Source organism: Campylobacter concisus, assembly GCF_002165815.1.
Classification (GTDB): domain Bacteria; phylum Campylobacterota; class Campylobacteria; order Campylobacterales; family Campylobacteraceae; genus Campylobacter_A; species Campylobacter_A concisus_BH.
In genome coordinates this window covers 115,108-171,867 of record NZ_NDYN01000006.1, presented here as the reverse complement: position 1 = coordinate 171,867, position 56,760 = coordinate 115,108, and the positions used below count along the sequence as shown (strand labels likewise).

The 56,760-nt window shown below is 40.9% G+C and carries 58 protein-coding genes and 6 tRNA genes (2 of these 64 cut by a window edge); 36 read left to right on the top strand and 28 right to left on the bottom strand.

Features of this window, described 5'->3' with window-relative positions; genetic code table 11:
- Positions 1-231 carry the final stretch of a cytochrome c-type protein TorY gene (locus B9N65_RS07535; protein WP_021087024.1) on the top strand. The gene continues 339 nt to the left of window position 1, outside the view, so only the last 231 of its 570 coding nucleotides appear in the window; its start codon lies beyond the left edge, outside the window; the stop codon is at positions 229-231.
- 20 nt (positions 232-251) lie between these two features.
- The gene (locus B9N65_RS07530; RefSeq protein WP_087583423.1) at positions 252-2,693 is read left to right on the top strand and encodes a molybdopterin-dependent oxidoreductase; all 2,442 of its coding nucleotides are present in this window, start codon (positions 252-254) and stop codon (positions 2,691-2,693) included.
- A 1,736-nt stretch (positions 2,694-4,429) separates the two neighbouring features.
- On the opposite strand, the gene B9N65_RS07525 is transcribed toward B9N65_RS07530, so the two are convergent.
- The 7 genes from B9N65_RS07525 to B9N65_RS07495 all read right to left on the bottom strand — a co-directional run bounded on the left by B9N65_RS07525 (position 4,430) and on the right by B9N65_RS07495 (position 6,098).
- Positions 4,430-4,514 (bottom strand) — tRNA-Leu (locus tag B9N65_RS07525).
- Positions 4,515-4,528: 14 nt separating this feature from the next.
- Positions 4,529-4,605: transfer RNA gene (locus B9N65_RS07520), tRNA-Arg, on the bottom strand.
- Between the two features lie 15 nt (positions 4,606-4,620).
- Positions 4,621-4,697: transfer RNA gene (locus tag B9N65_RS07515), tRNA-Arg, on the bottom strand.
- 6 nt (positions 4,698-4,703) lie between these two features.
- Positions 4,704-4,780: transfer RNA gene (locus B9N65_RS07510), tRNA-His, on the bottom strand.
- A gap of 9 nt (positions 4,781-4,789) precedes the next feature.
- Positions 4,790-4,867, bottom strand: a tRNA-Pro gene (locus B9N65_RS07505).
- A gap of 166 nt (positions 4,868-5,033) precedes the next feature.
- Positions 5,034-5,504, bottom strand: coding sequence for a type II secretion system protein (locus B9N65_RS07500; RefSeq protein WP_087583422.1), 471 nt, complete (start codon positions 5,502-5,504; stop codon positions 5,034-5,036).
- A 129-nt stretch (positions 5,505-5,633) separates the two neighbouring features.
- Positions 5,634-6,098 (bottom strand): type II secretion system protein, encoded by a 465-nt coding sequence (locus B9N65_RS07495; RefSeq protein ID WP_087583421.1) that lies wholly within the window; start codon positions 6,096-6,098, stop codon positions 5,634-5,636.
- Between the two features lie 147 nt (positions 6,099-6,245).
- On the opposite strand from B9N65_RS07495, the gene B9N65_RS07490 reads away from it, so the two are divergent.
- Together B9N65_RS07490 and B9N65_RS07485 are read left to right on the top strand one after the other, a co-directional pair.
- Entirely contained in the window at positions 6,246-7,109 is an 864-nt protein-coding gene (locus tag B9N65_RS07490) for a cytochrome-c peroxidase (RefSeq protein WP_087583420.1), read from the top strand.
- Positions 7,102-9,519 carry a bifunctional diguanylate cyclase/phosphodiesterase gene (locus B9N65_RS07485; protein ID WP_087583419.1) on the top strand — a complete coding sequence of 806 codons (2,418 nt, stop codon included), beginning with the start codon at positions 7,102-7,104 and terminating at the stop codon, positions 9,517-9,519. Before B9N65_RS07490 ends, B9N65_RS07485 begins: the two co-directional genes overlap by 8 nt.
- Positions 9,520-9,731: 212 nt before the next feature.
- Here B9N65_RS07485 and B9N65_RS07480 read toward each other — a convergent pair.
- A tRNA-Glu gene (locus B9N65_RS07480) sits at positions 9,732-9,806 on the bottom strand.
- 65 nt (positions 9,807-9,871) lie between these two features.
- Here B9N65_RS07480 and B9N65_RS07475 point away from each other — a divergent pair.
- Genes B9N65_RS07475 through B9N65_RS07455 form a run of 5 tightly spaced genes read left to right on the top strand, consistent with a single transcriptional unit; the run spans position 9,872 to position 15,849 of the window.
- Entirely contained in the window at positions 9,872-10,342 is a 471-nt protein-coding gene (locus B9N65_RS07475; protein ID WP_087583418.1) for a hypothetical protein, read from the top strand.
- On the top strand, positions 10,339-11,190 hold the full coding sequence (gene nfo / locus B9N65_RS07470) for a deoxyribonuclease IV (RefSeq protein WP_087583417.1): 852 nt from the start codon (positions 10,339-10,341) through the stop codon (positions 11,188-11,190). Before B9N65_RS07475 ends, nfo begins: the two co-directional genes overlap by 4 nt.
- Positions 11,187-12,440 (top strand): OmpP1/FadL family transporter, encoded by a 1,254-nt coding sequence (locus B9N65_RS07465; protein ID WP_087583416.1) that lies wholly within the window; start codon positions 11,187-11,189, stop codon positions 12,438-12,440. The genes nfo and B9N65_RS07465 overlap by 4 nt, the downstream gene beginning before the upstream one ends.
- Before the next feature lie 8 nt (positions 12,441-12,448).
- Entirely contained in the window at positions 12,449-14,116 is a 1,668-nt protein-coding gene (locus B9N65_RS07460; RefSeq protein WP_087583415.1) for a fatty acid--CoA ligase, read from the top strand.
- Positions 14,116-15,849 carry an ATP-binding protein gene (locus tag B9N65_RS07455; RefSeq protein WP_087583414.1) on the top strand — a complete coding sequence of 578 codons (1,734 nt, stop codon included), beginning with the start codon at positions 14,116-14,118 and terminating at the stop codon, positions 15,847-15,849. The genes B9N65_RS07460 and B9N65_RS07455 overlap by 1 nt, the downstream gene beginning before the upstream one ends.
- 900 nt (positions 15,850-16,749) lie before the next feature.
- On the opposite strand, the gene B9N65_RS11020 is transcribed toward B9N65_RS07455, so the two are convergent.
- The 3 genes from B9N65_RS11020 to folE form a co-directional block, all read right to left on the bottom strand.
- On the bottom strand, positions 16,750-16,923 hold the full coding sequence (locus B9N65_RS11020) for a hypothetical protein (RefSeq protein ID WP_180385138.1): 174 nt from the start codon (positions 16,921-16,923) through the stop codon (positions 16,750-16,752).
- A gap of 183 nt (positions 16,924-17,106) precedes the next feature.
- Positions 17,107-18,414: a flagellar protein export ATPase FliI gene (gene fliI / locus B9N65_RS07450; RefSeq protein WP_087583413.1), complete on the bottom strand. Its 1,308-nt coding sequence runs from the start codon at positions 18,412-18,414 to the stop codon at positions 17,107-17,109.
- Positions 18,411-18,983: a GTP cyclohydrolase I FolE gene (folE, locus tag B9N65_RS07445; RefSeq protein WP_004317386.1), complete on the bottom strand. Its 573-nt coding sequence runs from the start codon at positions 18,981-18,983 to the stop codon at positions 18,411-18,413. Before folE ends, fliI begins: the two co-directional genes overlap by 4 nt.
- A 137-nt stretch (positions 18,984-19,120) precedes the next feature.
- Here folE and tig point away from each other — a divergent pair, with 137 nt between their 5' ends.
- From tig to B9N65_RS07390, 12 genes are all read left to right on the top strand, one after another.
- Positions 19,121-20,452: a trigger factor gene (gene tig, locus B9N65_RS07440; RefSeq protein ID WP_087583412.1), complete on the top strand. Its 1,332-nt coding sequence runs from the start codon at positions 19,121-19,123 to the stop codon at positions 20,450-20,452.
- Positions 20,452-21,042, top strand: a complete 591-nt coding sequence (gene clpP / locus B9N65_RS07435; protein WP_004317374.1) for an ATP-dependent Clp endopeptidase proteolytic subunit ClpP — start codon at positions 20,452-20,454, stop codon at positions 21,040-21,042. The genes tig and clpP overlap by 1 nt, the downstream gene beginning before the upstream one ends.
- A gap of 8 nt (positions 21,043-21,050) precedes the next feature.
- Positions 21,051-22,085 carry a GGDEF domain-containing protein gene (locus tag B9N65_RS07430; RefSeq protein WP_087583411.1) on the top strand — a complete coding sequence of 345 codons (1,035 nt, stop codon included), beginning with the start codon at positions 21,051-21,053 and terminating at the stop codon, positions 22,083-22,085.
- A gap of 1 nt (position 22,086) precedes the next feature.
- Complete coding sequence (gene def / locus B9N65_RS07425) at positions 22,087-22,605, top strand: peptide deformylase (RefSeq protein ID WP_012001014.1); 519 nt, start codon at positions 22,087-22,089, stop codon at positions 22,603-22,605.
- Complete coding sequence (locus tag B9N65_RS07420; RefSeq protein WP_087583410.1) at positions 22,602-24,107, top strand: YifB family Mg chelatase-like AAA ATPase; 1,506 nt, start codon at positions 22,602-22,604, stop codon at positions 24,105-24,107. Before def ends, B9N65_RS07420 begins: the two co-directional genes overlap by 4 nt.
- Position 24,108: 1 nt before the next feature.
- Complete coding sequence (locus tag B9N65_RS07415; protein WP_087583409.1) at positions 24,109-25,512, top strand: NAD(P)H-hydrate dehydratase; 1,404 nt, start codon at positions 24,109-24,111, stop codon at positions 25,510-25,512.
- Entirely contained in the window at positions 25,494-26,081 is a 588-nt protein-coding gene (gene purN, locus B9N65_RS07410) for a phosphoribosylglycinamide formyltransferase (protein WP_087583408.1), read from the top strand. The genes B9N65_RS07415 and purN overlap by 19 nt, the downstream gene beginning before the upstream one ends.
- On the top strand, positions 26,074-26,799 hold the full coding sequence (locus tag B9N65_RS07405; RefSeq protein ID WP_087583407.1) for a TerC family protein: 726 nt from the start codon (positions 26,074-26,076) through the stop codon (positions 26,797-26,799). The genes purN and B9N65_RS07405 overlap by 8 nt, the downstream gene beginning before the upstream one ends.
- 84 nt (positions 26,800-26,883) lie before the next feature.
- A complete protein-coding gene (locus tag B9N65_RS11150) occupies positions 26,884-27,048 on the top strand; it encodes a hypothetical protein (protein WP_219336882.1) in 165 nt (54 codons plus the stop codon).
- A 12-nt stretch (positions 27,049-27,060) separates the two neighbouring features.
- The gene (locus tag B9N65_RS07400) at positions 27,061-28,386 is read left to right on the top strand and encodes an MATE family efflux transporter (RefSeq protein ID WP_087583406.1); all 1,326 of its coding nucleotides are present in this window, start codon (positions 27,061-27,063) and stop codon (positions 28,384-28,386) included.
- A 52-nt stretch (positions 28,387-28,438) separates the two neighbouring features.
- A complete protein-coding gene (locus B9N65_RS07395) occupies positions 28,439-28,678 on the top strand; it encodes a hypothetical protein (RefSeq protein WP_087583405.1) in 240 nt (79 codons plus the stop codon).
- Positions 28,675-28,986, top strand: a complete 312-nt coding sequence (locus B9N65_RS07390) for a type II toxin-antitoxin system RelE family toxin (protein ID WP_087583404.1) — start codon at positions 28,675-28,677, stop codon at positions 28,984-28,986. Before B9N65_RS07395 ends, B9N65_RS07390 begins: the two co-directional genes overlap by 4 nt.
- Before the next feature lie 9 nt (positions 28,987-28,995).
- Here the strand turns inward: B9N65_RS07390 and B9N65_RS07385 are convergent, their stop codons facing one another.
- The 4 genes from B9N65_RS07385 to B9N65_RS07370 are packed head-to-tail and all read right to left on the bottom strand — an operon-like array spanning position 28,996 to position 32,992.
- Positions 28,996-29,802: a metal ABC transporter permease gene (locus B9N65_RS07385; RefSeq protein ID WP_087583403.1), complete on the bottom strand. Its 807-nt coding sequence runs from the start codon at positions 29,800-29,802 to the stop codon at positions 28,996-28,998.
- Positions 29,803-29,811: 9 nt separating this feature from the next.
- Complete coding sequence (locus B9N65_RS07380; RefSeq protein WP_087583402.1) at positions 29,812-30,594, bottom strand: metal ABC transporter ATP-binding protein; 783 nt, start codon at positions 30,592-30,594, stop codon at positions 29,812-29,814.
- On the bottom strand, positions 30,591-32,084 hold the full coding sequence (locus tag B9N65_RS07375; protein ID WP_087583401.1) for a nickel/cobalt transporter: 1,494 nt from the start codon (positions 32,082-32,084) through the stop codon (positions 30,591-30,593). Before B9N65_RS07375 ends, B9N65_RS07380 begins: the two co-directional genes overlap by 4 nt.
- A gap of 2 nt (positions 32,085-32,086) precedes the next feature.
- Positions 32,087-32,992 carry a metal ABC transporter solute-binding protein, Zn/Mn family gene (locus B9N65_RS07370; RefSeq protein ID WP_087583400.1) on the bottom strand — a complete coding sequence of 302 codons (906 nt, stop codon included), beginning with the start codon at positions 32,990-32,992 and terminating at the stop codon, positions 32,087-32,089.
- 145 nt (positions 32,993-33,137) lie between these two features.
- Here B9N65_RS07370 and B9N65_RS07365 point away from each other — a divergent pair, with 145 nt between their 5' ends.
- A complete protein-coding gene (locus tag B9N65_RS07365) occupies positions 33,138-33,497 on the top strand; it encodes a Fur family transcriptional regulator (protein ID WP_087583399.1) in 360 nt (119 codons plus the stop codon).
- Here the strand turns inward: B9N65_RS07365 and B9N65_RS07360 are convergent.
- Positions 33,488-33,880 carry an acyl-CoA thioesterase gene (locus tag B9N65_RS07360; protein ID WP_087583398.1) on the bottom strand — a complete coding sequence of 131 codons (393 nt, stop codon included), beginning with the start codon at positions 33,878-33,880 and terminating at the stop codon, positions 33,488-33,490. The genes B9N65_RS07365 and B9N65_RS07360 overlap by 10 nt on opposite strands.
- Positions 33,881-33,926: 46 nt before the next feature.
- On the opposite strand from B9N65_RS07360, the gene B9N65_RS07355 reads away from it, so the two are divergent.
- Positions 33,927-34,652: a class I SAM-dependent methyltransferase gene (locus tag B9N65_RS07355; protein ID WP_087583397.1), complete on the top strand. Its 726-nt coding sequence runs from the start codon at positions 33,927-33,929 to the stop codon at positions 34,650-34,652.
- On the opposite strand, the gene B9N65_RS07350 is transcribed toward B9N65_RS07355, so the two are convergent.
- Together B9N65_RS07350 and B9N65_RS07345 are read right to left on the bottom strand one after the other, a co-directional pair.
- Positions 34,649-35,527 (bottom strand): DMT family transporter, encoded by an 879-nt coding sequence (locus tag B9N65_RS07350; RefSeq protein WP_087583396.1) that lies wholly within the window; start codon positions 35,525-35,527, stop codon positions 34,649-34,651. The two genes, B9N65_RS07355 and B9N65_RS07350, sit on opposite strands and share 4 nt — an antisense overlap.
- Positions 35,524-36,273 carry a DUF4197 domain-containing protein gene (locus tag B9N65_RS07345; protein WP_087583395.1) on the bottom strand — a complete coding sequence of 250 codons (750 nt, stop codon included), beginning with the start codon at positions 36,271-36,273 and terminating at the stop codon, positions 35,524-35,526. Before B9N65_RS07345 ends, B9N65_RS07350 begins: the two co-directional genes overlap by 4 nt.
- 109 nt (positions 36,274-36,382) lie before the next feature.
- Here B9N65_RS07345 and B9N65_RS07340 point away from each other — a divergent pair, with 109 nt between their 5' ends.
- Entirely contained in the window at positions 36,383-36,940 is a 558-nt protein-coding gene (locus B9N65_RS07340; RefSeq protein WP_087583394.1) for a manganese efflux pump MntP, read from the top strand.
- Here B9N65_RS07340 and B9N65_RS07335 read toward each other — a convergent pair.
- The gene (locus B9N65_RS07335) at positions 36,937-37,695 is read right to left on the bottom strand and encodes an exodeoxyribonuclease III (protein WP_087583393.1); all 759 of its coding nucleotides are present in this window, start codon (positions 37,693-37,695) and stop codon (positions 36,937-36,939) included. The genes B9N65_RS07340 and B9N65_RS07335 overlap by 4 nt on opposite strands.
- A gap of 53 nt (positions 37,696-37,748) precedes the next feature.
- Between B9N65_RS07335 and B9N65_RS07330 the strand changes: the two genes are divergently transcribed.
- Positions 37,749-38,114 (top strand): diacylglycerol kinase, encoded by a 366-nt coding sequence (locus tag B9N65_RS07330; protein WP_087583392.1) that lies wholly within the window; start codon positions 37,749-37,751, stop codon positions 38,112-38,114.
- Entirely contained in the window at positions 38,105-38,338 is a 234-nt protein-coding gene (locus B9N65_RS07325) for a winged helix-turn-helix domain-containing protein (protein WP_087583391.1), read from the top strand. Before B9N65_RS07330 ends, B9N65_RS07325 begins: the two co-directional genes overlap by 10 nt.
- A gap of 27 nt (positions 38,339-38,365) precedes the next feature.
- Here B9N65_RS07325 and B9N65_RS07320 read toward each other — a convergent pair whose 3' ends face one another.
- From B9N65_RS07320 to rpsT, 4 genes are all read right to left on the bottom strand, one after another.
- On the bottom strand, positions 38,366-39,931 hold the full coding sequence (locus B9N65_RS07320) for a flavocytochrome c (protein ID WP_087583390.1): 1,566 nt from the start codon (positions 39,929-39,931) through the stop codon (positions 38,366-38,368).
- 359 nt (positions 39,932-40,290) lie between these two features.
- Positions 40,291-40,710, bottom strand: coding sequence for a TOBE domain-containing protein (locus tag B9N65_RS07315; protein WP_009295093.1), 420 nt, complete (start codon positions 40,708-40,710; stop codon positions 40,291-40,293).
- Positions 40,711-41,024: 314 nt separating this feature from the next.
- Positions 41,025-42,092, bottom strand: coding sequence for a peptide chain release factor 1 (prfA, locus tag B9N65_RS07310; protein WP_004317452.1), 1,068 nt, complete (start codon positions 42,090-42,092; stop codon positions 41,025-41,027).
- A gap of 14 nt (positions 42,093-42,106) precedes the next feature.
- Positions 42,107-42,376: a 30S ribosomal protein S20 gene (gene rpsT / locus B9N65_RS07305; RefSeq protein WP_009295094.1), complete on the bottom strand. Its 270-nt coding sequence runs from the start codon at positions 42,374-42,376 to the stop codon at positions 42,107-42,109.
- A gap of 157 nt (positions 42,377-42,533) precedes the next feature.
- Between rpsT and glmM the strand changes: the two genes are divergently transcribed.
- From glmM to B9N65_RS07275, 6 genes are all read left to right on the top strand, one after another.
- Positions 42,534-43,874: a phosphoglucosamine mutase gene (glmM, locus tag B9N65_RS07300; RefSeq protein ID WP_021083852.1), complete on the top strand. Its 1,341-nt coding sequence runs from the start codon at positions 42,534-42,536 to the stop codon at positions 43,872-43,874.
- Positions 43,867-44,319 carry a signal peptidase II gene (lspA, locus tag B9N65_RS07295; RefSeq protein WP_087583389.1) on the top strand — a complete coding sequence of 151 codons (453 nt, stop codon included), beginning with the start codon at positions 43,867-43,869 and terminating at the stop codon, positions 44,317-44,319. The genes glmM and lspA overlap by 8 nt, the downstream gene beginning before the upstream one ends.
- Complete coding sequence (locus tag B9N65_RS07290) at positions 44,309-44,671, top strand: NINE protein (RefSeq protein WP_087583388.1); 363 nt, start codon at positions 44,309-44,311, stop codon at positions 44,669-44,671. Before lspA ends, B9N65_RS07290 begins: the two co-directional genes overlap by 11 nt.
- A gap of 9 nt (positions 44,672-44,680) precedes the next feature.
- Positions 44,681-45,115 (top strand): CopD family protein, encoded by a 435-nt coding sequence (locus B9N65_RS07285; protein ID WP_004317437.1) that lies wholly within the window; start codon positions 44,681-44,683, stop codon positions 45,113-45,115.
- A 9-nt stretch (positions 45,116-45,124) separates the two neighbouring features.
- Entirely contained in the window at positions 45,125-45,670 is a 546-nt protein-coding gene (locus tag B9N65_RS07280; RefSeq protein ID WP_021092665.1) for a hypothetical protein, read from the top strand.
- Positions 45,671-45,786: 116 nt separating this feature from the next.
- Positions 45,787-47,226 (top strand): acetyl-CoA carboxylase subunit A, encoded by a 1,440-nt coding sequence (locus B9N65_RS07275; protein WP_004317286.1) that lies wholly within the window; start codon positions 45,787-45,789, stop codon positions 47,224-47,226.
- A 40-nt stretch (positions 47,227-47,266) separates the two neighbouring features.
- Here B9N65_RS07275 and B9N65_RS07270 read toward each other — a convergent pair whose 3' ends face one another.
- Positions 47,267-48,238 (bottom strand): PQQ-binding-like beta-propeller repeat protein, encoded by a 972-nt coding sequence (locus B9N65_RS07270; protein WP_257640043.1) that lies wholly within the window; start codon positions 48,236-48,238, stop codon positions 47,267-47,269.
- 23 nt (positions 48,239-48,261) lie between these two features.
- Here B9N65_RS07270 and B9N65_RS07265 point away from each other — a divergent pair, with 23 nt between their 5' ends.
- From B9N65_RS07265 to B9N65_RS11270, 3 genes are all read left to right on the top strand, one after another.
- On the top strand, positions 48,262-48,834 hold the full coding sequence (locus tag B9N65_RS07265) for an SMI1/KNR4 family protein (RefSeq protein WP_087583387.1): 573 nt from the start codon (positions 48,262-48,264) through the stop codon (positions 48,832-48,834).
- A 169-nt stretch (positions 48,835-49,003) separates the two neighbouring features.
- Positions 49,004-50,362 carry an NADP-specific glutamate dehydrogenase gene (gene gdhA, locus B9N65_RS07260; RefSeq protein WP_087583386.1) on the top strand — a complete coding sequence of 453 codons (1,359 nt, stop codon included), beginning with the start codon at positions 49,004-49,006 and terminating at the stop codon, positions 50,360-50,362.
- A gap of 1,034 nt (positions 50,363-51,396) precedes the next feature.
- Complete coding sequence (locus tag B9N65_RS11270) at positions 51,397-51,525, top strand: hypothetical protein (protein WP_257640042.1); 129 nt, start codon at positions 51,397-51,399, stop codon at positions 51,523-51,525.
- Between the two features lie 988 nt (positions 51,526-52,513).
- Here B9N65_RS11270 and infC read toward each other — a convergent pair.
- The 3 genes from infC to B9N65_RS07240 form a co-directional block, all read right to left on the bottom strand.
- Entirely contained in the window at positions 52,514-53,032 is a 519-nt protein-coding gene (gene infC / locus B9N65_RS07255) for a translation initiation factor IF-3 (protein WP_009295104.1), read from the bottom strand.
- The gene (gene thrS / locus B9N65_RS07250) at positions 53,029-54,849 is read right to left on the bottom strand and encodes a threonine--tRNA ligase (protein WP_087583385.1); all 1,821 of its coding nucleotides are present in this window, start codon (positions 54,847-54,849) and stop codon (positions 53,029-53,031) included. Before thrS ends, infC begins: the two co-directional genes overlap by 4 nt.
- Positions 54,850-55,199: 350 nt before the next feature.
- Positions 55,200-55,766, bottom strand: a complete 567-nt coding sequence (locus tag B9N65_RS07240) for a YbaK/EbsC family protein (RefSeq protein WP_087583384.1) — start codon at positions 55,764-55,766, stop codon at positions 55,200-55,202.
- Between the two features lie 63 nt (positions 55,767-55,829).
- Between B9N65_RS07240 and ung the strand changes: the two genes are divergently transcribed.
- Positions 55,830-56,516, top strand: a complete 687-nt coding sequence (gene ung, locus B9N65_RS07235) for a uracil-DNA glycosylase (protein WP_087583383.1) — start codon at positions 55,830-55,832, stop codon at positions 56,514-56,516.
- Between the two features lie 7 nt (positions 56,517-56,523).
- On the opposite strand, the gene B9N65_RS07230 is transcribed toward ung, so the two are convergent.
- A protein-coding gene (locus B9N65_RS07230; protein WP_087583382.1) for a hypothetical protein crosses the window boundary here: on the bottom strand, positions 56,524-56,760 show its 3' portion. The gene runs 57 nt beyond the window's last position; 237 of the gene's 294 nt are visible here — the last part of the coding sequence; its start codon lies off the right edge, out of view — the gene reads right to left on this strand; its stop codon occupies positions 56,524-56,526.

Below are 56,760 nucleotides of genomic sequence, written 5' to 3'. Positions count from 1 at the left end.
CCAAATGATGCGCTTGGTGGCAACCAAAAAGAGCTTTACGCAAAGGCAAAGAAAATTTACGAAGAGACCTGCTCAGCATGTCACAGGCTGCATGAACCAAATAGCTTTACAGCCGCTCAGTGGCCAGCAAATTTATCTGGTATGGTCGATGCGAAATTTGTCGCACTAGATGAAACTGACCTAAATTTAGTGCTTAAATACCTACAACACAATGCCAAAAAAGTAAAATAAATTTTCATAAGGGAGAAAATATGAAAAGACGAGATTTTATAAAATTTTCTGCACTTGCTGCCACAGCAGCGCAGGCAAACAAGATAGAGGGCGTGACAAAGACCATCTTTGATCAAAGCAAGACCTTTGGCGCAAATAGATTTGGCCTATTTTGGGCAAATACCAACTCAAACCAAATCGTCTCCGTCGATCCATTTGAGGGCGATAAATTTCCAAATACCATGAACAACAGCTTGCCAGACCTCATCCAAAACGAGAGCCGCGTGCTCTATCCATACGTAAGAAAGAGCTATCTAAAAGCAAAAGGCGCAGCAAAGAGCGAGCTTCGTGGCAAAGAGGAATTTGTGCGCGTTAGCTGGGAGACTGCCCTTGATCTAGCAGCAAAAGCCTTAAAAGAAAATTTTGATAAGTATGGCCCTGAGAGCATCTACGGCGAGTGCTACTGGTGGGGCGGTAGCGGCAAGATCAGCTGGGGTAGGACTGTTGGTCACAGGATGCTAAAAGTGCTTGGCGGATATGTAGAAGAGAGCGGCGACTACTCAACGGGTGCTGGCCTTGTTATCATGCTTCACGTCCTAGGCAACAGCGCCGTTTATGATGCTCCGACAAAGTGGGAGGCTATCGCTAAAAACGCTAAAAATGTTGTATTTTGGGGCACTGACCCACTTGTAACTGATCAAATTTCATGGCAACCACCAACACATGATGGCTATCTTGGCATCAAAAAGATAAAAGAGGCAGGCATAAAAACTTATAGCGTTTGCGTCTTTAAAAACGACACCACAAGATACCTTGACTCTGAAGCTATCATCGTTCGTCCAAATACCGACGTAGCAATGATGCTTGGCATGTGCCACTATCTATATGAAAACAAGCTTTATGACGAAGAATTTATCAAAAAATACACAGTTGGCTTTAATAAATTTAAAGACTACCTGCTTGGCACAACCGACAAGGTAGTCAAAGATATCAACTGGGCTAGCAAAATTTGCGGAGTAAAAGCTGAGGATATCGCAAAATTTGCAACAGCACTTGCAAAAGAGCCAAGCGTCATCATCGCAGGCAGATCACTTCAAAGACAAGATCACGGCGAGATGAGCTTTTGGGGTATCGTAACACTTAGCGCGATGCTAGGTCAGATAGGCAAAGAGGGACTTGGCTTCGAGTTTAACCTCTACCACTCAAATGGCGCTACAGACAAGATCGCTCCGTCACTAAAAGGCATCAGCACTAGCATAAGCGAGAAATACGACAACGTAGATGGCGCTCCTTGGAAGAAATTTAAAAACGTCACCATCCCATCTTCAAGATCGATCGAGGCTTTGCAAAACCCTGGCAAAGAGATAGACTATGACGGCTCAAAGATCAAGCTACCACACATGAGAGTGGCTTATATGGCGTCTGGATCGATGTTTACAAGGCATCAGGATGTAAATAACGCCGTAAAAGCGTGGCGTAAATTTGACACTGTAATAACTGCTGAGCCATTTTGGACAAGCACAGCAAAACTAAGCGACATCGTCTTGCCAGTAGCACTCGAAGTCGAGAGAAACGACATCAATCAAAGCGTGCCTACAAACGAATACATCGTGGCTTACAAGCCTGTCGTAGAGCCTATGGGCGAGAGCAGGAGCGATTACTGGATCTGCTCACAAATCTGCAAACGCTGGGGCAGAGAAGAGGTCTTTACAGAGGGCAAAGATGAGCTTGGCTGGGCGAAAGAATTTTACGCAGACGCAGCCGAGCAAGCCAAAGGCATAAATGTCAAGATGCCAAGCTTTGATGAGTTTTGGAAAGAGGGATATGTTAGATTTGAGCAAGATGACGAAGCGAGCAGATACTACACAAGGCTTAGCGCTTTTAGAGAAAATCCTCACAAAAACCGCCTAGGCACGCCATCTGGCAAGATAGAGCTCTACTCTCCAACTATCGCTAAATTTGGTTACAAAGACTTTGCGCCACACGTTGCTTGGATCGAGCCGTTTGAGTGGCTTGGCAGCGAAAAAGCCAAAAAGTATCCATTTAGCGTCACAACCCCACACTCAAGATACCGCCTCCACTCACAGCTAAATAACTCAATAATCAGAAACTACGCTGAGGTGAGCGCTAGAGAGCCAATGCTAATAAACGTAAATGACGCCAAAGCAAAAGGCATCGCAACTGGCGACGTGGTGAGAGTATTTAACGACAGAGGCGAAATTTTGGTTGGCGCGCTTGTCACCGACATCATCCCAGAGCACGTCATCGCCATCTGCGAGGGTGCGTGGTACGATCCTGAAGTGCTAGGCGAAAAGAGCCTTTGCAAGCATGGCTGCGTCAATGTCCTAACTCGCGACAAAGGCACATCTAGCATCGCTCAAAGCAACTGCGGACACACGATCCTTGTAAATTTAGAAAAATATAAAGGTGAGATCAAACCGATCACTGCGTTTTCTAAACCAAAAATTTTACAATCTTTGTAGAATTTATATAAATTTAGCCCTCACTTGGGGGCTAAATTTGATCATTTGCTGCTTTTAATCAAAATATCTTGTGGCTTAAATTTGATCCATAGTTAGTCAATCAACCTGCTCTAAAGCGCTAAATATCACTTATTGAAAACAACTGGTGCTAGAATTTATCTAAAAAATCAAAATGATCGTTACTAAATTTATTTTTGCAAATTTAGGCACGCTTTATCGCCTGATCAAAAGCTACAAAGCAAACAAATTTCTATATCTTTAAAAAGGCAAAATGCTACCTATATTTGTTTTTAGATCAAGATGATTGCAGAGCAAATTTCGCAGTCAGTGTAAATTTGGCTAAAAATTTGTTAGTAAATTTTAGATTTAAGTCTGAAGCGACTAAATTTCGTCGTAAATTTTCATGCTGCTAAGTTTTCTTGTTAAATTTAATAAGAGCAGACCAATCATAACCAACTGCGTTGTCGATAGCCACAAGCAATGCCCCCACGCACATAATATCAGCATTTTCTAGTAGTTCAAATTTATTACTTCTTTTTGTAAATTTACCCTGTTTTATCTTTTTAAATTTAGCTCCTGAAATGGTTAAATTTAGGCGTAAATTTCTATGTTATGATGTTTTATAGTCAAATTTAATAAAAGTATATCAGCCACAACGAACTTCATTGTTGCTAGTTCAAAGCACTGTCACCAACACAAGGCATACATTTTTTAATAGTTTAAATTTATATGTTTTGTACTCTTTAAATTTAGCTCCAGAGATAGTTAAATTTGGTCGTAAATTTCTATGTTATTAAAAATTTAATGAGAACATATCAGCCGTAACTATCCCCATATCGCGAGGCACCAGGACATTGCCAAGCGCATTATCCATGAAAAATGCTTTTCTGGTAGCTTAAATTTACTGCTTCGGTTGTAAATTTGATCCTTTTACTCTTTAAATCACAGCCTCTAAAATTAAGCCATAAAACCAAATTTAGCCATAAATTTCTATCTTATTTATTTTTGTAGTTAAATTTAGTGGGCATATCAAACGCAACCAATTCGCTACATTGAAAACCTTGCCTTCATGTAGCCCATAAAAAGCCATCTTTACTCGATAAATTTACCGCCCACATTTCAAATTGGCTTATTTTATTATTTGAAATCGCAGCGTCCAAATTTTTAAATTTAAACCCAAAAAACTAGATTTAATCCTAAAATTTTATGTTTTAGACTTTACAGCTAATTGCCACAAACCGCACAAAAATATGCTTATCCAATAGTTCAAATTGACTGCCTCTGTTGTATTTTAAGCATCACAGCCTTAACGTTTTTAAATTTACGCCCAAAACGACTAAATTTAGCCCCTAGATTTTTAAAATTTGCACTCAAGTTTAGCAATAGTGCCTCGTCTGCAACCAACCGATTTTTCTATCCCACACTAATCGATCCTGTTTAAGCCAAAAGCGCGTTATCAAACTCATCAAAAATGGCTCAAAACAGCTTATCAAGCCCGACTAATGCGCGTCTTTAAGCATTTTGCTAAAAGCGGTAGCCTAAACACCACCGCACTTGCCATAGGTTTTTTATTATCTATTTATTTCTAATGGCATAAAAATTTGATCTATAAATTTTATAAATTTAATGTAGATCGTTTGATAAGTGAAAATTTCTACTAAATTTTGAATAAGTAAATTTGATAAATTCAAATAAAAATCGAGTTTTTGAAGTTTTAAAGATGGATTTTAAAAAGATGGTGCGGATGAGAGGACTTGAACCTCCACGCCGTGGGGCACCAGATCCTAAGTCTGGCGTGTCTGCCAATTTCACCACATCCGCACAACAATAATAAGTGGTACGCCCATCAGGATTCGAACCTGAGGCCTACGGCTTAGAAGGCCGTTGCTCTATCCAGCTGAGCTATGAGCGCATAAAGTCTTTTAAGTGGCGCGCCCGATAGGAGTCGAACCCATAACCTACAGATCCGAAGTCTGTCGCTCTATCCAATTGAGCTACGAGCGCCCAAAATGGGGTGAGTGATGGGAATCGAACCCACGACCCTCAGGACCACAATCTGATGCTCTAACCGACTGAGCTACACTCACCATTTAACATGGTCGGGGTGAAAGGATTCGAACCTTCGGCCCTCTGGTCCCAAACCAGATGCGCTAACCAGACTGCGCTACACCCCGCCTGAGTCGTGTTTGTAAGTTTATGCCACTACCTCATTAAAAAGTCGCATTGTATCTAAAAATGTTATTGTTGTCAAGAAAAAATTAGTTTTGGACTTTATTTTTATAAAATTTCAAGAATTAAGTGTAAATTTCAGACTTTAAAACTTTTAATAAAAATATCTAGCTAAAAAACGATGCGAACAGCACTAAAGCTGATATGAGCTGGCAATGCTCCTTGTGCTGGCTTTATCATGGTCTGGCTAAAGCGCTTAAATTCTGGAGCTTCCCAAAGTTTTTTACATAAGCCTTGCTCGCTGATATCTACTCCTAAGCAGCTTTGGTCTGCAGCAAAGAATTTTAATGAAATGCACCTTTCATTTTTAGCAAAAATGCCAAGATCGCCAGAGCTATCCACAACCCCAGCATTTGTCATCTCTTTAAATTTAACTTTATTGTTTGTAGTATCAAGAGCTAGTTTGCCTTGTGATATATAGTAGGCATTTATCTCTTCGATAGCGGTTCTAATCTCCGCCATACTCTTTACTAAGACCGCATCATCTCTTGTAGCACTGATCCTTGGGATAGCAATAGCTGCTAATACGCCAATAACAACTATTACAAAGATGAGCTCTATCATAGTAAAAGCTTTTTTCATCACTTCATCCTTGAAATTTGAAGTTGGGAGATTATAGCTAGAATTTTTATAAATGAAAAATAAATTTTTAAGGGAAATTTAAAGAGAAATGGCAAGGAATTTCCTTGCCAAAAAGCTAGTGAGCTTAAATTATTCGTATTTTACGCCTATACCGCCAAATTTTAAATACTTTTTACCGTTATCATCAGTCAGAGCATCTTTAACACTTTTTAAGCCAGGTAAGCCCCATATATCATTACATAGACCTGCTGTTCCAACCACTACCTCTAAAGCACCACTTGTTGTAGTTGAAGGGCCTTTGACTTCTAAACAGTTATCTGCTTTTGCCTTAACAGGATTTGCAACGTTTGTCATCGCAGCTATATCAATATCACTACTAGTAGTGCCGCCACTACTTGTAGTTTTTGTAGCAAATTTACCTTGTGAGGTGTAATATGCACCTAAATCAGAAATAATAGTCTGTATGTTTGTGGCAACTTTAGCTTTCTCTGCATCATCCCTTGTTGCAGCTAGTCTTGGTATAGCAACCGCAGCTAATATGCCTAAAATCACGATCACGAAGATCAACTCGATCATTGTAAAACCTTTTTTCATGGTTTCCTCCTTGAAATTAAAAATTTGGCGGATTATACAACATTTTTTTCAAAATGCAAATAAAAACTAAATTTTTTACAATTTAGCCGATTTGGTAGTTATGAAAAAGAATTCCGCTATAATGACGCTCAAGAATATGGAGATTTTATGAAAAAAGTTTTATTTTGGATGGTAGTATCTTTTTGCATTTTGAGCGCAAATTCATCATTTGAGCCAGTGCTTTCATCAAAATATAACGAAAAACAAGCCTACATCGGTAAGAAGCTCTTTTTTGACAAAAGACTAAGCACCACTGAAAACTACTCATGCGAAACTTGCCACAACTTATACTGGAATTTAAGCGGCACAAACTCATCTTATACCAGCCAAAAGGGCGTTATAAACCCACCTAGCGTGCTAAATTCGGCTTTAAATTTTCTATTTTTTACCGATGGCAGGGTAAGAAGCTTAAAAGATCAGGTAAAAGAGTCGATAAATTCTAGAAATGAGCTAAATTCAAACAAAGATGAGATAGTAAAAAAAGTAAAAAGTATAGGCGAGTATGGGATTTTATTTAATGATGCATATAGTGATGGCATAAACTATGAAAATATAGTAGGTGCTTTGGCAGAATTTGAAAAGGCTATTTTAAGCATAGATTCGCCATTTGATGAGTATCTAGCTGGCAATGACGACTCCATAAACACTGAGGCAAAAAAAGGCTTTGAGCTCTTTAATAAAGTAGGCTGTGTGGCATGCCACAATGGTAGAAATTTAGGTGGGAATTTGATGCAAAACGTGGGCTTAAAGGATGCTAGTGAGAGCAGGCGCCTTATGCGTGTGCCTTCGCTTAGAAATGTAGCAAGAACAGCTCCATATCTAAGTAGTGGCGAAATGAGTGATCTAAAAGAGGTCATAGGCTTTGTGAGCTATCATCAGCTGATCCATACACTAAATAGCGAAGAGTTGGGGCAAATTTATAAATTTTTGCTAACACTAAATGGACGCAGACCTAGGATACTAAATGAATAAAAGACAAGCAAATATCATCTTAATCGTCCTAGCAATCATCTTTTGCTTTAGCTCAACCTATATCTACATGGCAAATAAAGCAGTTACTGCTGTTAGTAAATTTAACGATACGATCTTAAGTCTTATCTTACTAGATAATGAGCTAAGCTTCACCCTAGAGAACAACGTACTTCGCTTAAACTACGACGATGTAAATAAAAATTTAAGAAGCTTTGATCAAAATTTAACCAAGCTTGATGAGCTAAACGCGATCATACAGGTCTTTTACCAAGAGAAAAATGCCAAAACTTTAAAGGTCATAAACGACGACTTTTTAAAAAAACAAAGGCTTGTAGATAGGTCAAACTACGCTAGCTCGTCAATGGCTGCTTATATCTTATCAGGTGAGTTTGAAATAGCATCAGAAAAGAAGCTAGATGCGCTTAATGCGATATTTCATGCGATAAAAAGCTCAGCCATAATCAGTCCTGAAACGCTAAATCAAACAAAAGAGCAGATAGAAAAATATAAAGATACTTACAAAAACGACACAAAAGCGATCTTGGTGCTAAACAAGGCAACTTACGCGCTTGAATTTGCAAAAAACCTAAGTGCCGTAGCTCAAGACTCTGTTGATCTAAAACTTGGAGAAACACTAAGAAAATTTAGAGATGACACCCTAGCCTCTTACAGCATAATGATACGAAATATAGTGATAATGCAAGTGCTTTGTTTTATCAGTTTTGTGCTATTTTGCGCACTGGCCTTTTACCAAGCAAGGGTGCTAACCAAGCAGCAAAAACAGATAAAACTACTAAAAACGACAGTGGATGCGGGACACAGCTCTATAGTCTTTTGCGACAATAACAATAAAATTTTATATGTAAATAAAACCTTTGAGGCAAAAAGTGGATATAAACTAAAAGATGTTGTCGGTAAAAGCCCTAAAATTTTAAAATCAAATATGCACCCAGAGAGCTTTTATGCTGAGATAAGAAATGCTATAAATAAGCACATCTCGTGGGAGAGCGACGAGCTCATAAGCAGGACAAAAAGTGGCAAGCTACTTTATGAGAAGGTGCGTTTTGCGCCATTTTTCTTTGAGGGCAAGCTAGAGGGCTACATGGCTATAAAGCTTGATAGGACAAAAGAGCTTAGCATGCTTAAAGAGCTAACTCAAAAAAATGAGCAGATAAAAATTCAATCCTCAATCGACAAGCTAACTGGCTTTGGCAACTACTTTGCTTTAACTGAGATGATAGAGGCGAAAAAAGATGGAATTGTGATCAGCATAAGCATCAAAAACTACAAGATGCTAAGATTTTTCTACCAAACAAAGGTTATTGACGCTATGTTAAAAGCGGTGGCAAATACGCTAAAACTCTGTGTTGATACCTACTCTATAAATGCTGAGTTATTTAGATTTCAAGATGATGCGTTTTATATCTGGTATCAAGGCGATGACATCGTTAGAGATATCGGCTTTATAAAAGAGTATTTTAACTTTAGCAGGATGAACATCGAGATAGATGGTAAATTTGAAAACCTACCTGGTATCAAGATAACTCTTGGCGTATCTTTATCAAATGACACACCGCAAACAAACCGCCTAATGCAGTCAATCCTAGCCAATCAACAAGCAAGTGATAGCGGCAACGAGATCTACTATTATCTCGAAAACGACGCGATCGAGATGAGATACTATAAAAACCAACTCATAACCGAACTCATCGAGTACGCCCTAGAAAACGACAAGGTGATAGTTGAGTGTCAGGGAATTTTTAACGTGCAAGAAAATGAGACAGAGGCAAAATACTACGAGGTTTTGGTGCGTATAGTCGATCAAAACGGCAAGATCCGCTACCCAGGCGAGTTCTTAGAGATCGCGATGAAAACGCAACTCTATCTTCAGATAACAAAAAAAGTGATCGCTCTAGCCTTTGATCTAGTGAAAAAATATCCAGACTATACATTTTCTATCAACCTTTCAAGCTCGGATCTAACAGATCCTGGTGTGAGAGAAATTTTAGACGAAAAGCTAGAGAGCTGCCCAGATCCAAGTAGAGTTTGCTTTGAGATGCTAGAGAGCGAAGAGCTTAGCGACTACGCCATGGCAAATGAATTTATAAAAAGAGCTAAAAAATATGGATGTAAAATCTCAATCGACGACTTTGGCTCTGGCTACTCTAACTACTACCGAATTTTAGAGCTTGATATAGATAACATCAAGATAGATGGCTCGATCATCAAAAAGCTACCAACTGATGAAAACGCAAGGGTTTTGGTTGAGACTATCGTGAGCTTTGCTAGAAGACAAGGCTATAAGATCGTGGCTGAGTTTGTGAGCAACGAAGAAATTTTAGAATATATAAAGAAATTTGGAATTTCATACGCACAGGGATTTTTACTAGGCAAACCGCATCAGATGTAAATTTTGCAGTTACTTTAAAGCCTATTAAAAGGCTAAATTTAACTGCTTTTTACTTTTATACTCGCACAAAACCTACTTTTTAAATTTTGCTAGACGTGAAATTTAATCTCTTTTTACAAAACGAAAATTTAAGAATTTATTTTTAAAAGGCTTGAAAATTTGGATTAACTAGATTTTAAAGCTTATGTGGATAAGATTTTGTCTTTTAGAAGTGGTGACCCATACGAGACTCGAACTCGTGTTACCGCCGTGAAAGGGCGATGTCCTAACCGCTAGACGAATGGGCCACGGTCGGTTATGAAGTTGGGATTATATTACTTTTTAACTTAAATTTATATAAAAGGACAAATCGTTGAAGAAATTTTCACTTGTTTTATTATCTGCTCTCATTTTTTCAGGCTGTGTTGCGACTAAAACGCCGCAAAGCTCACAAGCTTTTCAGGTCACTTTATTTTCTCCGATGATAAAGATAAATGATGTTGGATTTTTTCACACATACAAAAATGATCTAAATTTGCAAATTTATAGCTCTGGCGTAAATACCGCAAATATCAATATAAAGGACAAAATTTGCGTAAATGGCGCTTGTTTTAAAAAGACTGAATTTAACGAGAAATTTTTTCTAGCACCACATTATGAGAGCCTTTTTGAAGAGATTTTGCAAAGGCAAAAAATTTATGACGGCAAAGGTCTAAGCACCACAGAGTGCGGCTTTAGACAAGATCTAAGTTCTTATTTTATAAAATACGAAGTTTGTGGTAACTACGTCAAATTTATCGATAGTAAAAATAAAATAAAAGTGATAATAAAAGAGTTAAAATGAGATACATAGGGGCCCACGTAAGTGCAGCTGGAGGCGTCTTTAACGCACCGATAAATGCTGCAAAAATAGGAGCAAATGCCTTTGCACTTTTTACAAAAAATCAGCGCCAGTGGAGCGCAAAGGAGCTGAGCGAGGGCGAGATAGAGCAGTTTAAAGCAAATTTAAAAGCCTCTGGCATAAGCGCCGATCACGTCTTGCCACATGCAAGCTACCTCATAAATTTAGGCCATCCAGAAAAAGAGGCAAGGACAAAATCCCTTGAAGCCTTTATCGACGAGATAGAGCGCGCTAGCAAGCTTGGACTAAAGCTTTTAAATTTCCACCCTGGCTCACACCTAAAGCAAATAAGCCAAAATGAGTGCCTAGATAACATCGCAAGATGCTTAAACGAAGCGCTAAAACGAACAAGTGGCGTAAAACTAGTCATCGAAAACACGGCCGCACAAGGCTCAAATTTAGGCTTTGATTTTGCGCAGCTGGCGTATCTGATCGAGCGTGTGGATGATGAGAGTAGAGTTGGCGTTTGCATCGACACTTGCCACGCATTTGCCGCTGGGTACGATCTAAGAAGCAAAGAGGCTTACGCTAAGACGATGGGCGAATTTGATGCGATCATCGGCTATAAATTTCTATCTGGCATGCACCTAAATGACGCTAAATTTGGTCTTGGCTCAAAAAAAGATAGGCACGAGAGCCTTGGCAAGGGTGAGCTTGGGCTTGGCGCTTTTGAAAATATAATAAATGATGATAAAATAGGCGAAATTCCCTTGATTTTAGAGACGATTGATGAGAGTATTTGGGAAGATGAGATCAAAATTTTAAGAAACCTAGAAAAGGAAAAGCTATGAAAAGAGTGCTTTTAAGCATTATTGCGACGTGTTCTTTATTAAATGCTGGGGGTTACAAGGTCCCTGAGCAAAGTGCTGACTCTTTAGGGCTTGCTGCTAGCAACGTAGCCTTTAGTTTTGGGGCTGATGCGGCTTATTTTAACCCTGCAAATATGATGTTTTTAGACGGGCTTCACCATTTTGAAAGCACGCTTGGTTGGTTTCATATAAATTCCATCGACTTTAAAAGCGATGGTGGCAAGAGCTACAGCTCAGAGAAATTTGACTCACTAGCTGGCACATTTAGCTTTGTAACGCCAGAAATTTATGAAAACTGGAGATTTGGACTAGCTCTTGCTGTGCCCGCTGCTGTTGGCATCTCGTGGGAGGATCCAGAGACTGCTTTTACTGGCAAGAGGTTCAAACTACAAGTTGTCGAGCTAAATCCAACCGTGGCTTACCGCATAAATGACAAGCTTGCCATTGCTCTGGGCGCTAGAGGCGTTTATAGCAAGGGCAAGATAGCAAGTGATTTTGGACGTTTTGGCTACAGAGAGATACAAGGTGATGGCATAAACTACGGCTACAACGTCGCTCTTACATATAGGCCTATCGAGGATCTAAGCTTTGCGGTTACTTACCGCTCGAAGGTAAATTTAGAGCTTAAAGGTAGTGCCGATGCTGATTTTAACGGGGCTCTAGCACCTATAAGCTATCATGGCAAAACAAGAGTTGAGATCCCTCTACCTGCTCAGCTAGTGCTTGCGACTGGATATAAATTTAGCGACTTTACCCTTTTGCTAGCTTTTGAGAGGACTTACTGGTCTAAATTTAAAGATTATGACTTTGAATATGATGATAAGACAGCAGCTCATTCACACCCTATTCTAGGTAGATACTTTAAGGCATTTATGGACGATCCAGTCGTTAAAAACGCAAAAGATACAAACACATATAGGATAGGCCTTGCTTACGATGTAAATGAGAAGCTTAGACTAATGGCTGGCTTTTCATACGATGAGGATATAACTAGTAGCGAACACACTGGCTTAGAGCTTCCAAACACCACCTCTCAGGCATATTCGTTTGGGGCAAACTATAAATTTACGCCAAATTTAGAGCTAGGGCTAGGCTATCTCTATCAGCACCGAGACAAAAAGCGTGCGACAGGTATAAAAAATGGTACTCGCAATGGCACCGGCTCAATGTCTGGCGAATTTGACGCAAGTAGCGTTCAGATAACTGCAATGACATTTAAATACTCTTTCTAGGGCTAAAAATGCAATACTCTTATAATAATTTTTATGAAATTTTGACCAAAGTAGCAAAGCAAAGTCCAAGCCAGATAGCGATCTTTGATGAAAAAGAGAAGCTAAAATACCACGAACTAAAGCAAAACGTCGATAAAGTGGCGGCTTACTTGCAGCTTTGTGGAGTAAATTTTGGCGACAAGGTGGCTATGGCGGTGGCAAATTCGAAAGAATTTATCATCTCATACCTCGCCATCACGGCTATCGGCGCGGTCGCAGTGCCGATGAACACCTTTTTAAAGACAAATGAATTTGAGTATATATTAAACGACTGCGGCGCAAGGGTGCTCTTTGCCTCCAGCTCGCTTGCAAAGGAGCTAATAGCGCTTAGTGAGCTTGAAATTTTAAGAAAGATCATCTGGATCGGTCAAACGCCAAAAAAACTTCAAAGTGCCTCAAAAGACGACTATGTAAGCGTTGATGAGGAGTATGGCGAGAGTGCTTATCTATCTTCAACTCCACAAATTTCAAAAGAGGATATGAGCAAGGGCTATGAAAATAACGGCGTTGTAAAAAATGTAAATTTCAGCGAAGCGCTAAATCACAAATACACTCTAAGCATCACAAAATACCCTAAAATAGACGATCTAATGCATATCATCTACACCTCAGGCACCACAGGCAAGCCAAAAGGTGCTATGATAAGCTATAAAAATATCTTCTCAAACGTCATCGGCGCTCATGAGCGTTTTAAGGTTAAAAAAAGCGATAGATTTATCGTATTTTTACCGATGTTTCATAGCTTTACGCTCACAGCGATGGTGCTTTTACCGATATATGCGGGCGCTTCGATGGTGCTTGTAAGATCAGTCTTTCCATTTTCAAACGTGCTAAAACAGACGCTGCTTAAAAGAGTCACTGTATTTTTGGGTATCCCAGCCATCTATACAGCCATCGGCAAGGCAAAAATTCCTTGGTATTTTAGATGGTTTAACCGCATAAGGCTATTTGTAAGTGGCGCTGCTCCGCTTGCTAAGCAAACGATCGGTGATTTTAGAGTGAAATTCCCACGTGCAACGCTCGTTGAAGGATACGGCCTTAGCGAATGCTCGCCAGTCGTAGCGGCAAATTTATTTGACAAGCAAAAGCTTCTAAGCGTCGGCCCTGCGCTAAATGGCTACGAGGTTAAGATCGTAGATGATGAGATGATGGAGCTACCAGTCGGCCAGATCGGCGAGATCATCGTAAAAGGCGACTGCGTCATGCAAGGCTACTACGGCATGCCAGGTGTGACTGATGAGACCATTATAAATGGCTGGCTAAAGACAGGGGACCTTGGCAAGATCGATGAAGAGGGCTTTATCTACATCGTTGATCGCAAAAAAGACCTCATCATATCAAAGGGCATAAACATCTATCCGCGCGAGATCGAAGAGGTCATCTATAAGCTAGAAGCCGTTGAAGCTGCAGCAGTGATTGGCGTAAAAGATGTGCATGCAGACGAAGAGGTCGTCGCTTTCATACAGGTAAAAGATGGCATGGATCTTGATGAAAAGACGGTTAGAGAGCATCTAAAGAAAAATTTAGCAAATTTCAAAATTCCAAAAAGCATTTATTTTGCCGAGGAGCTGCCTAGAAACGCGACTGGCAAGGTGCTAAAACGCGTGCTAAAAGAGCAGATAAAGGATAAAATTTAGTGAAGTATTTGCTTGATTTTCTAAACCGAGACCTCAAAAAAAGTAAAATTTACGAGCTTATAAAATGTGGCGATGAAGAGGGAGAAATTTTAAAATACCTAAGCAAAGCCTACGTGCAAGGCACGGCTAGTATGAGCGTTTATGAACTACTTGGAGCTGTTTTTGGCACGCAAAACGACAAGCAGCTCTTATACCTTAAATTTATAAAAAATTTGCTGGGTAGCGGCTGGATAGTGCAAAACTACAGCCTCTTTAAAATGCCAGAGAACTCGCAAAAAAGCTCTAACCAAGGGCTGCTTTCGCTACTTCACTCTGAAATTTCACTCTCAAGCACGTTTTTAAAGATCCTTGAAGATGGCAACGCTGATATAAATTTACCAGAGCTTTCGCCTTATGAAGATCATTTGGAGTATTTAAAAGATCAGTTTTTAAAGATAGAGCTTTACTCAAAGGCTGCGATATTTGAAGGTGGCTCAAATGACGCTAAAAAGCGCATAAACGAGCAAATTTCTGAGCTTACAAAGCGCATAAACGAGCGTGTAAAACTAAGCAAGATCAGCCTAAAAATAGAGCAAATTTTTAAAGAAAACTCGCTTGATGAAAAAGAGCAGATCATATTTTTAGCCCTTTTAAAAGAGGAGTACGCGGGCGACTTTGAAAATGGTCGCGACCTAAACACGCTAGTTGGGCTAATAAGCAAAGATGAGCTTGAACGCATCAAAAATCGCACACTTTTAGAGGACGGCTCAAGGCTCATCGAGGGCGCACTGATCGACTACGACGAGGTTTTAAACGCTTATGGCAATGTTAGCAAGAGCTTTTTTATAAACGAAGAAATTTTGCAAAGCATAATGCACCCAAAAAATGACAAAAACAGCAAGAAAATCAAGATCGAAAGCCTAGTAAAAGAGCAAGAAATTTTTGAGCTCATTGAGCCAGTAACTAGCCTAGAAGACGTCGTGCTAAACGAAAAGACAAAGCAGCTTTTAAGCACGATACTAAAGCAAGTCGATAAAAAAGTGCTCGCTAGACTTAGCAGCTGGGGCATAAAAACTAGGAAAAATATAGACGCAAAGATCATCTTTTACGGCGAACCTGGCACTGGCAAGACGATGAGCGCTGTTGGGCTTGCAAAGAGCCTAAAGAAGCAAATTCTAAGCTTTGACTGCTCAAAAATTTTAAGCAAATATGTCGGCGAGAGCGAGCAAAATGTAAGGAAAATTTTTGACACCTACAAAGAAATTTGCAAAAAAAGTGGCAGCGAGCCGGTGCTTTTGCTAAACGAGGCCGATCAGTTTTTAAGCACGAGAGTGGAGAGCTCGAGCGGGGCTGAGAAGATGCATAATCAAATGCAAAATATCTTTTTAGAGCAGATCGAACGCTTTGAGGGCGTGCTGATCGCCACGACAAATTTCTTACAAAGCCTTGACGTGGCGTTTTCTAGGAGGTTTGACTATAAGATCGAGTTTAAAAAGCCTGATTATAACGGCAGGCTCGCCATTTGGCGTAAAATTTTGCCTGAAAATGCGAGCTTTGAAGATGGCTTTAGCGTTGAAAGGCTGGCTGAGTTTAACCTAAGTGGCGCGCAGATCGTCCTTGCGCTAAAAAACACCGCTTTGAAAGTGGCGATAAAAGATGATGGGATTTTTACCTTTGAGGACTTTAAAACCACGATAGAGCGTGAGCTAAACTCAAGCTTTGGCGAGGATAAAAAGATGGGATTTGGCTCTTAAGCCTTATCTAATTTTATAAATTTGACTTTGCACTGCAAAAATCACTGACTTTTATAAGAATTTTGCTTCACTCAATAAAATTTAGACAAGCGTCGCCACTAAAATCACGGAAAGCGCGAGATAAATTTAATCTTTGGCGATAAAAAATGTAGATAAGTGCCGAGAGTGTTAAATTTTATTTTTATACGGAGCATGGCCCTAAAAGCAACAGGGAAAGTGAGCTAAATTCGAGCTTTGACAAGAAAAAGGATAAGCTTGCTCTTGGATTTTTAAAGCTATATTGCAAGGTTTACGCTGCAACAAAGACAAAGTGCGGATATCAAATTTGCTTTTATCTATTAAATTTAAAAGAAGCCTACAATTAAAAGTTATAAAAAACGTGAAGTAAATTCGATCTTTGGTAAAGAAAAAAGAGAGGTTTTCCTATTGGGCTTTTTTAAATATACGCTTTGTGTCACAAAGCAAAGTCTAAAATATTGGCGCTTGCAAAACTAAATATGGAATTTTTTACAATTAAATTTTGGCAAAAACACGGCAGGATAGATACCCATCCATAGGCTTTTTGCATAAATTTAACTCGCTTGCTTGCTTTAAATTTTGAAATTTATCCGCTCTGCAACTCCCGTTTAGGCGGATAAATTTTTACATAAGCTGTTTTATCTATTGCGGACTTTTTACATTATCGACGATTGCTGATCTAAGTGTGAAATTTTGCTTTTTTATTAAATTTAAACTCAAAACTACAGCTTGGCAGATGCCAACTTATAGGCACTAGCATAAATTTACTACCCTAGCCTTTGCAAAATGGTAATTTTTATTTATCCACTATGCCTTAAACATCAAGCGTGCAAAGCACATATCTCTAGTTGCGTATGTTTTTGCATTAAATTTTGTTTTTATCTATGCAAATTTGCAAAAACCACAAGCATGATAAATGCACTCGCAACCGCCTAATGTAAATTTAGCTCGCCACTTCAAATTTACTACCGCATTTTTTATTAAAAAGCCAAAAATTTCAAATTTTATCCGCCGTTTGAAGCGTGGGCGTGACTGCTTTCTATAACGTTTTATCATTTTTCCTAATACAAAAGTCGCCCACTTCATAAAATTTAGCCCAAAAAACCCAGTAAATTTCAAACACGCTTCCGCGACTTTTGCAACATCACTTTTCGCACCAAAAAATGCAAAATTTACCGATCTTTTTAATAATAAATTTAAAAGGCTATGAAATTTTAGTAGTCAAATTTATGCAGAAATTTACTGATTGATCTTATCAAGCAGCTCTTCGACCTCTTCAAGCGCAAAGGCCTCTTCTGAGCTTTGTTTTAAGAAGCTCTCCATAAATTCTTTTTTCGAGATCGCAAGGTCAAGCTCCTTGTCGCTACCCTTTTGATATGCGCCGATGCGAAGCAAGACCTCATTTTCTTTTAAAAGCGAGTAGAGGCGCTTAAATTTCATCGCATTTAGCTTGTGTTCTTTGCCGATCACGTCGCCCATGACACGCGAGGCCGAGTTTTGGATATTGATAGGTGGGTAGATGCCAAAGTCCGTTAGCTCGCGGCTTAGCACGATGTGGCCGTCTAGGATAGAGCGGCTTTGGTCGGCTATCGGGTCGCTCATATCATCGCCCTCGACTAGCACGGTGAAAAACGCCGTGATACTGCCCTTGCCCTCCTCTTTGCCAGCGCGCTCCATTAGCTGTGGCAAGAGTGTGAGCGAGCTTGGCGGATAGCCCTTTGAGGTCGGTGGCTCGCCAAGCGCAAGGCCGATCTCACGCTGCGCCATCGCAAAACGCGTGACGCTATCCATGATGAAAAGCACGTCGTTACCCTGCTGTTTGAAGTATTCAGCCACGCTCATCGCACAAAATGCGCCGTATTTTCGCATGAGCGAGCTATCGTCACTGGTCGCTACGATGATGACCGTGCCCTCCAGGTCGCCACCTAGGTTTTTTTCGATAAATTCAGGCACCTCACGGCCACGCTCGCCTATTAGCGCGACTACTTTTATGGGAGCTAGCGTATTTTTTACGATCATGCCCATGAGAGTTGATTTGCCCACGCCTGAACCTGCGAAAATTCCCAGCTTTTGCCCCTTGCCACAAGTAAGCAGCCCATCTATCGTCTTTATGCCAACGCTAAAAGGCTCGTTTATAAGCCCCCTTTTCATCGCATCTATGGGCGCTCTCATGATCGGCATATATTCAGTCGTATCAATCGCCCCTTTGCCGTCAATTGGCTTCATAAATGGATCGACCACGCGACCTAGTAAATTTAGCCCTACCGGTATGCTCATGCCCTGATCGCTCTCATAGACAAAGTCGCCTATCCTAAAGCCCTCGACAAAGCCAAACGGGCTGATATAAGCGCCATCTGTCTTTATCTGCGTGACCATGCCAAGGCCGTTTTTGCTCTTGTCTTTTGCCACTATGCGCACGATGTCGCCGATACTTGGGCGAAGTCCGGTGATCTCTATCGTAGTAGCTGTGATCTTTGTAATAACACCGAAGGTATTTGAGAGCTTCACGCCCTCTTTAAGCCTTGAATTTATACGCTCTAAGCTCAAAAATGCGTTTCCCTAGGCGAATTTATAAGCGAGAAAAACTCCCGTCTTGTGTCTGCATTTTTGATAAAGCAGCCCCTAAGCGCAGAGGTCGTGGTAGTCGAGTTTATCTTCTCCACGCCCCTCATCTCAACGCACATGTGCCTTGCCTCGACGACTACTCCAACGCCTTTTGGAGCGATAACGTCCTCAAGCGCCTTTGCGATCTGCTCGGTCATCTGCTCTTGAATTTGCAAGCGTCTGGCGTAGATATTTACCATGCGTGGAATTTTACTAAGGCCAACGACCTTGCCATTTGGGATGTATGCGACATGCACGCGGCCGATAATAGGCAGCAAATGGTGCTCACAAAGGCTGTAAAACTCGATGTTTCGCATTAAAACCATTTCGTTGTTTGAGCTAGTAAAAAGAGCGTCTCCAAGGACTTCTTTTGGGTCTTGATCATATCCGCTAGTTAGAAATTTAAAAGCTTTATAAACGCGCTCTGGGGTTTTAATAAGCCCCTCTCTGTTTGGATCTTCGCCGATGATAGTTAGCATATTTTTAACTGAATTTTCAAAACTCTCTTGCATAAATTTTCTCCATAATTTTATCGCCAAATTCTACGTTAAAACGCCTTTTATATCTATAAAAATTTACAAATTTACAATGAAATAAGGAAAATTCTGCTATATTTTGGGCTAAAAATTTGTATTCATAAAGGAATTCGATGGAAATCAAAATCAAAGCTCTAGATAGCGTAAATACCCTAGCAAGCACAACCATAAGTGCAGATACTATAAAGTCTAGCGTAGAAAAACTAGCAAAAAAAGCAGCAAAAACTATGAAAGTAGATGGTTTTAGACAAGGCCATGTGCCAGTCGCTGTCGTGCTAAAACGCTACGAGAAAGAGCTAACAAACGACGCTGAGCAAGATGTCTTAAGAGATGTAGTCGAAGAGGCTATCAAACAAGCAGGCAAGAAAAATGACGACCTTATCGGCGAGCCTATCGTTTCAAAATTTGATAGAAAAGATGACAAGATCGACGTTGAGCTAACAGTTTCATTTAAGCCAAGCGTCGATGTGAGCGGCTATGAGAGCTTGATACCTGAGTTTTCAAACCCACGCGTTTTGAAAAAAGATATCGACGAGAAGAAAACTGAGCTTTTAAAAATGATAGCTCCACTTGAAAAAGTAGAGAGCAAAAGAGGCCTAAAAGTTGGCGATTTTGCTAAATTTGACTTTGAGGGCTTTGTTGATGGCGTTGCATTTGAAGGTGGCAAGGCTGAAAACTACGTGCTTGAGATCGGCTCAAATCAATTCATCCCAGGCTTTGAAGATGGCATGGTAGGCATAAAAGCTGGCGGCGAAAAAGATATCGAGGTTAAATTCCCAGAAAACTACGGCGCTGCACATTTAGCTGGCAAAGATGCCGTTTTTAAAGTCAAACTTCATGAAATTCAAGAGAGAAAGATCCCTGAAAAACTAGATGAAGAGATGCTAAAAACTATCCTTCCAAACGAAGAAAAACCAACTGAAGAGCTACTTGAAGAGCGCATAAAAGAGCAAATTCGCCAAGAGAAAATTTATAAACTTATAAACGAAGAGCTAAAACCAAAATTTGCTGAAGCTGCGGTTGAGAAATTTAAATTTGACGTGCCAAAAAATATTGTCGAGCAAGAGATCGATATGCAGTTTAGAAACGCATGGAGCTCATTTACTCCAGACGATATGAAGAAATTTAGAGAGGACAAAGACGCTCTAGCTAAAAAACGTGACGAGTATAGAAAAGACGCTGAAAATAGCGTTCGTCTAACTTTCATCATCGATGAGCTAGCTCGTGTAAGAGGCGTGAAAGTGAGCGATCAAGAGGTCGTTCAAGCGATCTATTTTGAGGCATATAGAAGCGGTCAAGATCCAAAAGCACACCTTGAGATGTACCGCAACCAAGGCATGCTCCCAGCTATAAAGATGTCGATGATCGAAGAGAAGCTATTTAGTGAGCTTTTCAACAAAGAAAAAGACGAGAAAAAAGCAAGCAAAAAAGAGAAGGCTGAGTAATGAGCTATTACGTTCCTGTCGTAGTTGAAAGAACTAGTAGAGGTGAGCGAAGCTATGATATATACTCCCGTCTTTTAAAAGACAGGATCGTTATGCTAAGTGGCGAGATAGAGGACGGCATGGCTGCCTCTATCGTCGCTCAGCTGCTATTTTTAGAGGCTGAGGATCCAGATAAAGATATCTACCTTTATATAAACTCACCAGGCGGCGTGATAACAAGTGGCTTTAGTATCTATGACACGATGAACTACATAAAGCCAGATGTTTGCACGATCTGCATCGGTCAGGCTGCTAGCATGGGCGCATTTTTACTAAGCTGTGGCGCACCTGGCAAGAGATATGCACTGCCAAATTCTCGCATCATGATACACCAACCACTTGGCGGTGCTAGAGGACAAGCGACTGATATCGAGATACAAGCACGTGAAATTTTACGTTTGAAAGAAATTTTAAATGGAATTTTGGCAAAAAATACAGGTCAAAAGCTAAGCAAGATCGTAAAAGATACTGAGCGTGACTTCTTTATGAGCTCAGCTGAAGCCAAAGAATACGGACTTGTCGATAAAATTTTGGAGAAAAGTTTTAAATAAGGCCCAAAGTGATAAAGATAGATAACGCACCAGATCCAAAAAGAAAAGCAGCTGAAGCAAAACCAGCTGTCAAAAAAGAAAAGGTAAATATCTATAAATTTTCAGAGGACGTTTTGCATGAGCTAAGCGACGACAACGTCCCATCTACGCCGACAAACTACTCAATATATTTTGAAAAGATGCTTGATGGGCAGTCAGATGAGTTTAGAAAAGAGATCGGCGATATCATAGTGGCAAATTCTGAAAGCTCAGTGCCAACAAATGGCAACATCTCTATCGAAAAAGAGGTAAAACAAGGCTTTATCCAGATAAAAAGTATGCTTCAAGCAGTCGTGCTCATCTATAAAAATTTAGGCGTTATGAGAGGCCTAGTGCAAAAGCGTATGGATGGGCTTAAAAATAACACAAATGTCCTTGCGCTCCAAAACATTTTAAGCGCCTTTAACCAAGACCTCATCAAGCTAAACGACCTCATGGATAAGCATCTTGACGTCATCAAGATGAGCTACGAAGAGGTCGGCAAGATGTTTAAGGCAATCGAAGAGCAGTCGATCTACGACACAACATACGAGGTCTATAACAAGAAATTTCTAGTAGCGACCATAAGCAGCGAGATCGAGTCTGTTAGGCGCTACGGCTATAATGCCTCATTTTTGCTAGTTAAGATAAAAGACAAATTTGCAAACCGAGTTAAAAATTTAAAAGAGCGAAACAATATGTTTAAAAGCATGTCGCAGCTTCTTTTAAGAACTTCACGTAGAAGCGATATAGTCGCACATTACGGCGATGGCTGCTTTGCTATGGTGATGAAATACACCGATGAAAACGGCACAAAGCAAGCGTGCGCGAGAATTTTAAACATGCTCTCATCTATGCCTTGGAAGATCGACAATGAAGAGTGCAAACTAGACGTGCAGATCGTCTCAAGCATGATCTCAAAGACAAAGAGCACCGAAGAGCTGCTCTCTCACGCGCTTGACAAGCTAGAGACCAACCAAGACCTAAATGAGCCACTATTTTTAGACGAGAAAGCAGAGAATTAGTTTGATCCTAGAAGTTTTATCCTATCCAAATAAAAAACTTTATGAAATTTCAAAAGAGGTCGAAGTCTTCGATGAGAAGCTTCACAAACTTCTTGATGATATGTATGAGACGATGATCGCAAAAGAAGGCATCGGTCTTGCAGCCATACAAATAGGCGTTGCAAAGAGAATTTTCATCATAAATTTAGCCAACGAAGAGGGCGTGCAAGATAAAGAAAATTTAATCGAGATCATAAACCCAAAATTTGAGCTACGTGAGGGCGAGTGCGTCTATCAAGAGGGCTGCCTTAGCGTGCCTGGCTACTACGAAGACGTTAAAAGAAGCGAGGTAGTTGCTATCAAATTTCAAGACCGCTTTGGCAAAGAGCAGACCTTAAAAACTGATGGGCTACTAGCGATCGCCATCCAGCATGAAAATGACCACCTAGACGGACATCTTTTTATAGAAAAAATAGGCTTTAACAAACGCAAGAAATTTGACAAGGAATACAAAAAGCAAAAAAAAGAAAAGACATCATGAAGTCCCTAAAATGTGCTACTTACGGCGACGGACTAAAGATCATTGATGTTGAGTCTATCTTTTCGCGTGGGCTTCCTGGCTTTAGCATCGTGGGCCTTGCAAGCACCAGCATCAAAGAGAGCACAGAGCGCGTAAAAGCAGCACTTTTAGCGCTTGACTTTGCCTTTCCAGCTCAGAAAATAACCATAAATTTATCCCCCTCAGACCTGCCAAAAAGTGGCTCACATTTTGATCTAAGTATCGCCCTTTTAATCGCCCTTCAAAAGGCAAAAAGCTTGGAGAAAATTTTTGTTTTTGGCGAGCTTGGACTTGACGGCAGTGTAAAAAGCACGGCAAATTTATTTTCGATCCTACTTTTTTTAAGCACGCAGGTTCAAAATGCAAAAATTTTAGTGCCTAGCGAGATAGCTGCAAAAGCTTCGATGATCCCAAATTTAGAGATTTATGGCGTTAGCACACTAGAGGAGGCGATAAAGTTTTTTAGCGACGCAGAATTTGCTAAAAGCACGCATTTTAACGCCACACACGAGCTATTTTCAAATGTGATAGAAGTTGGCGGCAAAAGATACGTTCCAAATTTAAATTACGAGCTTGATTTTAAGGACGTTTTGGGTCAAGAAAGAGCCAAAAGAGCCTGCATTATCGCAGCTGTTGGCATGCACAATATCTTATTTGAAGGCAGCCCAGGCAGCGGCAAGAGCATGTGTGCAAAACGCCTAGTTTATATCATGGCGCCACAAAGCCTAGAAGAGGTGCTAAAGTCCGCCGCCTACCGATCGCTAAATCTTCAAGATAGCGAATTTACAAGCACTAGAGCCTTTCGCTCGCCACATCACACCTCGACAAAAAGCTCGATCTTTGGCGGAGGCTCGAACGTCGCAAAGATCGGCGAAATCGCACTTGCAAATGGCGGGGTGCTATTTTTTGACGAGTTCCCACACTTTGCTAAACAGGTGATAGAAAGCCTTAGAGAGCCACTTGAGGACAATCAAATCCACATCGCAAGGGTAAATTCAAAAGTGACTTATGAGACTAAATTTATCTTCGTAGCCGCTCAAAATCCCTGCCCTTGTGGAAATTTATTCTCCCGTAACCTAAACTGCAAATGCAGCGAAAATGAGATCAAAAACTACAAAGCCAAAATTTCAGCCCCAGTGCTTGACCGCATAGACTTAAAAGTCGCGATGGATGAGAGTTCGCCAAGCGACAAAGCGAGTTTGAGCTCGCAGCAGATGAGCGAGATGGTCTTAAAAGCCTTTATCTTTCAAAAAAAGCGGGGTCAAGATGAGCTAAATGGCAAGCTAAATGACGCGCAGGTGGCTAAATTTTGCACGTTAAACGCCGAGGCGAGTGAAATTTTACAAAAGGCCGCCACGAAATACAACCTCTCTCAAAGGGGCATAAAAAGGACACTTAGAGTAGCTAGAAGCATCGCCGATCTTGATGAGAGCGAGCAAATTTTAAAGCCCCACATCTTAGAGGCGCTTAGTTTTAGGGCATAAAATGAAAAATTTATATTTAGATACGAGAGTTTTAGACGAGCGAGCAAGCGAGAAATTTGACCTTAGCGAAGAGCTTTTGATGGAAAATGCAGCCGCAGCCATAGCAAATTTCATCCGCAAGAAATTTAAAAAAGGCGAGAGAGTGCTTGGCATTTGTGGTGGCGGAAACAACGGCGCTGACGTGCTTTGCGCTTTAAGGATGCTAGAGGGTGAGTTTGAGTGTGAATTTATCCTAGCTAGCCAAAGCTTAAAGCCGCTTGCCGCCAAACAGCTTGAAAGGGCCAAATTTGCTGGCGTGCGAGAGAGTAAAGATATAGAAAGTAGCTTAAATAGCACAAAATGCGTCATAGACGGGCTTTTTGGCTCAGGGCTAAATAGAAATTTAGACGAAAAGCACATAGAATTAATCTCAAAAATAAACGCTAGCCCCGCTTACATCATCGCTTGCGACATGCCAAGCGGGCTAAGTAGCGAGGGCAAGGTGCTTGGCGCTTGCGTAAAAGCAGACGCGACGATCACGATGGGAGCTAGAAAGCTAGCTCTTTATAGTGACGCGGCAAAGGACTACGTGGGCAAGATAAAGCTCGCTACTCTTGGCATAAGTGCTCAAAACTACGAGTGCGAGAGTGACTATCACTTGCTTGAAAAATGCGATCTCATGCTTCCAAATAGAAAAAATCAGTGCGTAAATAAGGGCGACTTTGGCCACGTATTTATCATATCTGGCGAGCACATAGGAGCTAGCAAGCTTTGTGCAAAGGCGGCATTTGCCTTTGGGGCTGGGCTAGTTAGCGTGATAGGCGAGCAAGGTTTAAATTTACCAACGCATATCATGCAAGCTAGCAAGATAAGCGAGAAAATGAACGCTGGAGCCCTTGGCATGGGACTTGGCAAAAAGGGTGTAGAAGAGCTTGAGGTGCAAATTTTAAAAGCCAAAAAGCTTGTTCTTGACGCTGATATCTTTTACAGCCCAAAAATGCTTGACCTACTAAGCGAGAACTGCGTCTTGACACCTCATCCAAAGGAGTTTTGCTCGCTTTTAAAAATTTGCAAAATGGCCGATATAGATGTGCAAATCCTGCAAGAAAACAGATACGCTTACGCGAGGGCTTGGAGCGAGAAATTTAAGGCTGTGCTTGTGCTAAAAGGGGCAAACACCATAATCGCCAAAGATGGGCAAATTTACGTCATGCCTTATGGTAAAAGCGCGCTTGCAAAAGGCGGTAGCGGCGACGTGCTAAGCGGTCTTGTGTTAGCACTTTTGGCTCAAGGCTATGAGCCACTAAATGCTGCCATCTCAGCCACTTTAGCTCATGCACTTAGCCTTAAAAATTTTAGCAAAAACAGCTACGCGCTAGAGCCAACAGACATCATCAAAGGAGTAAAATGCTTACGAAAAAGATAGCCGTGCTTTTTAGCGGCAGTGGCTCAAATTTAGAAGCGATACTTAAAAAAGTTCATAATCAAATTTTTAACGGCGTAAAGATCGAAGTTTGCCTTTGTATCTGCAACAAACCTGGTGCATTTGGCATCGAGAGAGCTAAGAAATTTGGGCTTGAAACGACGATAATAGAGAGCGCTAAATTTAAAAACCGTGAGGAATTTGACGCTGTTTTGGTGGAGCAAATTTTAAAAAGCGGTGCTGATCTAACGGTGCTTGCAGGCTTCATGAGGATACTAACGCCAGTTTTTACGACGCAAGTAAAAGCTATAAATTTACATCCTTCTATCTTACCGCTTTTTAAGGGCGCGCATGCGATAAAGGAGAGCTTTGAGAGCGACATGATGATAGGCGGTGTGAGCGTGCATTATGTGAGTGAGGAGCTTGACGGGGGCAAACTGATCGCGCAAAGGGCGTTTGAGCGTGAAGACGGCATGAGTTTAGATGAGTGGGAGGCTAAAATTCACGCCATAGAGCATGAAATTTTGCCTGAGAGCATAATAAAAATTTTAACAAAGGAAGTAAATGTTTGAATGGTTGAGTTCGCCAGAGGCGTGGATATCGCTACTTACGCTAACTGGCTTGGAGATAGTTTTAGGCATAGATAACATCATATTTATCGCTATTTTAGTAGGCAAGCTGCCACCAGAGCAAAGGGGTAAGGGCCGCATTTTAGGTCTTGGCTTTGCGATGATCACTAGGATCATCCTGCTACTTTCGCTATTTTGGATCATGAAGCTTACAAAGCCGCTCTTTAGCATAGGCGAGCTTAGCATCACTGGACGCGACCTAGTGCTCATAATAGGCGGTCTATTTTTGATAGTAAAATCATCAATGGAGATCCACGCAAACGTTACTGGCAAGCACGAGGAGGCTCACGAGAGCAAGTCTCATCCAGGATTTTTTGCAACTATCCTTGAGATAGGCATTTTAGACATAGTCTTTTCGCTTGATAGCGTTATCACCGCAGTTGGCATGGCTCAGCACATCGATATCATGATACTTGCCGTCATCATCGCAGTTGGAGTGATGATGTTTGCCTCAAAGGCGATCTCAGAATTTGTCGATAACAACCCAACGATAAAAATGCTCGCACTCGCATTCTTGGTGCTAGTTGGCTTTGCGCTCATACTTGATGGCTTTGGCGTGCATGTGCCAAAAGGCTACATCTACTTTGCGATGGGCTTCTCGCTAGCGGTTGAGTGCCTAAATATCTACGCTAGAAAAAGGGCATCAAGAGATCAAAAATAAAAATGTGAGCCAAAATTTAGTTTCAAATTTGTCTCATAAAAGATAAATTTAGATAGGTTTGAAGGCGAGCTTTGCTAGCGACATATGATAGCTTTTGCCTTCGCCCGTGATGATATAAAGATACTCGCAAAAGACGCAGGGATCAAGCTTAGCAAAGTGAAGCGAAACGGAGCGCTTGGAGCAATGAAGAGTTTATATATTTACGACTTTGATGGAAATTTGATAGAACTTAGCTCATATATAATTTAGTAAGAAGGCAGCTTGGACCTACTAAAAGACCCACTAAATAAACTAATCATCTCGCTCTCGCTACCAGCTGGCGTGGGCATGATGTTTAACACCCTTTACAACGTCACTGGTACATTTTTCGCCGCTAAAATTTCAACCCTTGCAGTTGCTGGCATGGCGATGAGCTTTTTGCTCTATCTAAGTGTCGTTGGCATCGGGCTTGGCTTTGGCTCGGCACTCACCGCGCTAATAGGCAACAGCCTAGGCGCAAACAAACCAAAAATGGCTAAGCTTTATGCGGCAAATGGCATCATTTTCGTGCTTCTTTTTGCCCTATTTATGGGGCTATGTGGCTACTTGCTAGCGCCAAATTTACTAGTCATTTTAGGTGCTGATCATCACTATATCAAAGAGGCGCTTGACTACGCTGGCGTCATCTTTCTTGCAGCTCCATTTTTCTTGCTTATAAAATCTCTTAACGGCGTTCTAGTCGCACTTGGCGATACTAAAAGCTACCGCAACTGGCTATTTTTAGGCCTTTTTATCAACGCATTTTTTTGCTATCTTTTTGCCTTTAGCTTTGATCTTGGTGTAAAGGGTCTTGCACTAGCAACGGCTAGCGTGCAGTTTTTAGGCACGCTCTATCTCTTTTTTAAAGTGAGAAAGAGCAAGATGATAGAGCCTAGAAATTTAGGCTACTTCGTGCCAAATTTCGCCGTCTGGGCAAAGATACTAAGGCAAGCCTTACCAGCTTGTCTAAACTACCTCTCAATGTCACTTGGCTCGCTCGTGCTTTTAAAATTTGTAAGCTTTTACGGCGTCAATGCGGTGGCAGGTTATGGCATAGCCTTAAGGATCGAGCAAATTTTAGTGCTTCCAACCATCGGCATGGCAGCAGGAGTGCTTAGCATCATCTCAAGAAACTACGGCGCTAAGAGCTTTCAAAGAGTATTGCAGTGCTACAAACTATCGCTTCTTTTTTTGCTCATCTACTGCGTCTTTGCCTACATCTTTATAAGGCTTTTTGGCGAGAGCGCGATCAGGCTCTTTGACAGCACGCCAGCCGTGCTTGAGGTAGCCAAACTCTACCTTGGCATCAACTCACTTGCCTACATGGCTTACGGCACGATAAACATCTCAGGCAGCACTTTGCAGGCGATAAAACGCCCAGTGGCGATCTTTTTGCTAAATGGCTTTAGACAGCTCGTGCTTCAATGCTCGCTCTTTTACGCGGTGGTTTTTTGGCTAGGACTTGAGATCAAATTTATGTGGCTAGCGCTATTTTTTAGTGTCTATTTTACGGCGATTTGCTTTTTGACTTGGACGCTTTTTAGGTTAAAAAGAGCTAATAAATTTTAGCCACAAACATCTATGATATAATCTCGCAAAATATAAATTTTAAGGAGCTAAAGTGACTAACACAGTAATGCTTCAAGGGCAAAATGGCTTTATAATCACAAGCGAAATCATCAGCGCCATGAAACAGCTTTTTGGCGAAAAGATCAAAGTAGTAGAGATAGATGATGAGTTGATCGATAATGTTTTGGATATAAAAGATGCAAAAGAGGCTGAGGAAATTTATGCTAGATTTGTAGCAAGTAACAGCAAAGGCACGACGCTTGATGAACTCAAAAAAGAAAACTGCTTATGAAAGTTATCATTACCGATGAAGCAAAGGTAAATTTTAACAAACTTGATGGCTCTGTTAAAAAGCAAATCATCAAGGCTCTCGAAAAACTAGAAACCCTAAAAGACCCGCGTGATAGTGGAAAGGCTCTAGTAGCAAATTTAAACGGACTTTGGCGTTATAGAGTTGGTGATTATCGCTTGATTTGCTTGCTAAAAGACGACGAACTAATAATCCTGCTTTTAAATATCGTAAAAAGAGATGAAGCTTACTTAGACAAAAACGTAAAACTACTTTTAAAGCTAAAAGAAAAAGCAGAAAAATCTTCTTAAGAGCTAAATTTAACTCCTCAAGCTTTTAAATTTAAAGCTAAATGCAAAAAAGCAAAGCGAGGCGACTAAGATGATGCTGGCTCCGCCTGTGAGATTGAAATAAAAGCTGATCACAAGGCCGATAAAGCAAAAAATGATAGAAAAAATGGTTGAGATAAGCATCATGAGCCCCAGCCTTTTGGCAAAAATTTGCGCAATATATGGCGGTATGGTAAGTAGTGCGATGACAAGTATTAGCCCCACGACGCGGATCGTAGCCACCACGCAAAGCGCCATCATGCAAACTAGCAGATAGTGAAAAAATGTCGTATTGACCCCACGAAGTTTTGCAAACTCCGCATCAAAGCTGATCGCCACAAACTGGCGGTAAAAAAGCGCAATGAGAGCCAAAAACAAGAGGTCTAAAACGCTCATAAATGCGATATCTGTGCTGCTAACTGCAAGTATCGAGCCAAAAAGATAGCTCATAAGATCGGCGTTATAGCCAGGTGTGAGGTCGATGAAAATGATACCAATAGCCATGCCAATCGCCCAAATAGCGCCTATTACGGAGTCGATGTTTGTCTTATCTTTTAGCGTGATCGTGGCGATGATGAGCGCTAAAAATAGCGAAAATATACTTGCACCAAAAAGTGGCTCAAGCGAGAAGAAAAATGCAAGCCCTATGCCGCCATACGCGCCGTGTGCGATGCCTCCAGCGATGAAAGTCATCTTATTTATCACCACAAGCGAGCCTATCATGCCGCATATTATGCTTACTAAAATGCCCGCAATAAAGGCATTTTGCATAAAATTTAACTCTAAAATTTCACTCATTTTCTCTCTTTAAAATTTAAAAACATTGCTCTTTGTTTTTTCACAACCGCACTCGCCAAGCGCGATCTCGACATCACAAAAATGGCTATGCGTTCTAGCTAGATGCTCGATAAATTCCCTCTTTGCAAGGTTTTCATGTGTTTTGTGAATGTGTAAATTTTTACTCACGTAAGCGATCTTTGTAGCATAATTTAGCACGATATTTAGGTCGTGACTGACTAGAACCACACCCACGCCATTTGCGTTTATGCCCTTTAAAATTTCATAAATTTCAGCCTGCCCTTTTGTGTCGATGCTGGCTGTTGGCTCATCTAAGATGAGCACTTTTGCGTTTGCGCAAAGCGCTCTAGCGATATAGACGCGCTGCCTTTGACCGCCACTTAGCTCGCCGATCCTCGCGTTTGCAAACTCCCTCATACAGACTTTTTCAAGGGCACTTAGCGCTAGGGCTTTTTCATCTTTTGAGTAAAAACCAAAGATTTTTTTATCGATTAGCCCCATCAAAACAACTTCTAGAACCATCATCGGAAAGCTTTGATTTGAGAGGAAATTTTGCGGCACGTAGCCTATAAATTTACTAACCTCGCTTGGCTCTTTACCAAAGAGCTTTATCTCGCCACTTTGAGGCTTAAGCAGTCCCAAAATGAGCTTTAAAAGCGTGCTTTTGCCCCCGCCATTTGGACCGATTATCGCTAAAAACTCGTCGCTACTATACTCTAAGTTAATATCCTCTAAAACGACTTGTTTATCGTAGCTAAAGTTTAAATTTCTAATTTTTATAATATCTTTCAAAACAGACTCTTTTGCGTAAATGTCATGACAAAAATGAAAAGTCCAAGCCAAAGCATGATGCCAAGGGCTGCAAATTCTGCATAGATTTTAAACTTTTTTAGCTTAATGTTCGTGCTGATCTTTGAGCCAAAAACTGCCGCTACAAATATCACCACACTCATGCCAAGCGCCATAAATACGCCACTTATCACGCCTGCAAAGTAGCTACCTATCTCATTTGCCAGCACAAAGACTAAGATCGTGCCAGGACAGGGCACAAGAGCCGCAGCGGCCGCTACTAGCCACTCCTCTTTACTCTTTGGCTTTTTGGTTGAGCAAATTTGACAGCCACACTCACTTTTAAATTTTGTATTTTTACTCAAATTTTGGCTTAAATTTGATCTAAAAATATAAAATTTAGTCTCATTTTTGTTTGAGAGATAAAATTTGATCTTTTTAACGAGCATAAAAATCGCCACAAAAAAGATCACGACGCCAGAAAACGCAGTCGTTATGCTAGCAGTGTCCTTTGTGAGGTCGTTGCTTACTTCACGAAGCAGCAAAAAGCTAGCAAAGACAAAGACAAATGCGCCCACAACGTGCAAAAAGCCGATCTTTAGTGCAAATAAAAACGCCCTTTTGTAGCTGCCACCAGTTGCGGCAAAATATGAGCTTGTTAGCACCTTGCCATGGCCTGCTCCAGCAGCGTGCAAGAAGCCATAACCAAATGAGATAAATGCCAAAAATAGCAGCGCAAGCGGACTTTTGTAATCCACGCTTCTTAAAATTTGCTTTAGCCTATCAAGCAAGCTTAGGCTAGTTTTTGAGACGATGTCAAATTTTGCCTCATCGATCTTATCTATCTGGCTTAAATTCTCATCGCTCGCGCCTGCTACTGGCTCTTTTAGCAGCTCTTTAAGCGCTGGCTTCTCGTTGTGAGCTTTGGCTGCTTCTTTGCTTGAAAATGTAAAAAATATCAAATTTGAGTTTGAATTTGGTATCGCCCAGAAGCTTTTACCAACCAAAAATGCGTTATTTTGCGTAAATTTGAAGTTAAAATAGCCCTCTTTATCCTCCATATCAACCGACACGACAAGGCCCTCAGCGATCACTAAATTTGTCTTAAAACTCACGTCAAATTTAAGTCTGCCCTCGTCAAAATAGAGCTTGTATTCATTTAAATTTGGCTCTATTTTAGTGGCGTTTTCATCCTTATAATAGTATTCAATGTCCGTTAGATAGTGCCTTGGCACGAGGTAGTCTAGTAAATTTAAGCGGATCTTTCTAAGCTCTTTATCATCTATCTTTTCATCTTGATTGAGGTCAAAATTTTGCTTCATAAGATCTGAGAAATTTTGCGAAAAGGTCCAAGTAAAGGCGATCTGGCTGATGTTATTTTCGTATGCAACAAATTTCGCACTAACGTGAGCTGTTGGGCTATAAAGCGAGCATAGAGCACACCCAAAAGCATTTATCGCTAGTAGGCAAATGACGATCAGGCGTGCTAACATTTTTATAGACTTTTTGCGAAAATTTCAGCCGTTTTTTTCATCTCGGCTAGCCAGTTTTCAGGCAGTTGGTCTATCATGACGACCTTTGAGCCAGTCTCTTTTGCGATCAAATTTGCAGCCTTTGTTGGAAATTGTGGAGCCACGAAAATGACCTTTACACCGTGCTCTTTAGCTTCTTCTATAAGCTCTTTTAGCTCAGCTGGCTTTGGCTCTTTGCCCTCTATCTCGATGGCGATTTGCTCTAAGTTATAGCGCTTTGCAAAGTAGCCCCAAGATGGGTGATATACGATAAATTCGCGAGTTTTGACATCTTTTAGCTCGTTTTTGATAAAGCTATCAAGCTCGTCAAGGCTAGCTTTAAATTTAGCCAAATTCTCCTCATAAAGTTTTGCATTTTGCGGGAATTTCTCTATTAGCGCCTTTGCGATGTTATCAACTTGAGTTTTTACTAGGATAGGGTCAAGCCAGATGTGTGGGTCAAGGCCGTCATGGTGATGATGATGCTCGCCCTCGTGGTCATGGTGCTCATGCTTATGCTCACCCTCGTGTTTATGCTCGTGGTGCTCTTCATGTTCATGCTCCTCGCTCATAGCGATCTTTTCGATGCCCTCTTGCGTCTTTACGATGCGTAAATTTTTAAACGTCTTTGAGAAGCGATCCAGCCACGCGTCTTCAAACTCGATGCCGATAGCAAAGTAAAGCTCGCTCTTTTCAAGCTCCTTCATCTGCTTTGGTTTTGGCTCATAGGTGTGTGGATCAGCGCCTTTGCCAACCATCGCATTTACATCTAGCGTATCTCCAGCGATCTGCTCGACAAAAAATTTCGTTGGCAGTATGCTAGTAGTCACAACCGGCTTTGCAAAAAGAGACAAAGCACAAACAGCTAAAAAAACGATAATTTTTCTCATTATCTCTCCTTTAAAAAATAATTGCGAAGTTTAGCAAAATGCAACTTGGTTGCAACTTAAAAAGCAAATGCCTAAATTTAGCCTTTTCTTTTAAATATAGTTTAAATCTTTTAGCGTTAATATACGAAAAATGAAAAGGGCAAAGATGAACGCGAGAAATTTCTTAGAAGAGCACAATATCAAAGCTACGATGCTTCGCATAAAGCTTGTTGAAATTTTACAAAACGCCAAGGCGCCGCTAAGCTACGATGAAATTTTGCAAATTCTTGACGCAAACAAGACGACCTTTTATAGAAGTATGGAAATTTTTGAAAAAGAAAATCTCGTGATAAAAACCGAAAACAACCACAAGAGCTACTACGAGCTGGCAAATGAAGCCAAAGCCTACTTCATCTGCGACGTCTGCCACAAAGTAACAAACATCGACATGCCACACCTAAACATCGCTAAAAATATAAAAAGCGCCGTGATAAAGGGCATCTGCGACGAGTGCGGTCACGAGTAAAGCGCGATGATCTCAGCTGGGATCGCCTTTGGGCGGTTTGTCTTTAGATCGATATAGACAAATTCCGTCTTGCCAGTTGCTATTAGCTCGCCATCTTTTTTAAACTCAAAATATCTGCATGATGTCGCCTTACCCTCAGTCTGCGTGTAGGTGTGAATTTCTATCTTGTCCATCAGCTTTGCGCTTTTTATATATTTTGCTTCATTTTTTCTAATGAGCCAAATTTCTCCCCTTTTATACTGCGCCTCGACCGTGTCGCCAACAGCGGCAGAGTGGGCAAATGCGGCCTCTTGCATAAGCGTGAAATAATAGACATTATTCATATGTCCGTGCATGTCGATGGCTTGTGGCGGGATGGTGACGTGATATATAAAATCTCTCATTTTTGACCTTTTTTGCTAAAATTATAACCAAAAATAAGGAGCTAAAATGCAAAATTTATGGGATAAAAAGGCGTCAAACTACCAAAGATTTGACGGCAAGATCAGCGCTATTCAGCAGCAAATTTTTACCAAAGCTTTGGCTTGGGGAGTTGATTTTAGTGGCAAAGATATCCTTGATATCGGCTGTGGCACGGGCGTTTGGAGCATATTTTTATCAAAAACGGCTAAACATATAACTGGCATAGATAGCTCTGAAAAGATGATAGAAATTTTAAACGAAGACGCAAAGAGATTTGGCGTTACAAATTTAAGTAGCGAGGTTTGCTCGTGGAGAGATTTTAAACCTAAAAAACACTTTGATATCGCTATTTGCACGATGAGCCCAGCCATTGCAAACGACTGGGACTTTGCTAAATTTCAAAACTGCGCCAAGCAAAAGCTTTATCTTGGCTGGGACAAGCCTAGAAGCTCTGACCTGCTCGAGCCGTTTTTTGAAAAATTTGGCCGCACACTCTCGCAAAAAAACGTAGTAGATAGGCTTGAAGCGTGGCTAAATGAGCAAGGCATCGCTTATAAGAGTGAAATTTTAAACGAAACTAGGATCGCTAGACGAAGCGTGCAAGAAGCTGCTGAGAATATCTGCTGGCACCTTGAGATAAACGGGGCTAAAAACTACGATGAAAAGGCGGTTTTAGCGATGTTAAAAGAGAGATTTGAGGGCGAGTTTATAGATGAGAAAATAGACTCTCAAATGAAGCTTTTTGTCTTTTAAGGCTTAAATTTAGAGCAAATTTGCTTGCCAAATTCGCTAAAAATGACGCCAAAGATGATGAGCGCAGCTCCAAAAATTTGCCAGATGCTAAGTATCTCGCCTGCAAAAAAGTAGCCAATGAACCCTGCAGAGACTGGCTCTAAGCAGAAAAACAAGGCCGCCTTGCTAGCGGTCGTATATCTTTGAGCGATAGTTTGCACAAAGTAGCAAAATATGGTGCCAATCACCGTCGTGATAAATATCGCTATGAAAAATTCCCTATCAAAATTTGGCACGATACTGCCCTGAAAAAGCGCAAAAACAAGCGAGAGCAGGGCATTTGTGAGAAAGACCACAAAGACAAGCAGATAAAGCTCGCTCTTTCTTACAAAGTGGCCATTTAGCGTCGTGTAAAGTGCGTAAAATATGGCGCAAACAAGCGCTAGTGCCTCGCCAGCCCCAAGTGCGAACGTGGCGCCACTTAAGAGCCAAAGCCCAAAAATAGCGATTAGTGCGCCTAAAATTGCAAAAATACTTATCTTATTTTTAAAAAACACCGCCGCCATAAAAGGGACTATCACACATTCAAGCCCCGTGATAAAGGCGACGCTCGAGCTAAACGTAAGCTTTAGAGCATAAGTTTGCGTTGCAAATGACAAAAACAGCACCGCACCAAGGATAACGCCGTAGATGACGCTCTTTTTATCAAATTTCTTAGTAAATTTAAGCGCGACAAAGCCCATAAAGATAGCCGAGAGAAAAAACCGGCAAAAAAGCATGACAAAAACGCCATTTGTCTTTAGCGCATTTGCCATGGGTAAAAACGTAGCGCCCCAAACGATGGAAACTACGATAAGAGCGATGTCGGCTCTGTTTTGAGCGCTTAAATTTCTCATTTAAAGATCGAGTCTAGCACCTTTTTGCCGCTATCTAGGCTAAAGCCGCTTCTTAGCCCCTTTTCCTTCTCGCTCATCACGTTAAATAGCCCATCTAGCGTCTTTCTCGTGATATATGCGTTTAGGTCTTCGCCGTCATCTGGCACATATTCGCTTGCGCCTAAATTTTTAGCTAGGCTTTTGACTGATTTTATCGTTTCGTTATTTTTAGCCGAGCCACCGATGAAAGAATTTAGCCCATTATAGGCAGTCGCAAAGCTATTATCACTCATCATTTTCTCAATTATCGGTGTAAATGCCGCCTTTAGCTTTTGGCTGGAGCTTTGCTGCAAATATTTCGTAACGCTGTCGCTGCCGCCGTTAAAGAGCTTTTTCACGTCAGCCTCGCTCATATTTTTTATGCTCTCGCTAAAAATTTCAGCAGCCTTTGGCACGGCCGTGGTCGCAGCGTTATTTATCGACTTGCTAAGGTCCTGCGCCCACTTCTCGCCGCCCACTTTTTTGGCTAAATTTGACGCCATTTCAAGGCTTTTTGGGAGTGGGATTTTAGCTGTGGCGTTGTTTATAAAGCCCTCTTTTGAAAGCTCGCTAACAGCGGCATTTAGTGCCTCGCTAACTAAGCTTTTATAGTCGCCGCTTGATGCGTGAGTGGCGATTTTGACGCCTTTATTTATCATATCATCCATGCTTGCGGCTTGTAAATTTAAAACAAGCGCGCCACAAAGAATTACAAGAGATCTTTTCATCTTCTCTCCTTTTTTAAATTTAAAGCAAAATCATACAAAAAATATCTAAACGCTTAAAATAAATTTAATATTTTTGCACTAAAATTTGCTCTTTTTTTAAAGGGAATTTATGCAGCTTTTACTTCTTAGCTTTGCTCTTAGCATGGATAGCGCGGCTCTAAATATGGCAAACGGCGCAAGGTATAAAAGCATTGCCCTTGGCAAAATTTTATTTATCGCTTTTATGCTTGGCTTTTTTCAGTTTCTCATGCCGCTTCTTGGCTATTTTCTTGGCATTAGCTTTGCTAAATTTATAAGCTCTATCGATCACTTCATAGCATTTTTTATACTTTGTTTTCTTGGCTTTAAAATGTTAAAAGAGGCCTGTAGCAGCGAGGCTGGCGAGTCCTTAAGTATGGATATTAAGACCATTTTTGTGGGTGCATTTGCCACGAGTATCGACGCACTTGCCATTGGCGTCACGCTTAGCTTTGAAGCGGTTAGGATATTTAAAAGTGCGCTCATCATCGGCGTAGTCTGCTTTGTGCTAAGCCTAGCCGCCTTTTACATCGGTAAATTTATGGGTGAAATTTTAGAGAAAAAGGCACTCTTTTTAGGTGGCGCGATACTTATATTTTTAGGCTTTAAAATCCTCATCACCCACCTGCTTGAAGAGGGCGTGCTCTAAATTTCTATCTCTATTCCAACTGGGCAGTGGTCGCTGCCGGTGATCTCTGGCAGGATAAAGGCGTCTTTTAGCCTATCTTTTAGCCCCTGCGATATGAAGAAATAATCAATCCTCCAGCCGACATTTTTCACCCTTGCGTTAAAGCGGTAGCTCCACCACGAGTAGGCGTTTTCAACGTCGCCATTTACGGCTCTAAAGGTATCTATAAAGCCACTTTTTAAAACCTCATCTATCCACGCGCGCTCGATAGGCAAAAAGCCAGAAGTTTTGGCATTTGCCTTTGGATTTTTAAGATCGATCTCGCGGTGAGCGGTATTTACATCACCGCAAAATATCACCTCTTTGCCGCTTTTTACAAGCTCTTTGCAGTAAGCTAGAAATTTCTCGTAAAAGTCCATCTTGTAAGCTAGCCTCTCGTCGTCCTTTTGGCCGTTTGGAAAGTAGATGTTAAAAAGCACGATATCATCAAATCTATGCTCCAAAACTCGCCCCTCTGTGTCGTCAAAAAAGGCCGCTTTTTGCGTTTGCACGTCAAATTTAGCTAGGCTCATCACGCCAGAGTAGCCAGCTCTTGCGCCTGAATTTACACTGATATCTTTAAAGCCAAGGTTGTAAATTTCTTTTGGCACGTCATCTTCTTTGACCTTGATCTCTTGAAGTCCCAAAAAATCAGGCCTAACCTCATCAAGCCAGCCAAAGCCATCTTTTGCCACAACTGCGCGCAGCCCATTTACGTTCCAGCTAATAAGTTTCAAATTTCATCCTTTTTTTAATTATAATTATGCCAAAAATCGCAAAAAGGAAAGTTATGAGAAACCAGCCAGAGTATAAATTTTTTAAAAATTTTGGCTACGCAAGAGAGGGTTTGGCTGAAATTTTTAAAAACGAAAAGAGCTTTCGCATAGAAATTTGTATATTTTTGATAGCTACGATCTCGCTATTTTTTTGGAAATTTGACCTTATTTTTAACCTATTTTTGATCTTTAGCATGGCATTTGTGCTAGTTTGTGAGTGCTTAAACTCGGGCCTAGAGCGAGTGACTGATCTTGCAAGCCCAGACTATCACGTCCTAGCAAAAGCGGCAAAAGACGCTGGAAGTGCAGCCGTAATGATCGCAAATTTCTTATGTGGCGCGCTTTGGTGCGTGGCGATAGGATATAAAATTTGGGGCTAGAAAAAGAAATTTACAAGGCGCTTCTTGGCGAGAAAAAGGTAGAGATCATAAATTTACTTTGCGAGCTAAGCGATGAAAATGGCTTTATCATGCTTAAAATTTCAGAAATTTGCGAGAAGCTAAATGTGAGCAAACCAACCGTGATAAGCACGTTTAAGCTACTTGAAGAGAAGAAAATTTTTGAGCGAGTAAAAAACGGGGTTTATAGATTTAAAAATTTATAGTGGCAAGCAAGTGCCTGCCACCTCTTTCTAGCCGATAGTCTCAGCAGCGATCATGCCAAATGTCAAGCAGTCAGTTATAGCCACTGATCCTAGACGGCTGGCTCCGTGAACGCCACCAGTGATCTCGCCAGCTGCGTATAAATTTGGTATAGGCATAGCTGTTTGAGAGTTCATGACTTGGGCTTTCGTGTTGATATTTAGGCCGCCCATTGTGTGGTGAACTTTTGGCGTGCCACGCTCTGCGTAAAACGGTGGAACTGAGATATCAATGCCCTTTGTCGTAGTCGCAACAACTGGCTTGCCAAAGTCCTCATCGACGCCTTTTTTGACAAATTCATTGTATCTTGCGACTGTTTTTTTGAGCTCATCAACTGGGATCTTATACTCAGCTGCCAAGGCATCAAGTGTGTCAAATTTCTTGCAAATTCCAGCTGCGATAGCTTTTTCATAGTGAGCTGGGAGCATGTGAGGAAGTGCTCTTGAGTCGCAGAAGTTGATAGGGAAGTTTTTATCGTCTTCGCCTTTTTCATGGATGACTTTAAACATCGCTTCAGTTCTTGTCCTACGGTCAGCTAGCTCGTTCATGTAGCGTTTGCCAGTTCTTGGATCGACTGAAATTCCAAACGGAAAAGCGCCATTTACGTTAAACATCGATCCCACGCCAAAGCCTGTCTCATCGGCACATCCCCAAGGGCCATACTGGATCCAGCTTGGCTGAACTGGATAAGCACCCGCTCTAAATGCCGCTAAAAGCGCGCCCGCTGTTGAGCCTGGTTGGTTTGTCGAGTCTGTTTCTGGAGTGATCCTTGGATCTTGAAGGCGTCTAAAAATTTTATCCCTACAAAAGCCGCCAGCTGCTAGCACAACGCCCTTTTTAGCTTTGATGTATTTTGTATCGCCGCCTTTGTTTTCGACATCGTCACTCATCAAATTGCCATCAAATTTGTAGTTTTCTCTGACGATGACGCCCACAACTGCGCCCTTGTCGTCAAAGACGAAATCATCAAATTTTGTCCTTTTTTTGATCGATGCGCCTTCTAACTTTTCAAATGTCGCAGTCATAGGAAGCACGATGCCAGCACCGCTGCCAACCTCTGTTTGAAGGCTTCTTGGCACTGAGTGACCGCCTGCGTGAGTGATCTGATCGATATATTTTGCACCACAATCAAGTGTGAGTTTGTAAGCATCTTGCGCTCTCTCGCCGATCTTTGCCAAAAGATCAACGTGGTTGATGCCGCGACCTGCTTTCAAGCAGTCTTTGATAAATAGCTCTGTGCTATCTCTTATGCCAGCTTTCTTTTGCATGTCGCTATTTGGAACGGCAAAGATACCGCCGTTGATGACAGAGTTGCCACCTGTGCGGCCCATCTTTTCGATCAAGACGACTTTGTTGCCTTTTTTAGCTGATGTGACGCCAGCTGCAAGAGCTGCAAAGCCTGAGCCGATGATGACTACGTCATACTCCTCGTCCCATTTGACATCTTTTTCGTTCATTGGACTAGCCATTAAATTTGTAGCGCCCATGCCAAGTGCCGTGGCTCCGATAGCGCTAAATTTCACAAAATCTCTTCTAGATAAACCTGAATTTTTCATGCTCTCTCCTTTGAAGTAAGATATTCACTAACTAGATTATACGACTTTTTTATTAAAATAGTCTAATTAGTTTTTTAAATTAAATTTTATTAAAGCTAAGTGCGATTAGAGCGTAGTTTGATAATATTTAGTGAGATTATATTCATTTAAATTTGACTTTAGATTTACGCTAAATTGGCATTTATAGTAAATTTAGTATAAAATTTGGAGATTTTATTTTTAAATTTAGAAAAAATAAATATTAATTAAATTTTCTGCTTTGAAAAATTTATTAGAGATTTTAGGATTTAGTTTTGGATATTAGTTTAAGTTTATAAATTAATTTAACAAGAGGATCGGAGCAAATTTGCCCCGAAAAATTATTTAACGCCAACTATGATTTGAGTTGCTTTGATGATAGCAGTTACTTTGTCGCCTGCTTTTAAAGCTAAGTTATGAACTGACTCTCTTGTGATGATAGCTGAAATTTTGCTGCCATTTGCGTCAATGATAACCTCAGCATTTACAGCGCCATCTTTTATCTCGCTAACAACGCCTTTGATTTGGTTTGTTGCGCTAAGCTTGATGCTGTCGTCTTTTGAAACGATAACGCTTGAAGCTTTGAATAAGAATATAGCTTTTTTACCAACTTTAAGATCAAGAGCTTTCTCGCTATCAACTGTAATAGTTGCTTTTAGCACCTCGCCACCTGCTAGTTTGCCAGCTATTAGCGAATTTACCGCACCTGTTCTTACTTCTGATATCTCAACATTTAGTTGATTTCTTGCACTTAGTGACATATTTTCTCCTTATTTTTGATTTAATGTTTGGGTATTATAGAGTATTATTATTAATGCGAACTTATGATCAATTAATAAAATTTTTTAATATCACAAGTAAAGGTTTATAATTTACCAAAGCCCAAAATATCGCACAAAATGAAACTAAAATCTAAAAATTTAATTTAAATTATTTTTGAAAAATATATTGAATAAATATTATTTTTTATTATAAAGTAGACAAACTAAGATCGTTTCGAGATCAGATGACTTTAGATCTTAGTTTGTAGATTTTTGATTTTTAATGACTTGGTGAGAATTTATAAATTTTGCGCTTAAATGCCAGCTTCAAGCATCGCTTCTGCTTGATAGTGAGTGATAAGCGGTTCAATGATCTCGTCAAATAATCCTGCAGCCATGATCGCATCAAGGCGGTAAAGTGTTAAATTTATGCGGTGATCGCTTATGCGGTTTTGCGGGTAGTTATAAGTTCTTATCCTGCCTGAGCGGTCTCCAGTGCCGACCTGACTCTTGCGCTCGCTAGTCTCTTTAGCAAGCCTCTCTTGCTCTTGCATCTCGTAAAGTCTAGCTTTTAGCACCTTCATAGCAGCCTCTTTGTTTTTGTGCTGGCTCTTGCCATCTTGGTTTGTGACAACAAGTCCAGTTGGTATGTGCGTGATCCTAACGGCACTATCAGTTGTATTTACTGACTGACCGCCGTGGCCCGAGCTTCTCATAACATCAACTCTTATATCATTTGGATTGATCTCGATCTCGCTATCTTCAACCTCTGGCATGATAGCCACAGTCACAGCCGAGGTGTGCACCCTACCCTGGCTCTCAGTCTCTGGTACACGCTGAACCCTATGTGTGCCACCTTCAAATTTTAGCCTAGAGTAAGCGCCTTTGCCCTTTATAAGCACGATGATCTCTTTAAAACCGCCAGTGTTGCCCTCGCTTTGGCTAACGATCTCAAATTTATATCCACGAAGCTCTGCATATCTGATGTAAGCATTAAAAAGATCTCCGACAAATAGTGCAGCCTCGTCGCCACCAGTGCCTGCGCGAATTTCTAAAAATATATTTTTATCATCGTTTGGATCTTTTGGAAGAAGTAAAATTTTGATCTCTTCTTCAAGCTTCTCTCTTGAAATTTCTAAATTTTTAAGCTCATCTTTTGCAAGCTCGCCAAGCTCAGAGTCCTCAAGCAAGGCTTTATTCTCTTCGATGTCGTTTAGAATTTGTAGATATTTTTTTGCAGCAGTTGCGACTGGTTCGATAGATGATTGCTCTTTTGAGAGCTTTGTCATCTTTTCGATATCGTTTGCTATATTTGGATCGCTCAGAAGCGTAGAAATTTCATCATAGCGATCCAAAAATGGATGAAGTTTATCAGCAAACATTAAAATTTAATAGATTAAGCAGCTTTTAGAGTGTTTACTAATTGAGCAAGGCGACTAACGCGGCGAGCAGCAGTTTGTTTCTTCAAAAAGCCTCTACTTACGAAGCTGTGGATGCTTTTGTTAGCAACTTTTAAAGCTTCATTTGCAGCTTCAATATCTTTAGCTTCTACAGCTACACGCACTGCTTTTGTGATATTTTTAAGTCTAGTGCGGTAAAATCTGTTTCTCTCAGTTCTTTTTATAGTTTGTCTAGCTCTTTTTTCAGCAGATTTATGGTTTGCCATAATATACCTTTTTTGATAATTTTAGTCCGTGATTATATGAAAAATATATTTAATTGTAACTGAATTTAAGTCTGCTTTAAAACAAATAAAATTTTAGATTTTAAATTTGATAATTTCTGATAAAATAGCACCATTTTATAATAAAAAGGATAAATTGATGAAACTTTTTGGAACAGACGGAGTTCGTGGTAAGGCTGGCGAAAAGCTTTCAGCTCAAACATCTATGCGCCTTGCAATGGCTGCTGGAATTTACTTTAGAAAGACCTCAGCGACAAATGTGATTTTGGTTGGAAAAGATACTAGAAAAAGTGGCTATATGATAGAAACCGCCATCGTTGCAGGGCTAACTGCAGTTGGCTACAACGTCCTTCAAATAGGCCCTATGCCAACACCTGCGATCGCATTTTTAACAGAAAATATGCGCTGTGACGCTGGCATAATGATAAGCGCGTCGCACAACCCATACTACGATAACGGCATCAAATTTTTTGATAGCTTTGGCAACAAGCTTGATGAGACGATAGAGGCTGAGATAGAAAAAATTTTCTACGACGATGAGCTCATCGCAAACGCCCAAAAAACGATGACAGAGATCGGTGCAAACAAGAGAATCGACGATGTTATCGGCAGATATATCGTGCAGATCAAAAATTCATTCCCAAAAGAGCTAAATTTAAAGAATTTACGAGTAGTTTTAGATGTGGCAAACGGAGCTGCTTACAAGGTCGCACCAACTGTATTTAGCGAGCTTGGAGCTGATGTCATCGTCATAAACGACGAGCCAAATGGTAGCAACATCAACCAAAACTGCGGCGCACTTCACCCAGAAGATCTAGCAAGCGAGGTAAAAAGGCTTCGCGCAGATATCGGCTTTGCATTTGACGGCGATGCTGATAGACTTGTCGTTGTCGATGAAAACGGCGAAGTTGTGCATGGAGATGCGATACTTGGCTCACTTGCAGCATTTTTACACGAGCAAAAGGCGCTAAAAGGTGGAGCCATCGTGGCTACAGTGATGAGTAACGCCGCACTTGATGACTATCTAAAAGCTCACAAGATCAAGCTACTTCGCTCAAACGTAGGCGATAAATACGTGCTTGAGATGATGAAAGAAAATGGCATAAATTTTGGTGGCGAGCAAAGCGGTCACGTCATATTTAACGACTACGCCAAGACTGGCGACGGCCTTGTTACTTCGATGCAAGTAGTTGCTATGATGCTTAAAAAAGGTAAAAAAGCTAGTGAAATTTTTGGCGAGCTAAAACCGTATCCACAAATTTTACTAAATTTAAAGATCACAGAGAAAAAGCCGCTTGATAAGATAGAGGGGCTAAAAGAGCTTGAGGCTAGCCTCGCAAAAGAGGGCATAAGATCGCTCTTTAGATACTCTGGCACTGAAAATTTGATCAGACTTTTGCTTGAAGGTAAAAATCAAACTTTAGTTGAAAAACGCATGGATGAAGTTGAGAAATTTTTTATAAAAGCCCTAAATGCTTAAAAGCTTAGTTAAATTTTTCATCGCATTTTTTCTCATTTTTATCGTTGATCAAGCGATAAAAATGATATTTATAGATGGTTTTTCGTGGGAGGGCGAGTTTTTCTCGCTAGTTCTTACATATAATAAGGGCGTTGCATTTTCGATGTTTGCCTTTTTAGATGAGTGGCTGAAATTTATCCAGATCGCCCTTATCTTAGGCGTCTTTGTCTATCTTGTCGTTGAGAAAAAGCTGCTTTGCTCGCATGCCATTTGGCTTGGAGCTTTACTAGGAGCTGGCAGCTCAAACATCACAGATAGATTTATCCATGGCGGCGTCGTGGATTACGTCTTTTGGCATAAGTGGTTTAACTTTGCGGTCTTTAACTTCGCTGATGTGATGATCGATCTTTGCGTCGTGATGATACTTTGGCAAAGTTTTAGAAAAAGGAGAGAGAGTGGGAAATAATATCTACGTCGCATACGCGCTTTGGCTACTTACTGGCTGGCTTGGGGCGCATAGAATTTACCTTGGTAAATTTATCACTGGCTTTTTGATGATGGGGTTATTTTTCGTTGGCTACTCTACGTTTTATTTCATTATAGGCATACCATTTTTAATCATCTGGGGCATTTGGTGGCTTATCGATGCATTTTTAGTTGGTGCTTATGTCGAGAAAAATTTACAAAAAGTCGAGCTAAAAGAGAGACTAAAACTAAAAGATAAAGAGGATGACTTAAAAAGGCTTTACGAGCTTTTTGAGAGTGGTGCGATCAGCAAGGCTGAATTTGAAGCTAGAAAAGAGATACTTTTTAGATAAGGAGACGTTATGGCAGAATATTATCTTTACTTAAAATACCTCCACTATTTGTTTTTCATCTCGTGGATGGCAGTGCTGTTTTATCAGCCAAGGCTCTACGTTTATCACGTAGAAAATATGGACAAACCTGACTTTGTAAAAGTGGTTGAGGTGATGGAGTACAAGATGTATCACTACATCGGTTGGGTCGCACTCATCGGCTCATTTGTCACTGGCATATTGATACTTATCGCGATGCCTGATCTTATAAAAACTGGTCACATCCATGTCAAAATTTTAGTTGTCATCTTGATGGCTATTTACCACCTAGACCTTGGACGCTACATGAAGCAGCTCAAAGAAAAACGCTGTAATAAAAGTGGCATCTTCTTTAGAGCCTACAACGAAGTGCCAACTATCGCGATGCTAATCATCATCTGGGTCATGATAGTAAATCCATTTTAAAGGAATTTGATGAAGAAATTTTTAGCATTTATCGCTTTGCCAGCGCTCTTGCTCGCGGCTACTCAGTATTTTGAGCCGATGCAAATAAAATTTGATAACAGACTCTACTCGCTAGCAGGCTCAGCCAAGCCTGTGCCAAATTTATTCACGCAGGAGTATCTGCTGCCTGGTGAGAAGCTAGATAGTTTTAGCTACATGCTCTCGCTAAATACCCTTAAATTTGACGCTACGCCAGAGCAAGCGGTCGAGCAAAAGATAAATGACCTAAAGGAGCTAAAAGCAAAAGGGCTAAAAGTGGCTTATAAAAAGGGCTCGCTCGCAAATGAAATTTATCTTGATATCACGATATTTTCAAACCTAAATGGTGTGCCAACAGCCGAGCACTCGATATATCGCTACACCAAACAAGGCGGAAATTTAGTCCTTTTTACCATCCAAAGGCGTGCCTATAAAAAAGAGGGCATTCAAAGATTTGCTACAAATTTCACGATCGAGTCACAAGACTTTAGCAAAAAAGCCCTAGCCACACCTTTCCCACAAATCATCAGCAAATAAAGAAATTTGAGTGTAAATTTAGCCTTTACACTCAAATTTTAAAACCAGACTTAACAAATTTATCTAAAAATAAAACGAATAGTTATATGATAAGAAAAACTCAAAAAGGATAGCCTATGATACATAAAATTCTTATCGCAAATCGTGGTGAGATCGCAGTTAGGATAGTCAGAGCTTGTAGGGATTTACACATCCAAAGCGTAGGAATTTACACAGCACCAGACAGCGAGTGCTTACACGTCAGGATCGCTGATGAGGCCTATCAAGTGGGCGAAGATCCGATCAAAGGCTATCTTGACGCCAAAGCTATCGTAAAGCTTGCAAAAGAGTGCGGAGCTGACGCGATACACCCAGGATACGGCTTTTTAAGCGAAAACTACGAATTTGCAAAGGCGGTTGAGGATGCTGGGCTCATCTTCATCGGTCCAAAGGCTGAAGTCATCAAAAAAATGGGCGATAAAAACATCGCTAGATATCTAATGAAGAAAAACGGCATACCGATAGTGCCTGGCACTGAAAAGCTAAATGATGAGAGCATGGACGCCATAAAAGAGCACGCTAGACGCATCGGCTATCCAGTCATCTTAAAAGCAAGTGGTGGCGGTGGCGGCCGTGGTATCAGGGAGGTCTGGCAAGAAGAAGATATGCAAGATGCCTTTGAGTCGTGCACCAGAGAGGCAAAAGCATACTTTAACAACGACGAAGTTTTTATGGAGAAGCTTGTCGTCAATCCTCGCCACATCGAGTTTCAAATTTTAGGCGATAACTACGGCAACATCATCCACCTTTGCGAGCGTGACTGCTCTATCCAAAGGCGCCACCAAAAGATCATCGAGATCGCACCTTGCCCATCGATTAGCGAAAATTTAAGAAAGATCATGGGTGTGACCGCAGTGGCTGCTGCAAAGGCCGTTGGCTACTCAAACGTAGGAACGATCGAGTTTTTGCTAGATGACTACAACAACTTTTACTTTATGGAGATGAACACCCGTATCCAAGTGGAGCACGGCATCACTGAAGAGATCACAGGACATGATCTTGTCGTTAGGCAGATAAGGATCGCAGCTGGTGAAATTTTAGAGATCGAGCAAAGCGACATCAAACCACGCGGCTACGCGATAGAAGCAAGGATCACGGCTGAAAATGTCTGGGAGAATTTCATCCCAGCACCAGGCACGATCGAGGGCTACTACCCAGCTCTTGGCCCATCTGTGCGCGTCGATAGCCACGTCTATAAGGACTACACCATACCGCCATTTTACGACTCACTTATCGCAAAACTGATCGTCAAGGCGACTGATTATGATCTTGCGGTAAATAAACTTGAAAGAGCACTTGAAGAATTTACCATCGAGGGCGTGCGAACTATCATCCCATTTTTGCTAACGATCAGCAAAAGTAAGGAGTTTAGAAGGGGATTTTTCGATACTAGCTACGTTGAGAAAAACTTAAAAACTATCCTTGAAAACACCTACGATGATATGAACAAAGAGCCAAATGACGACCTAGAAGAGGTCATCGTAGAGGCGATAAAAAGATATAAAAAGAAGAGATAAATTTATCTCATTATGGCTTTGGCGATAAATTTCGCCAAGGCTAAATTTCCGCGCAAACTGCGTAAATTTTAGCTCCGTCATTAGCCACAGCATAGAGCCTGCCACCGCTTACTAGCATGATCTGATCTGCGCTAAGTCTAAATTTCTCAAACTCTATCTCTTTTAATAGCAAGCCATCTTTGGCGCTTATCAAAACTGGCTTATTTTTGCGGTTTGCGAGCAAAATTTGACCTTTGATCCAAACAAAATGCTCCGTGCCGCTGGTTTTAAACTTAAACATCACCTCGCCACTTTTTGCATCCACGGCGTATAGATCTCCGCCCTTGCCAGCGGTGCCAAAGTAAAGCACCCCCTCACGCAGGCAAACTGGCGTGTAAAGATATGCACCAAGCTTTAGCCGCCAGATGCTCTTACCTATCCTTGCGCCCTGCTCTTTGGGCGGCAAATTAGTGTTTAAATTTTCATCTTTTGCTTCGCTTTTGAGCTCTGCGCCGCCCAAAATTTCTTTGCACTCCATCATAAATGGCGAGCTCATGCGCACGCAAAAGCCATCAAATTCATACGTTTTAGCGTCGTTATATATCTCTTTTACAGGCTCCTTAGCAACGCCAAGCTCGCTCATCAGCCCGTCACTTATCTTTATAAGCTTTGCTGGGGAATTTATGTAGCCCTTGTAGTATCTAGTATTTAGCACGAAATAGCCATTTTCTGGGTAGCAACGCGCATTGCTAGCTATAAAAATTTCGCTTTGTTTGTAGATAAGCGTTGATCTTTTATGCTCGCTAAAGTCGCGTGAAAATGTATCTAGTAGCACGTAGTTTGGCGTTAGTTTTTGAGCTATCTCTAGCTCGCTAGGCACCCCAAAAGCAAAATGCACAAATGCAATGCGCTCATCCATCTCATAAATGCCAGTTACGCCGTGCCCGCGAAACTCCACACCAGGCATATCAAGAGGATAGATTATAACCCAAATTTCAAAGCGCACTGGGCTAAATTTGATAAAATTTGCCAAATTTAGCAAATTTAAGGAGCGATATGTTTTTAAAATTAGACGAGATCGCTAGAAAACTAGATCAAATTTTCTTGCCACTAGAGCAAGAGGACATAACTGGTATGAGACTTTTGCCACAAAAGGACGCTTTGGCGTTTATGCAAGCACAAAAGAGCCTTGGCGTAAATTTTCCAGCCAAATTTTTAGAGTTTTTAAGCAAATTTAACCTTGGCAACTTTGAAATTTGCAATGTCAGTTTTGGCTCAAGAGGCGACTATGCAAGCGAGCTAGTGCGCCTAAATGGCGTAGATGAGTTTGGAGGCAAATGGTGGCAGGGTGAAGCTCGACCAGCAAATTTGATAGTTTTTGCCGTGGGAGATCCTTGGATATTTTTGCTTGATTGCACGAGTGGTGCGGTCTATGCGTGGCTACTTGGAGATAAAAAGCTTTGCAGCAGGTGCGTTGCGAGTGACTTTGAAAAATTTTTCATAGCGCTTGCCAGCACCTATATAGCAAGACTAAACGGCGAAGCCATGCCATCAGCCCAGCAAATACTAAATTTTGTCCAAGCAGACGACGTGGCACTTGATTTTTGGCAAGAGATGGCGCAAATTTAGTAAATTTTATAAATTTATCCTAGCAACCAAAGCAAAAACCATTTTTTATAAATTTAGTTTCGATATGTAACACTCATTGCCCAAAATAAAAATATTAAAATATCTTTAAATAAAAATTTTTTCTAGCCGAGTTAATATTTAACTACAAAAAAAGGAAAAAGGAGCAAAAATGAGCGAGTACATCGAACAAACGATGGAGTGGATAAAGAAGACCAACCCAGGTCAAGGCGTCTTTGTCCAAGCTGCGACTGAGGTTTTAAACAGCCTAGAGCCGCTTATCAAAAGAGAGAGCAAGTACCAAAAACACGCGATCCTAGAGCGTATCGTCATCCCTGAGCGCACGGTGATCTTTCGCGTGACATATACAGGCGACGATGGCAGACCAAAGGTAAATAACGGCTACCGCGTGCAGTTTAACTCAGCTGTTGGCCCATACAAAGGCGGTCTAAGGCTTCACCCAAGCGTCGATCTTGGCGTGCTAAAATTTCTTGGATTTGAGCAAATTTTCAAAAACTCGCTCACTGGCGTAAATATCGGCGGCGCAAAAGGTGGCAGCACCTTTGATCCAAAGGGTAAGAGCGAGGGCGAGATAATGCGCTTTTGTCAAGCATTTATGAGCGAGCTATATCGCCACATCGGTAACACCGTGGATGTGCCAGCAGGCGACATCGGCGTGGGCGCTAGAGAGATCGGCTATATGTTTGGCCAGTATAAAAAGCTAACTGGCAGATTTGATGGCATCCTAACTGGCAAGGGGCTAAACTGGGGCGGCAGCCTAGCGCGCACAGAGGCCACTGGATACGGACTAGTATATTTCACTCAAAACATGCTAAAAAAAGCTGGACTTGATCTAGAGGGCAAAAAATGCAGCATCAGCGGTAGCGGAAATGTCGCTATCTACACAGTCGAAAAGCTCTATCAAGCAGGCGCACTGCCTATCACCGTCTCTGACTCAAACGGATATGTCTATGACGCTGAGGGCATCGATCTAGCGGTGCTTAAAGAGTTAAAAGAAGTGAAGCGCGCTCGCCTTAGCGAATACACCAAATTTAGACCAAATGCAAAATATGTAAGCGTAAGCGAGTATAAAGAGGGCAGAAACGGCGTCTGGGACGTACCATGCGACGGGGCCTTCCCATGTGCGACACAAAACGAGCTTCACCTAGCTGACATAAAAGTGCTTTACGCAAATGGCTGCCGCTTCGTGGCTGAGGGCGCGAACATGCCAAGCACGCTTGATGCGATAAATTTCATGCTTGCGCAAAAAGACTTTCACTTTGCACCAGCAAAAGCAGCAAACGCTGGCGGCGTTGGCACAAGTGGCCTTGAGATGATGCAAAATGCTGGCATGACTTCGTGGAGTTTCGAGGAGGTCGATCGCAGACTTCATGGCATTATGAATCACATCTTTGAACTAAGCTATGAAACAAGTAAAGAGTTTGGCGAAGAGGGCAACCTAGTGCTTGGCTCAAATATCGCTGGCTTTAGAAAAGTGGCTGATGCGATGATAGATCAAGGATATGTGTAGGCCAATTTTGCTTTGTAAATTTACGTCCAAGTTAAATTTGGGCGTAAATCGATACGAGGCAGGCAGGGTTTTTAGCCAAAATAGAGTTTGCCTTTTGTATGGCAAATTTTACTAGCAAGCTATCAAATTTACGCTAGTTTGAAGCATTTTATGCGGTGTTTGTTTTGACAAATTTTTGCTGGCGTGGCAGATGTGAATTTGAAGCTTGGCTAAATTTCACTAGGGTGGCTAGCAGATCACATTTTTTAGAGCTTTTTATAGAATTTTTGTCAAAAGAGCTAATATAGTGGCAAATGGTGGTATGGCAAGGCTCATCCAGTAAAATTGAAAGTTTTTGCCATGGAGCATCCTGTGGATATTTTGCTTGATTGCACGGAGTTGTGTCGTCTATATGTGGCTGCTTGGCGATGAAGAAATTTGCAGTAAATGAGTTTTGAGAGAGAAATTTTCATAGCACTTGTAACTTCGACATAGTAAGGCTAAATGACAAAATCCTGCCAAAAAGCGAGCAAGACCTAAAATTTCTCAAACGGATAACAGAGCACATTTTTGGCAAGAGATAGTTAAATTTTATAAATTTAAGCCACACCTAAATTTCTCTTATCAAATTTTGCTACCACATAAAACAAAAGCAGTCAAATCCTTCGCAAAAAAGCATTTTAAAGCGATAAAAACTACTCACATTTTTACAAGAAAAACCAAATTTCACTTATTAAATTTAACCAGCTATTAGGCAAAATTTAGCTCAAAGCACTCGCATAAACACTACAAATATCGAATTTACTCAAAAGAAGCTTTCATTTTTACTCTAGTATGTGGCTCTCACCCAGTCAAATTTCTGTAAAGCATCCATGCGAGCGATAAAAAAATAGAACAAATTCCAGCAAGCAAAAATTAAAATTTTATAAATTTAAGCTATAAACAAAGAAATTTCTTGCTAAATTTTGCTCCAAATAAAATAAAAGCAGTCAAAAGATTTGCAAAGGGCACTTATTAAAGCTATATTTCTCTCGTCAAGTTCAGCAACCTATTAGATGAAATTTAGCTCACGGCACTCGCACACGCACCATAAATTTACAAACTCACAAGAAGTTCAAATTTACTCTAATGGGCTGCGTTTGCTTGGTCAAATTTCAGCAAATCACTCACGTAAGAGGCAGTAAAAAGGTGGGGCAAATTCTGGCAAGCAAAAAGTAAAATTTGCTACATTTAACCCGCAAATAAGCAAATTCCCCATCAAATTTAGTCACCACATAAAACCAAAAGCAGTAAAAACGTTTGCGAAAAGCATTTATCAAAGCGACACCACACCCCCTGCCAAATTTAGCCAGATATTAGGCGAAAATTAGCTTAAAACACCCGCATAGCATTTAAATTTGCAAACTCACAAGAAGTTCAAATTTACTCTAATAGGCTGCATTTGCTTGGTCAAATTTCAGCAAAGCACTCACGCAAGTGATAGCAAACTGATTAAATTCTGCTAAGCAAAGATTAAAATTTGCTAAATTTAAGCTACAAATAATCAAGTTTCTTACCAAATTTGCTCATCAAATAAAAACTGAAGTAGTCAAAACATTTTGTAAAAAGTATTATTAAAGCGATATTCTCTTTGCCAAATTTAGCTAGCTCATAGGCAAAATTTAGCTTAAAAACTCTCACTCAAGCATATAAAAGACAAAATTTAAAACTCACAAGAAGTTTTTAGGCACAGCGCTTTTGCGAGTGACAGCAAGATAATCAAATTCGAACAAGGGAATTTAAAATTTGCTAAATTTAAGCTACAAATAATCAAGTTTCTTCCAAATTTAGCCAGCAATCAGGCGAAATTTAGTTTAAAACACTCGCACAAACACTTAAATTTACAAACTCGCAAGAAAGTCAATTTGTCTAAATTATTTTCAGCACAACGTCTATACAAGTGATGTCAAAGTATTAAATTCCAGTAAGCAAAAATCAAAATTTACTAAATTTAAGCCACGTCTAAATTCATCCTACAAAATTTAACCGCAAGCCACATCAGCCAGTAAAATACTCTCAGCGTAAATTTAGCAAATATAAAAATGATAGAATTTTTGAAAATAGTTATTTGTGAGTTTTTATATTAAAAATTTAATGAAAAAGAGCAAGCTCTAGCCTGCTCTTTATAGAAATTTAACCCTTTTTTGGAGTTACAAGCATATTTACATAACGACCTTCTATTATAGGCTCTTTGTCGCGGTCAGCCTCATCTTTGATCATCTCCCAGACCTTCTCAAGCATAGCTACGCCAGCCTCTGGGGTGCTCATCTCGCGACCCTTTAAAAATACACGAAATTTAACGTGTTTGCCATCTTGCAAAAATTCGCTTGCGTGTTTAACCTTATAGTTTATATCGTTTTGGGCGATCTTGACAGAGAGTTTTATCTCTTTTATCTCGATGGTTTTTTGCTTTTTCTTAGCCTCTTTTTGCTTTTTCTCTTGCTGATAGCGGAATTTACCATAGTCCATTATCTTGCAAACTGGCGGCTTTGCATCTGGCGCTATAAGCACCAGGTCAAGCCCAAGCTTGTTTGAGATCTCTAAAGCCTCATCTCTTGAGATGACACCGTACGCCGTGCCATCGTCTCCTACACATCTTACCTCTCTCGCCCTTATGTCCTCATTGAGCAATACTTCATTTTCCTTACTCAAAAATGTACCTCACTAAGTTTCTCCTTCGTTAAATTTATAAATTCCGCCAAGCTCATATCGCTCTGCGTCCTAGCCTGTCTGTCGCGCAATGCAACGCCCTTGTTTGCTACTTCGTTGTCTCCTAGCACGACTATCATAGGCACCCTTTGTTTTTCTGCCGTTCTTATTCTCTTATTTAAACTCTCATTTTTACTTGCGATCTCGCTATCGACGTTGATCTTTCTTAGCTCGCGTGAAATCTCTTTTGCGTAGTCTAAATGCGCGTCGCTAATAGGCACAATGACTACTTGCGTAGGAGCTATGAAAAATGGTAGCTCGCCAGCAGTGTGCTCAAGTAAAATTCCTATAAATCTCTCAAAACTACCAAGCAAGGCTCTGTGAAGCATTACTGGGCGCTGTCTTTCGTTTTTTGCGTCGATGTAGCCTAGATCAAAGCGCTCTGGCAAGTTAAAATCAACTTGTATCGTACCGCACTGCCACTTTCTCTTAAGTGCGTCAGTTATCTTAATGTCGATCTTTGGTCCATAAAATGCGCCACCGCCCTCGTCGATGCCGTATTTAAAGCCATTTTCATCAAGAGCTTCTTTTAACGCTTTTGTAGCAGTTTCCCAAATTTCATCGCCACCGATAGCTTTGGCTGGTTTGGTTGAAATTTCCATCTCGTAATGAAAGCCAAAATTCTCCATTATCGTGCCAGCAAATTTTAAAATTTCTAAGATATTTTCTTTGATCTGGCTTGGCATACAAAAGATATGTGAGTCATCTTGTGCAAATTCTCTAACCCTGAAAAGTCCGTGAAGCACGCCGCTTTTTTCATGGCGGTGCACGACGCCATACTCGAAAAATTTAAGCGGTAAGTCGCGGTAAGAGCGGATATCGCTTTGATAAACTTTGATGTGACCAACGCAGTTCATCGGCTTGATGCCATACTCTGTCTCATCAATCGTTGTAAAGTACATATTTTCTTTATAGTTTGCGTAGTGGCCACTTCTTCTCCACACATCAGCCTTTAAAAGCTCAGGTCCTCGCACTGGCTCGTAGCCGCGGTCGCGGTGAGCTTTGTATAAGAGCTGCTCTAGTTTTGATCTTAAGCGTCCGCCATTTGGTAGCCAGATAGGCAAACCGCCACCCACTTCTTCATCAAATGTAAATAGCTTCATCTCGACGCCAAGCTTTCTGTGATCGCGCTTTTTAGCCTCTTCGATGATGCGGATGTGCTCTTTTAGGCTCTCTTTGTCTGCGTAAGCTGTGCCGTAAATTCTAGTTAGCATCTCACGGCTCTCATCGCCGCCAAGATACGCGCCAGCCACGCGTGTAAGCTTGAAGAATTTTAAAAATTTAGTATTTGGCACGTGCGGTCCGCGGCAAAGGTCTTCAAAATCGCCTTGTGCGTAGCTGCTCACTTCGCCATCTGGAATTCTTTTTAAGACCTCTTGTTTTAGATCGTCGTTTTTAAATTTCTCACTCATATTAGCTTTAGTTGAGCAGGTTTTAACGATGTCAAATTTCTTCTCAGCAAGCTCTTTCATCTTATCTTCGATCGCTGCTAGATCGCTCTCGCCTAGCTTCGTGCCCTCATCATCAACTCTAAAATCATAATAAAATCCATCTTCTACGTTTGGTCCGACAAAGAATTTCGCCTTTGGATAGAGTGATTTGATAGCTTGTGCCATGAGGTGCGCACAGGAGTGTCTGATAACGTGTAGTGCCTCTTTTGAGTTGTCAAAATAGATAGGCTCAGCACTACTTTCACGCCCTGCGATACTTTGAGTATCGACTATTTCGCCATTTAGTTTGTATGCGATGATATCGCTCATTGTTTTTCCTTATATCAAATTGTCTTTTTTACGATAAAAGAACGATTAAGGATTTTATCAAAATGGGCTTTAAGCTAAACTTAATATTTGCTAAGCAAATTTTTATAAATTCTTTTTAAATTTAATGAAATTTGAGCCAAAATTTTTGGATTTTAAAATATATTTTTTTATATATAAAGATAAATATCCCTAAAATATACGCATTTTATCAATATACTTTATTATATTTTAAGATTATCCCTGATAATATTTGCTCCTGAAATGAATTTAGCAATTTCTCGTCTTTGCATTACTTAAATTCATTTTTCTCCCGATTAATTTAGTGCTAGGAAGTGGTTAGCCTAGCACTTTTATTTTGCAAATTTAACAAACACCGGCTTTACTATCCTAGCGTAGTCTTTTGCGTTTAAAACGATAGATCTATCAAGAAGCCCCGCATTAAAGGCGATCTCCTCGTTTCGCTCTAGCAAACTCTCATCCACGACAAGGTGCAAATTTTTATGAAAGCTAAATGGTGGAACCGAGCCAAAAACGCAATCAGCAAGCGCTGTAACCTCATCTGGACTAGCAAGGCTTGCTCTTTTACCGTCAAATTTTTGCGTAAGCGCGTCAAGATCAGCCTGCTCGTCAGCTGGCAAGACCGCTAGCAAGTAAATTTTACCAGCCTTCATCGCTGGCTTTTCGTCGTCTAACAAGTAGCCATCTAGCACATTTTCACCTTTAAAAATTTGCCTAAATTTCTCTTCATCTACGCCCTTTATAGAGCAGACCAGCGCCTTTGCGCCCTGACTCATCTTTGTGCCTCTTATCTTAGCGACCTCCTCTGAAGTCCTAGCACTCTCATGCTCTATCACTCTAAATTTAGCCCCATTCTTACTAAGAAGCTCGTGGATTTTATTAAAAATTTGCTCTGACACAGCTCTTTCCTTTGGATAAATTTAGTTAAAATTATACCGCTAAAACCAAAAAAGGGCAGGAAAATGCAGATAAATTTAGATGACGTAAAGATCGAGCCAAGCTGGAAAGAGGTGCTAAAAGATGAGTTTTTGAGTGAAAATTTCGCACGCATCAAAGAGAATTTCTTAAAAGCAAAGAGCGCTGGCGTCGTCTATCCACCAAGCGGGCTTATATTTAACGCATTTAATCTAACGCCATTTCACGATGTCAAGGTCGTCATCCTAGGCCAAGACCCATATCACGGCGCAAATCAAGCCATGGGACTAAGCTTTTCAGTGCCAAGTGGCGTGAGAGTGCCGCCAAGCCTTGTGAATATTTATAAAGAAATTTACGCCGATCTTGGCATAAAAGAGCCAAATAGCGGCGATCTTACAAAGTGGGCAAAGCAAGGCGTGCTACTTCTAAACTCAACTTTAAGTGTAAGTGCTGGAGCGGCAAATTCTCACGCTAGCTTCGGCTGGCAGGGCTTTACAGACGCCGTCATAAGAAAGATTAGCCAAAATTTACAAAACGTAGTTTTTATGCTCTGGGGCAACCCAGCCAAGGCAAAAGCGCCGCTAATAGACGCCAGCAAGCACCTCATCTTAGAGGCAGCCCACCCAAGTCCGCTAGCTCGTGGGGCGTTTTTTGGTTGCAGGCACTTTTCAAAGGCAAATATCTACCTAGCAAACCACGGCAAAACGCCCATCGAGTGGGACTTAAACGCTTAAATTTGAGCTATTTTTTAAGCTCACTAAGAAGCTTATTTACCTTTTCAAGCTCGCTTTTGCAAAATTTCTCATCGTTATTTTGCATTATCATCGCCTCTTGGCCGATTTGTCTTTGCTTAAACTCATCAAATTTAAGCTCAAAAAGCCTTAGCGCTTTCTCGTCACCCGCAAGCTTCTTGCTCTCTTTGGCATAAAGCTCGTCAAGATAGAGCCTGCTTTGCTTGACATACTCTTTGCAAACCTC

What these genes read in the sequence shown, in the direction of transcription:
- B9N65_RS07495 (WP_087583421.1), bottom strand. Translation starts at nt 6,098, where the DNA reads ATGAAAAAAGGTTTTACAATGATCGAGTTGATCTTCGTGATCGTGATT.
- B9N65_RS07390 (WP_087583404.1), top strand. Translation starts at nt 28,675, where the DNA reads ATGAAAGTTATCATTACCGATGAAGCAAAGGTAAATTTTAACAAACTT.
- B9N65_RS07420 (WP_087583410.1), top strand. Translation starts at nt 22,602, where the DNA reads ATGAAGTCCCTAAAATGTGCTACTTACGGCGACGGACTAAAGATCATT.
- B9N65_RS07355 (WP_087583397.1), top strand. Translation starts at nt 33,927, where the DNA reads ATGCAAAATTTATGGGATAAAAAGGCGTCAAACTACCAAAGATTTGAC.
- folE (WP_004317386.1), bottom strand. Translation starts at nt 18,983, where the DNA reads ATGCAAGAGAGTTTTGAAAATTCAGTTAAAAATATGCTAACTATCATC.
- nfo (WP_087583417.1), top strand. Translation starts at nt 10,339, where the DNA reads ATGAGATACATAGGGGCCCACGTAAGTGCAGCTGGAGGCGTCTTTAAC.
- prfA (WP_004317452.1), bottom strand. Translation starts at nt 42,092, where the DNA reads ATGTTTGCTGATAAACTTCATCCATTTTTGGATCGCTATGATGAAATT.
- B9N65_RS11020 (WP_180385138.1), bottom strand. Translation starts at nt 16,923, where the DNA reads ATGATAAAACGTTATAGAAAGCAGTCACGCCCACGCTTCAAACGGCGG.
- tig (WP_087583412.1), top strand. Translation starts at nt 19,121, where the DNA reads ATGGAAATCAAAATCAAAGCTCTAGATAGCGTAAATACCCTAGCAAGC.
- thrS (WP_087583385.1), bottom strand. Translation starts at nt 54,849, where the DNA reads ATGAGCGATATCATCGCATACAAACTAAATGGCGAAATAGTCGATACT.
- B9N65_RS07360 (WP_087583398.1), bottom strand. Translation starts at nt 33,880, where the DNA reads ATGAGAGATTTTATATATCACGTCACCATCCCGCCACAAGCCATCGAC.
- B9N65_RS07465 (WP_087583416.1), top strand. Translation starts at nt 11,187, where the DNA reads ATGAAAAGAGTGCTTTTAAGCATTATTGCGACGTGTTCTTTATTAAAT.
- B9N65_RS07320 (WP_087583390.1), bottom strand. Translation starts at nt 39,931, where the DNA reads ATGAAAAATTCAGGTTTATCTAGAAGAGATTTTGTGAAATTTAGCGCT.
- B9N65_RS07345 (WP_087583395.1), bottom strand. Translation starts at nt 36,273, where the DNA reads ATGAAAAGATCTCTTGTAATTCTTTGTGGCGCGCTTGTTTTAAATTTA.
- B9N65_RS07265 (WP_087583387.1), top strand. Translation starts at nt 48,262, where the DNA reads ATGTTTTTAAAATTAGACGAGATCGCTAGAAAACTAGATCAAATTTTC.
- purN (WP_087583408.1), top strand. Translation starts at nt 25,494, where the DNA reads ATGCTTACGAAAAAGATAGCCGTGCTTTTTAGCGGCAGTGGCTCAAAT.
- B9N65_RS07285 (WP_004317437.1), top strand. Translation starts at nt 44,681, where the DNA reads ATGGCAGAATATTATCTTTACTTAAAATACCTCCACTATTTGTTTTTC.
- lspA (WP_087583389.1), top strand. Translation starts at nt 43,867, where the DNA reads ATGCTTAAAAGCTTAGTTAAATTTTTCATCGCATTTTTTCTCATTTTT.
- clpP (WP_004317374.1), top strand. Translation starts at nt 20,452, where the DNA reads ATGAGCTATTACGTTCCTGTCGTAGTTGAAAGAACTAGTAGAGGTGAG.
- B9N65_RS07405 (WP_087583407.1), top strand. Translation starts at nt 26,074, where the DNA reads ATGTTTGAATGGTTGAGTTCGCCAGAGGCGTGGATATCGCTACTTACG.
- B9N65_RS07370 (WP_087583400.1), bottom strand. Translation starts at nt 32,992, where the DNA reads ATGAGAAAAATTATCGTTTTTTTAGCTGTTTGTGCTTTGTCTCTTTTT.
- B9N65_RS07375 (WP_087583401.1), bottom strand. Translation starts at nt 32,084, where the DNA reads ATGTTAGCACGCCTGATCGTCATTTGCCTACTAGCGATAAATGCTTTT.
- B9N65_RS07415 (WP_087583409.1), top strand. Translation starts at nt 24,109, where the DNA reads ATGAAAAATTTATATTTAGATACGAGAGTTTTAGACGAGCGAGCAAGC.
- B9N65_RS11150 (WP_219336882.1), top strand. Translation starts at nt 26,884, where the DNA reads ATGATAGCTTTTGCCTTCGCCCGTGATGATATAAAGATACTCGCAAAA.
- B9N65_RS07500 (WP_087583422.1), bottom strand. Translation starts at nt 5,504, where the DNA reads ATGAAAAAAGCTTTTACTATGATAGAGCTCATCTTTGTAATAGTTGTT.
- B9N65_RS07530 (WP_087583423.1), top strand. Translation starts at nt 252, where the DNA reads ATGAAAAGACGAGATTTTATAAAATTTTCTGCACTTGCTGCCACAGCA.
- B9N65_RS07350 (WP_087583396.1), bottom strand. Translation starts at nt 35,527, where the DNA reads ATGAGAAATTTAAGCGCTCAAAACAGAGCCGACATCGCTCTTATCGTA.
- B9N65_RS07460 (WP_087583415.1), top strand. Translation starts at nt 12,449, where the DNA reads ATGCAATACTCTTATAATAATTTTTATGAAATTTTGACCAAAGTAGCA.
- gdhA (WP_087583386.1), top strand. Translation starts at nt 49,004, where the DNA reads ATGAGCGAGTACATCGAACAAACGATGGAGTGGATAAAGAAGACCAAC.
- B9N65_RS07280 (WP_021092665.1), top strand. Translation starts at nt 45,125, where the DNA reads ATGAAGAAATTTTTAGCATTTATCGCTTTGCCAGCGCTCTTGCTCGCG.
- B9N65_RS07490 (WP_087583420.1), top strand. Translation starts at nt 6,246, where the DNA reads ATGAAAAAAGTTTTATTTTGGATGGTAGTATCTTTTTGCATTTTGAGC.
- B9N65_RS07385 (WP_087583403.1), bottom strand. Translation starts at nt 29,802, where the DNA reads ATGAGTGAAATTTTAGAGTTAAATTTTATGCAAAATGCCTTTATTGCG.
- B9N65_RS07340 (WP_087583394.1), top strand. Translation starts at nt 36,383, where the DNA reads ATGCAGCTTTTACTTCTTAGCTTTGCTCTTAGCATGGATAGCGCGGCT.
- B9N65_RS11270 (WP_257640042.1), top strand. Translation starts at nt 51,397, where the DNA reads ATGAAATTTAGCTCACGGCACTCGCACACGCACCATAAATTTACAAAC.
- B9N65_RS07485 (WP_087583419.1), top strand. Translation starts at nt 7,102, where the DNA reads ATGAATAAAAGACAAGCAAATATCATCTTAATCGTCCTAGCAATCATC.
- B9N65_RS07315 (WP_009295093.1), bottom strand. Translation starts at nt 40,710, where the DNA reads ATGTCACTAAGTGCAAGAAATCAACTAAATGTTGAGATATCAGAAGTA.
- ung (WP_087583383.1), top strand. Translation starts at nt 55,830, where the DNA reads ATGCAGATAAATTTAGATGACGTAAAGATCGAGCCAAGCTGGAAAGAG.
- B9N65_RS07330 (WP_087583392.1), top strand. Translation starts at nt 37,749, where the DNA reads ATGAGAAACCAGCCAGAGTATAAATTTTTTAAAAATTTTGGCTACGCA.
- glmM (WP_021083852.1), top strand. Translation starts at nt 42,534, where the DNA reads ATGAAACTTTTTGGAACAGACGGAGTTCGTGGTAAGGCTGGCGAAAAG.
- B9N65_RS07275 (WP_004317286.1), top strand. Translation starts at nt 45,787, where the DNA reads ATGATACATAAAATTCTTATCGCAAATCGTGGTGAGATCGCAGTTAGG.
- B9N65_RS07365 (WP_087583399.1), top strand. Translation starts at nt 33,138, where the DNA reads ATGAACGCGAGAAATTTCTTAGAAGAGCACAATATCAAAGCTACGATG.
- rpsT (WP_009295094.1), bottom strand. Translation starts at nt 42,376, where the DNA reads ATGGCAAACCATAAATCTGCTGAAAAAAGAGCTAGACAAACTATAAAA.